This is a genomic window from Shewanella fodinae (genome assembly GCF_014651955.1).
GTDB classification, from domain to species: Bacteria; Pseudomonadota; Gammaproteobacteria; order Enterobacterales; family Shewanellaceae; genus Shewanella; species Shewanella fodinae.
This window is the reverse complement of the sequence record NZ_BMXW01000002.1, coordinates 1-57671: the sequence shown is the minus strand read 5'-3', so window position 1 is coordinate 57671 and position 57671 is coordinate 1. Positions and strand designations below refer to the sequence as shown.

Here is a 57671-nt window from a genome sequence, read left to right as displayed (position 1 = left end):
AAAACGGCTATCAAAACCCAACCACTGCACTATCGAGGCGATAACATGCAGCAAGTAATCTAGCGCCCCAGATGCTCGCAGCAACGCAATTACCAATAACATCGCCAGCAGAAAGGGGATCAGCCGAATTGCCTGTTCAAAACCCGATTTGGCGCCTTCAATAAATTCGTCATATACGGCAACTTTGCGGATACTGGCAACCAACACAAACAGAAACACCAAGGACAACAACACGCCATTACCAACCGTGGTGGAAACCGCGCCAATAGTCTCAGCACTTTGATGTAACAACCACCCTACTGCAGCGGAAACCGTCCCTAAAATAACCACACCGTAGGCTGCAACAGTAAGGTTCCATAACGGTAAGCGCTGCACCAAGGCCACCATCAACAACCCCGCCAGCGTAGAGCCTAAAGTCGCCAGTAAAATGGGCAAAAAAATCTCTGCTGGTGCAGCAGCACCTTGTTGGGCCCGGTAAAGAAACACCGTCACAGGTACCAAGGTAACCGAGGAGGTATTGAGCACCAAAAACAGGATTTGAGCATTGCTGGCAGTCTGCTTATCTGAGTTGAGGCTTTGCAGATCCTGCATCGCTTTCAATCCCAGCGGCGTCGCGGCATTATCCAGTCCCAACATGTTGGCGGTAAGATTCATGGTCACACTGCCAAACGCTGGATGGCCTTTGGGAACTTCCGGCATCAACTTATGCAATAACGGTTCCACTACCCAGGCAATCGCCGTCACCACACCTGCTTTTTCGCCAACCCGCATCAGCCCCATCCACAAGGTCAACACGCCGATCAAGCCCAGTGCAATCTGGGCCGCCAGACTGGCGCTGTCGAACATGGCGGTAACGGCTTCGCTAACCACTGCAGTGTGACCTGTAAGGCACTGCAGCACAATAGCCAGCAGCGCTACCACAAAAACAGGCTCCAGACCCGATTCAACACAAATCCACCCCAATTTTAGCCGCACTGCATGCTATAATGCCGCGCCGAAAAGAAAACCGCTTTAAGTGTTATGGTTCAATTAAATCAGAATTTTATCAACTGTATCGCGCAAGAATTACCACCAACGCTATCGTTGCAAGATTTTATTGCCTCCTGCGATAAACCGCTGCGCCCTTCACTGCGAGTCAATACTCTCAAAATCGATAGTGACAGTTTCCTCGCACGGATGCAGAGCAAAGGCTGGCAGTTTGAACCTATTCCTTGGTGTCCCGATGGTTTTTGGTTTACCGTGCCGGAGCCAGTACAACCCGGCAATACCGTGGAACACCTGCAAGGACTATTCTACCTGCAGGAAGCCAGTTCCATGTTGCCACCAATGGCTTTACACTATGACACTGCGATGGCAACGGTATTAGACATGGCGTCTGCGCCCGGCTCAAAGACTACTCAGATTGCCGCCATGATGCATAATCGCGGTTTGCTTGTCAGCAATGAATATTCCTCCAGCCGCATTAAAGCCTTACATGCCAATATCCTGCGCATGGGGGTCAGTAACACGGCCTTGACACATTTTGACGCCAGGATCTTTGGTGAGTTTTTATATGAAACGTTTGACGCAATTTTGCTGGATGCCCCCTGCAGTGGTGAAGGCACCATCCGTAAAGATGCACTAGCACTGAAAAATTGGGATGCAGACGAAATTCAGAGCATTGCCGCCACACAACGCGATCTCATTGAGTCTGCGTTTCTAGCACTAAAGCCGGGGGGAGTATTGGTTTACTCTACCTGTACGCTTAATAGCACCGAAAACCAGAAAGTCTGTCACCACCTCAAACAAACTTTTACCGACGTGGTTGTGTTTGAATCGCTGGCAAATTTATTCGAGGGTGCCGAGCGCACAGCCACAGATGAAGGCTTTCTACATGTCTGGCCACAGGTATATGATAGTGAGGGCTTTTTTGTCGCAAGGATACGTAAAACAGCGTCTATTTCTCGCCGACAAGAACCGCCGAAACTACAGCAGAATTTTCCTTTTGAGCCCATAACTCACAAACAATATCAGCAACTCAGTGATGAAGTAGCGAACATCATTGGCGTAATGCTTCCCAAAGAACGGCTTTGGGTCCGAGATGGCGAGTTCTGGCTGTTTCCTGAAGGTTTTGTCACGCTGATCGGACAGGTACGCTTCCAACGCATCGGCGTTAAAATCGCAACCCTAGAAAAACATGGGATCAAACTGCAGCACGAAGCAGTGATGGCGCTTGATATCGACGCCACACTGGCAATTACGGTAGATGCTGCACAAGCGGAACAATATATGATGGGACGCGATATCACCCTAGCGACCACAACAAAGGCTCAGGGAGAACGAGTCCTGCTATGGCAACAGCAAGTGTTAGGTCTAGCCAAACACCTAGGTAACAAGCTGAAAAATCAACTGCCAAGAGTTCTGGTTCGGGACAATATCAGTAGTACGTAATAAAGTGGCGAGGCTTATTTATTCGTTTTTGGCATTACTTATTACTAAATAAACTAATAAAGCCACAGCATTTTACTGTGGCTTTAACATGATAGTCTAAAATTCAACCAGAGATCGCAATCCTGTCATATCTCAACTTAAGCGCACGGCTCTTAATGAGCCATTCCCCTGGGCCCAAAACAATCGGAATAGTTTTGGGCCTCTTTTTTTCTTAATTACGCTCAGCTAACAGTGCTGCATCGCGGAACAATCGAAAGAAATTATCCGTGGTATAGGCCGCCAGTTCGCTTAGGGGTTCGCCGCGTAAATCGGCAACAAATTGCGCTACATCGCGGACATACGCTGGTTGATTTTCCTTGCCACGATGCGGAACGGGTGCCAGATAGGGAGAATCGGTCTCAACCAGCAGTCGTTCCTTAGGAATTTGTTTAATGACGCTACGCAGTGCATCGGCATTACGAAAAGTCACAATACCAGAAACAGAGATATAAAAACCTAACGCCATTGCCGCTTGTGCCATTTCCAAAGATTCGGTGAAGCAGTGCAACACCCCGCCACATTTTTCCGCATGTCCATTACGCAAAACAGCCAACGTATCATCTTGCGCGTCACGAGTATGGATGATCAGGGGTTTACCGACTTCAGTTGCAACCGCAACCTGTTGCTCAAAACATTGTAACTGCGCCGCTTTGCTTTCCGGCGCATAAAAATAATCCAACCCCGTTTCGCCGATGGCGACGACCCGAGGATCCTGTGCATGCTGCTGCAATTGCGCAATCGACAATCCGGCAGCCACATCCAATGGATGCACCCCGGCAGATAGAAATACTTGTGGGTAGGCAGCCATTCGATCTCGCATGGAGATAAAGTCCTGTTGCCTGACATTGACACAGAGAAACCAGTCCACGCCCCGCATTTTGGCGCCGGCAATGATTTGCGCAAGAGAATCCTGATCCGGCGCGGCTTTTAGACGATCAAGATGACAATGGGAATCTACTAACACAATCAGTCCCATAAGGAGTTACAAAAAGGGAAGCAAGAATATCCCGCTACATAGTGCAGGTCAAATCGCCCGAGGCCAATTCACGGGACAGCAGGTTCTCAATACGTTGTTTATGTTCCTGAGCCTCTGAAAGAATTTTTACCCCGATGCCAGCGGGACGGCCACCGGAGGCTCCCAAGGGATTGATCCAAACCACCACGCCCTGAAATTCGTTAATACCAGTTGCTCCCGGCAAACGATAGCCAATACGCATCTCCTGCCCCAGGAAATGGCTTTCAGTCGTCGTGACAAATAACCCTGCTGGCTGAATAAACGGCATGTAAGCACGGTACAGCTGATGCAGGGTGTCAAAATTTACGATCAGATCAACCATAGGATACTTTTATTTTTTCAGTCTCTTGTATTCTAAGACATAACTTTGGCATAGCGCCAGATAATTGACATTCGCCATTAACATCAGTTGCTGATTATCTCGCATTACCCTCGCCGCCAGTTGTGCGACTTGTGACTGCTGTAATGGGTCAAGTAGTCCTGCGTGCATTTCATCCTGTAGCACCTGATATAACAGTTTAAGTGCGTCAAACAGTTGCTCTGCAGACAAGTTACTGAGCTTTTGACTCAGATGACCACTCTCAAGGCTTTTCTGCCAGGCAGTTTTCAACTTTTTCAGTTCAGCCGCATAGCCATCCGCTACATATTGGGCCAGTTGCAGTGCGCCCCCCGCAATAGGCAAACACCAGGCCAGATCTTCATTAAGTTGCGGATATTGCGAATGCAGCCATTGGTTAAGTTGTACTGCTGATGGCCGTGCCACCTTCACTTGCTGGCAACGGCTGACAACCGTTGGTAATAAGGCTGCTGGTCTGTCACTCTGCAACACCAACAATGTTGCTGCTCCCGGTTCTTCCAGCGTTTTCAATAAGGCATTAGCCGCTGCTACAGTCATCCGTTCGCACCGCAATATCAATGCCACCCGGAAGCCACCCTGTTGTGCAGTATTCATCAACGACTGACATAAGCCCCGCACCTGTTCAACCTTGATCTGATTTCCATCCGCCTGCAACAGGTGGAAATCAGGATGATTGCCAGCATTGACTAATTGGCAACTTTTACAGTGACCACAGGGTTCATCGGCTAACGGAGCGTTACATAAAGCCAGTGCCGCCATATATTGCCCAAGTGCCACACCGCCATCAGCTTCCGCTAACGGCAGTAACATGGCATGTGGTAGCATCCCTTGCCGCCGCTGTGCGGCGAACTGCTGTTGGGCATCGTGCAACCATGGCAGATTGGCGGACATCACTAACTCCCCAACCGTTGCTCAAGCGTTGCCACAATATCATGATGCACCTGTGGCAGCGGCTGACTGGCGTCGATCACCACAATGGTATTATCGGCCGCCGCCAATGAAAGATAAGTAGCGCGTGCACGTTCAAAGAAATCCAGTTCTTGCTGCTCGATACGATCAAGTTCGCCACGACTAGCAGCGCGAGCCATTCCGAGCGCCGGTGGAATATCCAGATAAAGCGTCAATTGTGGTTTAAAATCGCCAAGAGTAGCTGCGCTGATGGTCTGCACCAATGACATTAAGCCGCGACCGCCCCCTTGATAAGCTAGGGAAGAAAGATTGTGGCGATCGCCAAGTACCCATTCTCCCCGAGCTAAAGCGGGTTTAATGACATTGGCGACTAACTGTGCTCTGGCGGCATACATCAGCAAACATTCCGCTTCATCACATAATGGATCACTGGCATCTGTGGTTTTAACCAACGTACGGATTTTTTCCGCCAGAGGGGTGCCACCCGGCTCACGGGTACACACGGGTTCCCGGCCCGTCAACTGACTAATAAAATCGCGTACTAAGGCTATTGCGCTTGACTTACCCGCTCCTTCAAGCCCTTCGATGACAATAAATTTGCCCGGATTTTTCAGCGTAACCTGCATTATTTCTTTCTTCTCTGATAACGGTCTACCGCTCGATTGTGTTCCGCCAGTGTTGCCGAAAAGACATGCGAACCATCGTTGCGCGATACAAAATAAAGATAATTCACTGCCTCAGGATGCGCCGCCGCCATTAATGATTCACGCCCCGGTGCCGCTATGGGCGTTGGTGGCAAACCATGAATGCGGTAGGTGTTGAATGGCGTTTCCTGTAGCAGATCCTTGCGGGTGATATTGCCATTAAAGGCGTCCCCCATTCCATAAATCACAGTGGGATCTGTTTGCAAGCGCATACCTTTACGCAGGCGATTGATAAATACGGCTGAAATCAATCGCCGCTCTTCTGCCTTGCCAGTTTCCTTTTCTATGATGGATGCCAGAATCAGTAGCTCATAGGGCGATTCCAGCGGCAAATCTTGGTCGCGCTCGTCCCAGACGGCCTGTAGCTCTTGCTGCATTTTATGATAGCTCTGGGTGAGCAGCGTCGTCAGTTCGGTACCCGCTCGATATTGGTAAGTATCTGGAAAAAATTTTCCTTCAGCTTTGGCGGAATCATCACCTTGCTGCTGCAATACCTGCAAAAATGGTTGCGGTGACTGTTGCAAATGCGGTAATTGCTGCAGATATTGCCGCCATTCACTAATCGTTTTACCTTCGACCAGCGTCAGGGTAAATCGCTTTTCGTCACCGGCTACCAGCTTTTGCAGTAACGAATCCGGCGTATCCTGAGGTAAAACCTCGTACAACCCAGAACGAATAGCCGTCAATTGCGGCTGTAACTTTCCCAACATTTTCCAACGCCAGTCATACTGTAGCCAGCCGCGCTGTTGCAATTCCTGCCCTAACCGATGAAAAGAGGTACCGTGCCCCAGTTGCAACTCTTGCGGAGACTCCAGCGCTAAGGCCGTGCGACCGAACACTTGCGTCTGCTGGTAAGCCCAAAGGCCAACAGCCAACAGTAATGTCAGCAATGTCAAAAAAGTTGCAGCGGTAATCAGGATCCATTTTTTCATAACTGAATGGCGAGATGCTGCCTCAACTGAGAACTCAATGACCAAGGTTGATAACGATAGCTGTCCACGCCAATGATATCCACTACACCGCATAGACTGTTGCTGATAAACAGATGCGATACGCGACTTAAGCAATCGCGGCGGACAGCTTGTACCTGCACATCAATGTTCATTGCCAGCAATGCCATTATCACCTGCTGGCGCATCACACCCGACACGCCGGCATAATTAATCGCCGGCGTTAATGCCTGCCAGCCGCCGCGGGCATTGTTTGTGATTAAGAATAGATTCGCCATGGAAGTTTCAAGCAGATTAGCCTCAGTGTCATACACCAGCCAATCATCAATTCCTGCGGGCAACGGATAGCTTTTTATCAGCACCTGTTCGAGGCGATTCAAATGCTTGATACCGGCAAGTAAGGGTTGCTTCGCCAGTGTCACCGCGGAAGTTTGCAGTTTGATCCCTTGCTGTCGCCACTTGCTATAGTGTGCTGGCAGCGCACTGACACTCAAAACCTCGGTAACTTGTGGCTCAGCTGGCGGCATATAACCACGTCCACCATTACCGCGGCTCAGTTGCAGTTTCAAACAATGCGAAGGACAGCGACTGGCGGTTTCAGCCAGCAGTGACAATAACAATTCTGAAGGGTGCCAGTGAAACCCCAGCCGAGCAGCACCCTGCTGCAACCGCTGCAGGTGGCAAGACAAAAACTGTATTTTCCCCGCGACGTCCACAGCCATCGTAGCAAACAGTCCATCGCCATAGGTGAACGCCCGGTCATAGACACTGATTTTTTCAGTAGCCTCACCGTTGACCCACACCGTCGCCATCAGCGCTAATCAATCCTGACTAATGCGGCTGGCAACCGCATCTTGTTGATCTTTATACTTGGCGTTTTTACGCGAATTATAAGGTTTAGCAACCGGATGATTAAGTTTGTCGAAATTCAACGCGCCAATGGTCATCATCGGCCGTAAAGCCAGCGGCAATTTACCGCTGTTAAAAAACTCCAGCACTATTTTACCTTTCCAGCCTGGATCAATGCGGTGCGCGGTGACATGCACCATCAACCCAAGTCGTGCTAACGATGAGCGGCCATCAAGCCATCCCACAATATCCGCCGGCAATTGCACACTTTCATAGGTAACGGCTAACGCCAACTCCCCAGGATGCAGGAAAAATGCTTGACCATCGGCAATGTCTATCTGATCGCTCATCACGTTGTCCAATGCAGACTGGACTTCAGCTTTCGGACCTGACAAATCGATATAGGGCGCAGTGTGATCTTTAAACACCCGAAATTGATGCCCCAAACGGACATCCACACTGACGCCGCTAATAGCGTCACTGGCAGGCCGCGGCTCAATTACGATACTGCCATCATCAAGGCATTGTTCAATTTCGATGTCGGTTAATCTCATTGGGCCCTGTTCTCCTGGGTCGTACTATCTCGAAAGTAGGTGCTGAATACGCGTTTTCAGAATATCAGTGGCAATACGGTTTTTACCGCCACGAGGCACGATGATATCGGCGTATTGCTTGGATGGTTCGATAAATTGTAGGTACATGGGGCGCACCGTATTTTGATACTGCGTCAGCACCGATTCCATGGTACGCCCTCGCTCTTCTACATCCCGGCGCAAACGGCGGATCAAGCAGATATCCAACGGCGTATCCATAAAGACACTCGCATCCATCAGATCTCGCAATTTGGGGTCGGTCAGCAACAGAATACCTTCAAGAATAATGACCTTTTTCGGTGTCATCAGCAATGACTCACCAGTGCGGGTGTGTTCCACATAACTGTAACAGGGAATTTCAACCGGCTTGCCATCTTTGAGATTTTCCAGATGGCGCGCCAGCAACTGATGATCTAACGCCTTGGGATGGTCATAGTTGGTCAGCACCCGCTGTTCCATCGGCAAATGGCTCTGATCGCGATAGTAGCTGTCTTCACTGATCACCCCAATTTCGTTGGTGCCGAGATCTCGGCACAACTCCTCGTAGATGGTTCTGGCAATCAGGCTTTTGCCGGAGGCGGAAGCTCCGGCAATGCCAATTATTACACTATGGGCCGCGCTCATTCTGCTTTATTCTTCCTCAGAAATCGCAATAGAAACCGTACTTTGTTGCTGTTGCAATGCTAACGAGGCTGCCACTTTACGCGCGATATCGCGATAGATAGCGGCCACTTCGCCGTCAGCATCGGCCACAACGGTCGGAACACCTTGGTCCATATTTTCCCGAATATTGCCGTTCAGTGGCAGCGCCCCCAACAACGGCACGTTGTAACGCTGAGCAATACGAGCGCCACCGTCACTGCCAAACGGATATTCTTTATGACCACACTCTGGGCACAGGTAGAAACTCATGTTTTCCACTACACCAAGCACCGGAATATTGACCTTTTCAAACATGGAGATGCCCTTTTGCGCATCAGCCAAGGCAATATCTTGCGGAGTAGTCACAATCACGGCACCACTCACTGGCACTTTCTGTGACAATGTCAGTTGGATATCACCGGTGCCTGGTGGCAAATCGATAACCAGATAATCTAGATCTTGCCACAAAGACTCATTCACCAATTGCAACAGGGCACCCGCTGCCATTGGACCACGCCAAACCGCCGCTTGATCATCCGTCAGCAGAAATCCGATACTCTGAGCGCTGATGCCATGAGCATTGGCACAGGTCATATACTTACCATCGGGAGACAACGGCCGAAAATCAGTAACACCTAACATCATGGGGACTGATGGACCGTAAATATCAGCATCCAGAATGCCTACGTTGGCACCTTCTGCCGCCAACGCCAGTGCCAAGTTCACCGCAGTGGTAGACTTACCCACGCCGCCCTTACCAGAAGCCACCGCAATCACTTGTTTCACATTCGGGATAGGCGGAATATTGCCCGTCGCAGAGTAAGACTTCACTTTAAAGTCCATCTCGGCTTCGACTTCATCAATACCGTCAATTTTAGCTAACGCCTGAGTGAGCGCCATGACAGTGTCACGATATTGGGTTTCACAAGGATAGGGATAAACCATTCCGAGCTGCAGTTGCGTACCGTTCATTGCCAGTTTGGTAACACAACCGGCATCGACCAGTCCTTGTTTAAGATAAGGATCCTGATAAGCATTAAGTGTGGCGAGTACTGGACCAAGAAGCGCGTCACTAAGACGATAGTCCTGAGATGCAGAAGACAAAATATAATCCCCTTCAGATAAAGTTGACCAAGTGTACCAGAAATTATCTGCTGATTTGGAATAGATTTACTTCATCCAGCTCACACCATGATGAAAATAGCCGAGGGATCGGTTAGTATCTAGGCCATTATTTTCATGGCTATTTAAGCAGATTAGAAACAAGATGTCAGATTCTAAACGCAAGATCCTCGTTACCAGTGCTTTACCTTACGCCAACGGTTCCATCCATTTGGGGCATATGCTGGAGCATATTCAGACCGATATCTGGTCACGCTTTCAAAAACTGCGTGGTCATGAGTGCTATTACATTTGCGCCGATGATGCGCATGGCACTCCCATCATGCTCAAAGCTCAGCAGATGGGCATGACACCGGAACAGATGATTGCGGAAGTAAGCCAAGAGCATCAGGCGGATTTTGCCGGATTTAATATCCGCTATGACAACTATCACAGCACTCATAGCCCGGAAAATCATGAAATTGCTAATGAAATCTACCTAAAACTGCGCGCCAACGGTTACATCAAGCAGCGCACTATTAGCCAACTTTATGACCCAGAGAAGCAGATGTTTCTGCCTGACCGTTTTGTTAAGGGCACTTGTCCGAAGTGTAAAGCGGAAGGCCAATATGGCGATAACTGCGACAACTGCGGTGCGACCTATAGTCCGACAGAGCTGATTAATCCGCGTTCTGCCGTGTCTGGCGCAACCCCGGTACTGAAGGAATCCGAGCATTTCTTTTTCGATTTGCCCGCCTTTGAGGAGATGTTGAAGAGTTGGACCCGTTCTGGCTCGTTGCAAACCGAGATCGCCAACAAGCTGAATGAGTGGTTTGAACAAGGGTTGCAGCAGTGGGATATCAGCCGCGATGCGCCTTATTTCGGCTTTGAAATTCCCGATGCACCCGGTAAATATTTCTACGTGTGGTTGGATGCGCCTATCGGCTATATGGGTTCATTTAAAAACCTCTGCAACAAGCGTCCAGAGTTGGATTTTAATGAGTTCTGGGGCCAAGACTCCAGCGCGGAAGTGTATCATTTCATCGGCAAAGACATCGTCTACTTCCACAGTTTGTTCTGGCCGGCGATGCTTTATGGCAGTGGTTATCGGCAGCCAAACAGCGTATTCACCCACGGTTATGTGACAGTGAATGGTGCCAAGATGTCCAAGTCCAAAGGGACCTTCATCAAAGCACGTACATACCTGGAACATCTAGATCCTGAATACCTGCGTTATTACTACGCCGCGAAACTCTCTAATGGCATTGACGATCTTGACCTCAACCTAGAAGATTTTGTCAGCCGGGTGAACTCAGATTTGGTCGGCAAGCTAGTCAACTTGGCTAGCCGCACCGCAGGTTTTATCACTAAGCGCTTTGATGGCAAGCTGGCCGCCGTTAGCGATAAGTCACTGCAAAATACCTTCCTTGCAAAAGCCGAAGTGATTGCTGAGTTGTATGAAAATCGGGAGTACAGCAAGGCGATCCGCGAAATTATGGCGCTGGCGGATCTGGCAAATGCCTATGTCGCCGACGAGGCACCTTGGCAACTGGTGAAAGCCGATGAAACTTTGACTCGCGCTCATGAAGTGTGTTCAAACGCCATCAATCTGTTCCGTATTCTCAGCACTTACCTGAAACCGGTGCTGCCACGACTAGCGAGCGATGTGGAAGCATTCTTGGCGTTGGAGCTCACTTGGGACGGTTTAAGTCAGGATCTTGCCGGGCATGTTATCAATCCATTTAAACCTATGATGCAACGCGTAGAAATGGATAAAGTGCAAGCGATGGTCGAAGCCTCCAAGGAGAATCTGCAAACCACAGCAACCGCGCCACAGCCTGAAGCATCACCATTGACAGCAGATCCCATCGGCGCCGAAATTGCCTATGATGATTTTGCCAAAGTCGATTTACGGATTGCCTTGATTAAACAAGCAGAGCTGGTCCCCGAAGCAGACAAGTTGCTGAAGCTACAACTGGATATTGGCGGTGAAACTCGCCAAGTATTTGCCGGTATAAAATCCGCTTATAATCCAGAAGATCTGGTGGGTAAGCTTACCGTTATGGTGGCAAATTTGGCTCCGCGCAAAATGCGGTTTGGCATGTCTGAAGGCATGGTACTGGCGGCGGGCCCTGGCGGTAAGGATCTATGGATTTTAGAACCGCATGCAGGCGCACAACCCGGAATGCGAGTGAAGTAAGTCACTTTGCGTTATCTATTGAAAAGGCCGCGACTGCGGCCTTTATCATTATTCAGTTGTTATTATTCAACTTAGATCATTCAAACATATCGTCCTAAACGGGATTATCAATATCAATAAATTTGTGTTCCAAGCCAAACTGCCGCGCCAAGTGTTCTCCGAGTGCCTGAATGCCATAGCGTTCAGTGGCGTGATGCCCCGCTGCATAGTAATGGACGCCCTGCTCTGCGGCACTATGAAATGTCCGTTCTGAGACTTCACCACTGATAAACGCATCAACACCAAGGGCACTTGCCTGATCGATATAATCCTGTGCGCCACCGGTACACCAAGCCACAGCGCGAATAACCGTATTAGAGGCAGGCAAATGCAATGGTGCCCGTCCAAGTCTCTTGGTTATCCATTCAGTAAGACCTTCAGGAGACATCTCTTGTGACAGTTGTCCTCGCCACAGCAACTCTTGTGGTAAATCACTCACCGGTTGGGTTTTCTGTAACCCCAACTGATGTGCCAACATGACGTTATTGCCCACATCTGGATGTGCATCTAGCGGTAAATGGTAGGCGAACAGATTAATATCGTGCGCTAACAAAGCCTTGATTCGCCGCTGTTTCATACCCACCAGTACCTGCGGTTCACTTTTCCAGAAAAAGCCATGGTGTACCAATACCGCATCCGCCTGCCAGGAGATAGCAGCATCAATGAGTGGCTGACAAGCCGTCACGCCCGTCACAATTCGCTTTATCTGCGATCGGCCTTCCACTTGCAGGCCATTGGGGGCGTAATCCCGAAATTTCTCAACCTGCAAAAATGTTTGTAGATATGTTTCTAGTTCTGCTCGTTGCATATTATTGTCCAGTACGAAGAACTGCTGCTATTGATGGTAACACAGGTAAAGGATGCGGGCTGCAGCCTTTGCTATTGCCTCAGTTATTGGGGAAAACACAATCATTCCAACAATTTCCGCCCATAAATTGGACATTTACAGAATTTGCCCGATAAAATTACAGTTACAAGCTAAAGTCACTAAAGAAATAATATGGATTAACGCTATGACAACACTGACTAAAGAAGAGGTAATCAGCCAGCTGGAAGCTCAGCTCAGTGCCAAAGAAGGCAAAAAAGTCACCATTGAACAAAGCGGCAGTTGGTACAAAATTGATGGTGGAAAGTCTTTACGTTTCAGCGAATTAGAACTGATGCTGACACCAGACACCAAAAAATCTGCATCAAGTCCTAAAACACCAGCAAAATCCGTGACAAAGCAGGTAACAACCGCGACCAGTAACGGCGGGAAAACACCTAAAGAAATCTGGCGCGAGAAACTGGCGGCTAACCCAAGCAACCAGTTACCCCGTGGTTTCTGAGACCCATATTGAATAATAAAAGGCGTCGCTACAGACGCCTTTTATTTTTACATGGCTTTATCAACACGCACGCTGCCTTTTAAGTAGACAACCCGGACTTCATCACCGGGGTTAAATAGCATGCCAGGATCCTTATCCTGAATGATCATCACCTGTGTGTTGTCTTCTTGGCGTATCATCAGCTCAATTAACTGTGTCTGCCGATAATAGCTGCCACGACCACTGTTATTGCCAATGCCAGCACCCACAATTGCGCCTAATACTGTAGTAATGTCACGACCATGACCACTGCCAAATTGATTGCCAATAACGCCACCCAGTAAAGCCCCGCCAAAAGTACGCCAGCCGCTGTTTTTATCTTCCACCAACTGCTGTTGAGTGATATCCCGGACCGACTCCACTTGACCATACAACACTTTTTCAACAGGTACGGCCTGATTACGATCATAACCTGCTTGTGCTGAAGCTATCAGCACTACAGATAACACAAATACACTGAATAATGTTTTCCACATAGCCGGATTTCCGCTAATTTAATAGGTAAGCCCGTTAACCAATAATACGCAATCGTGAACTCGCTGTCTTTTATTAATCATATAACGGATCCATTTCCTTCGCCGGAGCTGGCACTGAAGGATCCCAATGGTTTGCTCGCTATTGGTGGTGATTTACACCCACAACGATTATTGAATGCGTATTACGAAGGTATTTTTCCTTGGTTTAACCAGCATGATCCCATTCTTTGGTGGTCACCAGATCCCCGTGCCATCTTTGTCCCCGGCAGTGTAAATATTGCCAGAAGTTTACGTAAGTATCTGAGAAAAAAAGCATGGCGTATCACCATCAATCATGCTTTTGCCGATGTCGTTGCGGGTTGTGCCATGCCTCGTCCTGGACAAGATGGAACCTGGATTACCAGCGAAATTCGCTTAGCCTATCAAGAGCTACATCGCCTTGGCCGCGCCCATTCCTTTGAAGTCTGGCAAGGTGAACGCTTGATTGGCGGATTGTATGGACTGGATGTGGGCCAGGTATTTTGTGGTGAATCGATGTTCCACCGAGAAACCAATGCCTCAAAGGCGGCGTTTATCGCCTTGCACCAACATGCTCTGGTAAAGGGTTACAAACTGATCGATGCTCAGGTAATGAATCCCTATCTGTTATCTCTTGGAGCCAAAGCAATTGAGCGCAAACAGTTTTTAGCGTTACTTTATCGTTATCGCGATGGTGAAGCGATGCCAGGAAGTTGGAGTGCGAGTGAGGTACATCTTGAACTCTGATCCGCAAACAGTTGCCGTGGGGATTACCCCTGAGTTCAGTTGCAGTTACTTTGCCGAGCGCCAAGAACAATTACTGGTCATCAAGCAAGAACTATTGCAGTTGCCACTTTATGAAAGGCTGTTGGCAATGGGATTTCGTCGCAGTGGTGATGCCGTGTATCGGCCACGTTGTCCTAATTGCGATGCCTGTCAGTCGCTGCGAATACCGTTAACTGATTTTACTCCATCTAAACGTCAGAAACGCACACTGGCACATAACCGCGATATTGAAGTCCGCGTAACCAATAGCTACAGTCCAGTACATTATGCCCTGTATGATCGTTACATTCGGGCGCGGCATCATGACGGCAGTATGTATCCTCCAACGCCGGAACAATATCAACATTTTCTGCAATGCCAGTGGATAACAGCGCACTTTATTGAGCTCTACCTTGATAAACAGCTAGTTGGTGTTGCAGTGACCGATATTCTGCCCGACAGCCTATCGGCGGTTTACAGTTATTTTGAACCCGAAATGGAAAAGCGTTCCCTTGGAGCCTTAATGATCCTCCATCAGTGTCAATTAGGGAAACTCTGGGGGAAGCAGTATCTTTATATGGGATATCAGATAGATAACCATCCGAAGATGGGCTATAAGCGATTGTACCGCCCTTATGAAATTTTGACCGAACTCGGCTGGCAAAAAAATGATTGTCCAGACGCCAACCCTTTACACACTCGGTAATTTGCGGCATGATACGGCGGTTTTTTACCTACCAGGCTAACAGGACAATTTATTAATGGCGAAAGAAGACAGTATTGAGATGCAAGGTACCATTTTGGAAACCTTGCCAAATACGATGTTCCGGGTGGAATTGGAAAATGGTCACGTGGTGACTGCTCATATCTCCGGCAAAATGCGTAAAAACTACATCCGAATTCTGACTGGTGACAAAGTTACAGTTCAATTGACTCCATACGATCTGAGCAAAGGCCGCATCGTATTCCGCGCACGCTAATCATCTTCTTCATCGACAACCTGGCACTTTAGCACTGCTATAAGTGTTTATGGCGGGTATTACCCTGCGATTGCCTGATGTACCGGATTTTCTGCATAAAAAATGGCTGCCTATTGCAGCCATTTGCGTTGAGTTAGTAAACGTTAGGAGACTTTTTCTAGCGTCTCTATCTGAATATCGAGTTCACCGTCTTTGACATCAACACGGGCAATACCACCCGCCTCCAGTTTGCCAAACAGGATCTCGTCAGCCAATGGCCGTTTAAGCAGGTCCTTGACAACCCGAGCCATTGGCCTGGCCCCCATCGACTTATCGTAGCCTTTCTCCGCCAACAGGGTTCTGGCTTCGTCACTGACTTCCAAGGTAACGCCCTTCTGGTCCAACTGCGCCTGCAGTTCTACCAAGAATTTATCCACCACCTTGGCAATAATGGTCATATCCAAACTGTTGAACCAAATAATGGCATCCAAACGGTTACGGAACTCTGGTGAAAAAATACGATTGATTTCAGACATTGCATCTGAGCTATGATCCTGTTGCTTGAAGCCGATAGATTTACGTACAGTTTCCTGAACCCCGGCATTGGTAGTCATGACCAATGTTACATGGCGGAAATCTGCTTTGCGGCCGTTGTTATCGGTCAGCGTGCCGTGGTCCATCACCTGCAGCAACAAGTTATAGATATCTGGGTGTGCCTTTTCGATTTCATCCAATAACACCACGCAATGCGGGTTTTTAATAACCGCATCGGTTAACAAGCCGCCCTGATCAAACCCCACATATCCTGGAGGTGCCCCGATAAGACGCGATACGGTATGACTTTCCATGTATTCCGACATGTCAAAACGTACCAACTGCAAACCAAGACATTGTGCTAACTGGTTAGTCACCTCGGTTTTACCAACACCCGTTGGGCCGGCAAACAAGAAACTGCCCACGGGGCGGTTGTCATTACCTAGACCACTGCGCGCCAGACGAATCGACGCACTCAAGCTTTCAATCGCTTTATCTTGACCAAACACCACCATTTTGAGGTTGCGCTCAAGATTTTTCAGCATCTCTTTCTCGGTAGATGAGACTGATTTTTCTGGAATACGCGCCATTTTGGCGATGACGGCTTCAATTTCTGGCTCACCAATTGTCTTTTTACGGCGACTTTGCGGCATCATGGCCATGCGCGCGCCCGCTTCATCAATGACATCAATCGCCTTATCAGGCAAATGTCGATCATTGATATGGCGGTCAGACAATCTAGCAGCACTGGCCAACGCTGCATGGGTATAACGTACATTGTGATGCTGTTCGTAACGGGACTTCAAACCCTCAAGAATTTTGGTGGTTTCAGCCACGCTCGGCTCGACAATATCCACCTTCTGAAAACGCCGGGCTAATGCCCGATCCTTTTCAAAAATACTTTGGTATTCCTGGAAGGTAGTTGATCCCATACAGCGCAGACTGCCGGATGATAACAGCGGTTTCAATAGATTAGACGCATCCATTACACCACCAGAAGCCGCGCCAGCACCGATAATCGTATGGATTTCATCAATGAATAGGATAGCGTTGTGATCGGAAGTCAGTTCCTTGAGTAGACTCTTAAAGCGCTTTTCAAAATCGCCACGATACTTAGTACCCGCCAGCAATGCGCCCATGTCCAGTGAATAGACGGTAGCATCTTTGATAATTTCAGGTACAGCGTTATTCACTATCCGATAGGCCAAGCCTTCAGCTATCGCCGTTTTACCAACACCCGCTTCACCGACCAGCAATGGATTATTTTTACGTCGACGGCACAGGATCTGAATCGAACGTTCAATTTCATTATCACGCCCAATCAGCGGATCAATTTTGCCTTGCAACGCCAACTCATTCAGATTGCTAGCAAATTGCGACAACATGCTGCGCTCTTCAGCATTTTCACTCTGTTCTTCAACATTCTCTTGAGCAGGGTTGTTATTGCTATCTTCATTTTTAGCAACGCCATGCGAGAGATAGTTCACCACATCTAAGCGAGTGACATCACAGCGTCGCAGCAGATAAACCGCCTGCGATTCCTGCTCACTAAATATCGCCACCAACACATTGGCACCCGTGACTTCATTGCGTCCGGAGGACTGCACATGAAATACAGCACGCTGCAACACCCGCTGAAATCCGAGCGTTGGTTGTGTCTCCCGATCATCGCCTAGATCAGTGATCACTGGCGTTGTCTGAGCGATAAATGCTGCGACGTCCTCTCTTAACTTGTCGATATTGGCACCACAGGCCAACAACGCATCCCGGGCTGCGGGGTTATCGATAAGTGCCAACAACAGATGCTCAACCGTCATATATTCATGCCGGGCATCCCTGGCCTGCTGAAACGCCAGGTTCAAGGTCACTTCTAAATCTTTGTTCAGCATACGCACCCCCTAACCACAGTGATAGCTTATTTACGCTTTCTCTAACGAACACAGTAACGGATGTTGGTTTTGCCTGGCAAACTGATTTACCTGAACCACTTTGGTCTCAGCAATCCCGAACGGATACAGCCCACAGACTGCTTTACCTTGATGGTGTACCATCAACATCAGGTTGGTGGCCTCCTGTTCATTTTTACCAAAAAACAGCTGAAGAACTTCTATGACGAAATCCATAGGCGTGTAATCGTCGTTATTCAAAATGACCTTATACATTGGTGGTGGCTGCAGCTCCTGCTCAATGCCACTCTCCAGTTGTTCAATTTGACCACTTTTGCTCATACTTCAATATTAGCCTCTGTCCTCGACCCACACCAATTGGTTGAGTTAGCGACATGCTGGAAAATAAACTTGATCTCGCTCTCACTATAACGCGCTTCTGACAAAGTTGTCTAAGCCCATTATCAGACAAAATATGGCCTAACATCGCAGCATTCAATCCCTGATATCAATACAATAGCGTATGCAGTAACGTCTGGTTTAAATTTTGGCCAAATGTAGTGTTGATTTTTTGTTAATTTAACACTTGACTTCCAATGTAACTGCTTACATCCTGTACAGCGAGTGGTGAACAGTCGGCCATGTTCAGTGTCGACAGTTTAGTTGGATGCAGACATAAGAAGGAAGTAGATGTATGGCAAGCGGAACTGTTAAGTGGTTCAACAACGCCAAGGGATTCGGGTTTATCTGCCCTGATGAAGGTGGTGAAGACGTATTCGCGCACTATTCAACCATTGATATGGATGGCTATCGTACACTGAAAGCCGGCCAGCCAGTTGAATTTGAGGTTGAGAAAGGTCCAAAAGGCATGCATGCCTCGTCCATTTCTCCCGCTAAGTAAAAACTGAAAATATTGTATAAAGGCGGGTAATTACCCGCCTTTTATTTTGAGCAATAAAAGCTAAGAGGCAGCTATTGTCATAACTGCCAATGCCAAACATTTCAAGCGGTCATCAATGCGTTCAGCGTTGCACTCGGGCGCATAGCGGCAGCTGCCAACTGATGATCTGGGCGATAATAACCACCCATGTCAACAGGGTTCCCTTGTACACCATTTAGCTCGGCCACAATCTGTGCTTCCTTAGCAATCAGCGCTTCAGCTAATGGCGCAAAATGCTGCTGCAAGGCGACATCTTTATCCTGGTCCGCTAACGCTTTGGCCCAATACTGCGCCAAGAAATAGTGACTACCACGGTTATCTATTTCACCGACTTTGCGTGAAGGCGACTTATTTAAGTCGAGGAATTCCCCAATCGCTTTATCCAAACAATCGGCCAAAACCTGGGCTTTGGCGTTACCTGTGGTCTGGCTCAAATGCTCCAGTGAAGCACCGAGTGCCAAGAACTCACCCAGAGAATCCCAACGCAAATGGTTTTCTTCAATAAATTGCTGCACATGTTTAGGCGCACTACCGCCGGCACCGGTTTCAAACAGGCCACCACCATTCATCAACGGCACGATAGATAACATCTTGGCACTGGTTCCCAGTTCCAGAATGGGGAATAGATCGGTAAGGTAATCGCGCAACACGTTACCGGTCACCGAAATGGTGTCCTGACCTGCTTTCATGCGGGTTAACGATAACCGGGCTGCCGCCTTGGGTTCCAGGATCTGGATATCCAAGCCACTGGTATCTTCTTCTGGTAGATACGCTTTGACCTTAGCAATAACCTGCGCATCATGAGCACGATTTTCATCCAACCAAAATACCGCTGGAGTATTTGACAACCGGGCACGACGCACGGCTAATTTAACCCAATCACGGATCGGCGCATCTTTCGCCTGACACATGCGCCAAATATCGCCTTGCTCTACTTCGTGGGCCAGCAACACTTCACCAACAGCATTGAGCACTTTCACCACCCCGGCAGCCGGTATTTCGAAAGTTTTGTCATGGCTGCCGTACTCTTCTGCTTTCTGCGCCATCAATCCCACGTTGGGCACAGTGCCCATCGTCGCCGGGTCAAAAGCCCCATGCTCTTTACAGAAATTGATAGCCTCTTCATAAACGCCAGCATAGCAACGGTCCGGGATCATCGCTTTGATGTCATGCAACTGCCCATCAGGTCCCCACATCTTGCCACCAGCGCGTATAGCGGCGGGCATAGAAGCATCGATAATGACATCACTTGGCACATGCAGGTTAGTGATACCCTTGTCGGAGTTTACCATTGCCAGTGGTGGCTGAGCCGCATAAATCGCCGCAATGTCCGCTTCAATGGCGGCTTTCTGGGTAGATGGCAGCTCGGCGATACGAGCAACCACATCGCCAAAACCGTTATTAACATCGACACCAATCGCTTTAAAAGTATCGGCATGTTTGGCAAACAGCGCCTTGTAATAGGCTTTGACAGCGTATCCGAACAGCACAGGATCAGACACCTTCATCATGGTGGCTTTCAAATGCAGCGACAGCAACACACCTTCTGACTTTGCAGCAGCGATCTGTTGCTCATAAAAAGCACTAAGTTCACGGACACTCATTACCGAGGCGTCGATGATTTCCCCAGCCAGCAACTTAAGCCCCTGTTTCAGCGTGATTTTGTGACCATCGTGCTGCTCCAACACAATGGAGACCGTGTCAGCAGCAGGCAGAGTGACCGATTTTTCGCTGCCATAGAAATCACCGTGGTCCATATGAGCCACATGGGACTTAGAATCTTTACTCCAAGCCCCCATAGAGTGAGGATGTTTGCGAGCATATTGTTTGACCGATAACGGCGCCCGGCGATCGGAGTTACCTTCACGGAGTACCGGGTTCACGGCACTGCCTTTGATTTTATCGTAGCGAGATTTAGCCTCTTTTTCTTCCTCGGTTGCAGGCTCTTCTGGGTAATCCGGCAAGGCATAGCCTTTCGCCTGCAGTTCTTTGATGCAGGCTTTCAACTGTGGAACTGAGGCACTAATATTGGGCAACTTAATGATATTAGCTTCTGGTGTGGTCGCTAGCGCACCGAGTTCCGCAAGGTGGTCACCAATCTGCTGCTCTGCCGTCAAACGCTCCGGGAAAGCCGCGATAACGCGACCCGACAGTGATATATCACGGGTTTCAACATTGATCCCAGCAGTTTTGGTAAAACGTTGAATAATAGGCAGCAGTGACAAGGTCGCCAACGCAGGCGCTTCATCTGTTTCCGTATAGATGATGGTGGGAGTTTTATCGGTCATTTTGGGTCCTACGTTCGTTTGCAAGAAAGAGAGACAACTGCATCCCGTTTTAAACTTTGTCTTAACTATTAATAAAATGCCCTTCTATCAATCGGTTCGACAAGAAAATCCACGCGCTAAAAACGGGCTTCAGATCACATTTTGGCGAACATCATAGAGCATTCCGCCCAAGATTCAAATTCCGGCAGGCGATGGCAGTCCTTAGACGAATGTCGCAGATATGATAAGATCTCCCTTATTTTTATCTGAGATCCCGTCTTCACATCATGACGTCCAGAGTCAAGCACCCGAGGTATAACCAAAATCGGAGCGCTTCCACAATGTCCCGTGCCATGTCACATCAGGCGCGGCCCAGCAGCAAGCCCGTAGTCAGCAAGCAAAATACCAAAGTGATTATATTCAATAAGCCGTTTGACGTTTTGTGCCAGTTTACTGATGAAGCAGGCCGTAAGACGCTCAAAGATTTTATTGATGAACCTCACGTATATGCCGCCGGACGTTTGGACCGTGACAGTGAAGGTCTATTGCTACTAACAAACAATGGCAAATTACAGGCGAAACTGACGGCTCCGACTCGCCACACCTACAAAACCTACTGGGTCCAAGTAGAAGGCGAGATCAGTGACACAGCGCTTGAGCAGTTACGTAACGGAGTAATGCTAAAGGATGGTGTAACGCTGCCCGCGCGAGTGCAGCGGATAGACGCTCCTGACATCTGGCCGCGAGACCCGCCAGTACGTGAACGCAAGTCCGTTCCCGACTGTTGGCTAGAGATACAAATCCGCGAAGGTCGCAACCGACAGGTGCGGCGTATGACTGCTCATGTCGGCTACCCCACCCTGCGTTTAATTCGCTATGCCATTGGTGAATGCTCTCTGGACTGCAGCGGCGAGCGGTTGGACAACGGCGCCTCCCAGTCATTAACAGCGCAACAGATTGAGGCTTTATGGCATGAATGATTTTGCTACAAGAAACAAGGTACGATATCGCCCCAACGTCACCGTTGCCTGTGTTATTGAGGCTGAAAACAGATTTCTGATGGTGGAAGAATGGATTAACGGCGCACAGAAATTTAATCAGCCTGCCGGACATCTTGAAGCCAACGAAAGCCTGCTTATGGCCTGTGCTCGAGAAGTGTATGAAGAGACTGGACTAACGATACAACCGCAGCACCTGCTGCGTATTGATCAATACAGTGCTAATAGCGAATTGGCGTTCCTGCGATTTACCTTTTGCTGCCAACTGCCACATTGTCAGCAAGCCATACCGCAGGACCGTGATATCACTGCAGCACACTGGCTAGATTATGATGAGATTTGCACACTGGGAACCAAGCTGCGTAGTCCGTTGGTTGCCGCCGCTATCGACAGTTATCGCAGTGGACCAAGGTATGACCTAGGGTTGCTCAATTGGCAGTTTCTGACATTAGCCGCGGGCGTCAAGCCGTGATAGAATACGCGACCAATTATCCGGGTTAATTTTTCTCTAATTGCCATCAACTCCTTGAGCGGCAAGTAGCAGTGCATTGCAGCTTTATGCTGGCAAGATACTGGGAGAAACCAATCCTGTCTGTGTTTAACGGTGAATCAGCGTTTATGACATTTATCGACCCTAATCCTTCCGCAAAAAAAGTTATCGTTGGCATGTCCGGCGGCGTCGACTCTTCGGTATCGGCTTATCTGCTCAAACAGCAGGGATACCAAGTAGAGGGGCTGTTTATGAAAAACTGGGAAGAGGATGACGATACCGAGTATTGCTCCGCAGCGGCCGATTTGCAGGATGCTCAGGCTGTTTGTGACAAGCTAGGGATCCCCCTGCATACTGTCAATTTTGCTGCGGAATATTGGGATAATGTATTCGAGTATTTTTTGGAAGAATACAAAGCGGGCCGCACCCCGAATCCCGATATCATGTGCAATAAAGAGATTAAATTTAAAGCGTTTCTTGATTTTGCCGACGACATTCTAGACGCCGATTACATTGCCATGGGCCACTATGTGCGTCGTGGCGAGCTTAACGGTAACACTACATTACTACGTGGTGCTGATAGCAACAAAGACCAGAGTTATTTCCTCTATACCCTCGGGCATGAGCAACTGTCCCGTAGCCTGTTCCCTGTCGGTGATATTGAGAAGCCTCGGGTGCGGGAAATAGCCAAAGAGCTGGGGCTGGTGACGGCAGATAAAAAAGACAGTACCGGCATCTGTTTTATCGGTGAGCGTAAATTCAGCGAATTTCTCAGCCGTTATCTGCCAGCACAACCGGGTAACATTGAAACCGTAGATGGTGAAGTGATCGGTACTCACCAAGGCTTGATGTATCATACACTTGGTCAACGTAAAGGACTGGGTATCGGTGGCACCAAAGAGGGTAGTGAAGAGCCGTGGTACACCGTTGACAAAGACCTCAAGCGCAACGTATTAGTGGTCGCTCAAGGACACAATCACCCGCGGTTGATGTCACAAGGCTTAATCGCCCATCAATTGCATTGGGTCGACCACCAAGGTCCAGTTGACGGACAACGGTTAACCGTCAAAACCCGTTATCGGCAACCCGATATTGATTGTCAGGTTCGTTATAATGGCGAAGATGAGATCAAAGTGATCTTTGACAACCCTGTCGCTGCTGTCACACCAGGACAGTCAGCAGTATTCTATGACGGTGAGATCTGCTTAGGTGGCGGCATCATAGATAGTTTGATAAGAGAGTGATCAGTGAACACACTGCATGACAGAACCATGGCACTGGCAGCAACGCTGCAGGCTGTGGCTCAAGTTCAGTATATCGCCCGTCACGGTGAGACCGATGACGAGCAGTTGGCTGCGGCGCTGAATACCATTATGGTGACAGATCCTGACAGCATTGATGATATTTATCCTGACAAGAAAGTGCTGGCAAATGGCTATCGTTGGGTCATCAATCAGCTTGGCGATAATCATCAGAAAGATGTGGAAATCACCCGCTATCTAGTAGGCCTACTGGCGCTCGAGCGTAAACTCAGCCGCAACCATGCCGCCTTGGCGATGATGTCTGAGCGTATTCAGCAAGTTCGTCGACAGTTACAACACTTTGCCGTCACCGATGAACAGGTGATTGCCAACATTGCTGACATCTACAGCGATATCATCAGCAATCTGGGGCCGAAAATTCAGATTTCCGGCAATCCCCATATCCTGCAACAGAAACAAGTACAAAATAAAATACGCGCCCTGCTGCTGGCAGCGATGCGCAGTGCCGTACTCTGGCGCCAACTGGGAGGAAAACGCCGACAATTGGTATTTTCCCGTAAAGCTATCGTCGATACGGCCAATAACAGCCTCACCCTATACTAAAAGCCAAGTTCATCAAGGAGCTTACAATGGATCTTTCCGCACTGACTGCTATCTCCCCGGTTGACGGGCGCTATGGCAATAAAACTGCCGAACTTCGGGGGATATTCAGCGAGTACGGTCTCAGCAAATATCGAGTTCAAGTTGAAATCAACTGGTTGAAACTATTGTCCAGTTGTCCGGATATTGAAGAAGTGCCGCCGTTCAGTGAACAAGCTCTGGCGCTATTGGACAATATTCGCGATAACTTCAGTGTCGATGACGCCCTGCGGGTAAAAGCCATTGAAGCCACCACCAACCACGATGTAAAAGCGGTGGAATATTTCATCAAAGAAAAAATCGCCGAAAATGCTGAACTGAAAGCCGTCAGTGAGTTTGTGCACTTTGCTTGCACCTCAGAAGACATCAACAATCTATCTCATGGGCTGATGCTGACAGAAGCGCGTGCCCAAGTCCTACTGCCCTACTGTCGCAAAATTGTCGATGCGGTGAAAGCCTTAGCCAAAGCCTACAAAACTGTACCACTGATGTCGCGAACCCACGGGCAGCCCGCCTCGCCTTCCACGTTAGGCAAGGAGATGGCTAACGTGGCGGTACGCCTAGAACGCCAAATGAAACAGATTGAAGCGGTTGAGATCATGGGCAAAATCAACGGCGCGGTAGGTAACTATAATGCGCATTTGTCAGCCTACCCTGAAGTAGACTGGCACACCTTGTCACAGCGCTTTGTCACCAGTCTCGGATTGCACTGGAATCCTTATACTACCCAGATTGAACCGCATGACTACATCGCCGAATTGTTTGATGCTGTGGCCCGCTTCAATACTGTGTTACTGGACTTTGACCGGGATATCTGGGGTTATGTGGCACTGGGGCATTTCAAGCAGAAAACCATTGCGGGTGAAATTGGTTCCTCCACCATGCCCCACAAGGTTAATCCCATCGATTTTGAAAACTCCGAAGGCAATCTCGGTATTGCCAATGCCTTGATGCAGCATCTGGCAGCAAAACTACCAGTATCTCGCTGGCAACGCGATCTGACTGATTCCACCGTGCTGCGTAATCTTGGGGTTGGTTTTGCACACTCGCTTATCGCCTATCAGGCCACCTTGAAAGGCATCAGCAAGCTGGAAGTCAACGAAGCGCATCTGCGTGATGAACTGGATCATAACTGGGAAGTGCTGGCCGAGCCGGTACAAACCGTTATGAGGCGCTATGGGATTGAGAAACCATACGAAAAACTCAAAGAATTGACTCGCGGCAAACGTATTGATGCAACACAGATGGCAGCATTCATCGATAATCTGGCATTACCAGCGGAAGTCAAAGCTGAACTGAAAAAACTAACGCCAGCCACCTATATTGGCCGGGCAGAAGCCTTTGTTGATGAACTGAAATAGTCGGTCAACTAACATATCAGGCGGTGCCACTAGGTACCGCCTTTTTTAAACCACACGAGTGAATTATGTATCAACTCACTATAGATAAAGAGAAATTCCTGACCGAAATTTGGCAAAAAAAGCCGGTAATTTTCCGCCAGGCATTCAAAGAGTTTACCGATCCGATTGCCGCTGATGAACTGGCAGGCTTGGCCTGTGAAGAAGAAGTTGCTGCCCGTGTGGTCGTCACCCAAGAGCAAGGCAACAACTGGCAGGTGATCAACGGCCCATTTGAAGATTACGATCAATATGGCGAAGAAAACTGGCAACTGCTGGTGCAAGCCATCAACCACTGGTACCCAGACTCGCAGCCGTTGGTGGAAGCCTTCCGATTTCTGCCAGACTGGCGCTTTGACGACCTGATGGCGTCATTTGCCACCCCGGGTGGTGGGGTTGGGCCACATATTGATCAATATGATGTTTTTATCATTCAAGGCGAAGGACGTCGTCGCTGGACCGTTGGTGATATTGGTGATTATCAGCAACGTGGTGGCGTTACCACTTCCCCATTGATTGAGAATTTTCAACCGATTATTGACGATATTCTGGAACCTGGCGACATGCTCTACATTCCGCCAGGATTCCCCCACCAAGGTTTCACTCTGACACTGGCGATGTCCTACTCCATCGGTTTTCGTGCACCCAGTCAGCAAGAGTTACTGTCATCGATGGCCGATTATCTGATTGACAGCAATCAAGGGCAGCAACGTTTTACTTCCACAACGGAGCCTGTTGCCCCCGGCTTGGTGCCTAGAGCACAACAACAAGGGTTGATGGATTTGCTGGTATCATTGGCACAACAACCTGCTGCCTACCAGACAATGCTCGGCAAACTGCTGAGTCAGAACCGTTTTGAACTGGATATATGTGAGGCCGATCGCCTTGATGCCGCGGAGCTACAACAGGCGTTACAGGATGGTGCGGTAATCAGCCGGATTGGTGGTCTGAAAGTACTGTTGTTAGAAAACGATAGCGAAAACCGACTGTTTATCAATGGCGACTGTTTTGAGTTTGCCGCCGCCGACCGCGATTATGCCGAAATGCTGGCAAATCAAACCAGTGTCGCGAGTGAACAAGCACTGCTGATGCTGCAACGCGAAAGTATTCAGCAACTGCTGCTGAAATTGATTGAACTAGGTTATTGTTATTTGGCTGATACCGAGTAACTCGTTATCTGATCCGTGCCTACCAATAAAAAAGCTGCCCCATGGCAGCTTTTTTATTATCAATAATGTTTACAGTTTATCCGCATTTTCAGCCAGATATGCAGCAACGCCATCAGGGCTATCTTTCATACCCTTTTCGCCTTTCTGCCAGCCGGCTGGGCAAACTTCACCGTGTTCTTCATGGAACTGCAATGCGTCAATCATACGCAGCATTTCATCTACATTACGGCCTAGAGGTAAATCGTTGACAACCTGGTGACGCACAATACCGTCTTTATCAATCAGGAATGAACCACGGAAAGCCACACCAGCTTCTGGATGTTCTACATCGTAAGCTTTGCAGATGTCATGACGAACATCAGCCACCAGTGTGTATTTCACTGGGCCAATCCCGCCTTGATTCACCGGGGTGTTACGCCAAGCATTGTGAGTAAACTGAGAGTCGATGGATACGCCGATAACTTCAACACCACGTTTTTTGAACTCTTCCAGACGGTGATCAAAAGCAATCAGCTCGGAAGGACATACGAAAGTAAAGTCCATTGGGTAGAAAAACACTACTGCAGGTTTTCCTTTGATTGCGGCGGTCAGGTTGAAACTGTCAACAATTTCACCAGTTCCCAGTACTGCTGCTGCAGTAAAATCAGGGGCCGGACGGCTAACTAATACGCCCATTATATTTCCTCCATCTATGGATTGAGTAGTGACTTGCAAATCCTGTTTAACTAACAGGCATTATAAAACCTGCGGGTTAACTCACAACCTATTTATGATCGATATCACCTTTTTCAAGGGGCAGCACGTCAAGTTGCCTAAATATCGCCCATTTTAGCTTAGTGATTGTCGCCACAACTGCCGTAGTTCAAGATTTTTAAGCATTTTATGATCAGAAGCTTTACAGCACCCTAGCAGTTCCTGAGAATATCCTTTTAACAAAAACGATAAATTCGCTTATGAATGCTGTTGTTATCGCCGTGAGCCTGATGTTGTTGTTAAGTGTCTTGCGGGTCAATGTTGTTATTGCCCTAACCATCAGTGCATTGGTTGCCGGTCTATTAGGGAACTTAGGACTTAATCAAACGATTGCGGCATTTAATACCGGACTCGGGGGAGGCGCGCAGATAGCGCTGAGCTATGCCTTATTAGGAGCGTTTGCGGTAGCCTTGTCGCACTCCGGCCTGACCAGCTTGATTTCTGGCTCAGTGATTAAACTATTGGGGCAGGAACAAAACAGTCGCAATGAAAACGTAGTGAAAGCAACGCTATTGGTGGCACTGCTGGCGATGTCGATCAGCTCGCAGAACCTACTGCCAATCCATATTGCGTTTATCCCCATTCTGATCCCCCCGCTGTTACAGTTGATGACGCGACTACAACTGGATCGTCGACTGGTAGCCTGTGTGCTGACCTTCGGCCTCGTCACCACTTATATGGTGTTACCTATCGGCTTTGGTGGCATCTTTCTTAATGACATTCTGCTAGCGAATCTCAATCATAATGGTCTGGCCGTAAGTGCCGGAGAGATTCCCAGAGCGATGCTGCTCCCGGGAGCAGGAATGCTGCTTGGCTTGCTGGTGGCGGTGTTCATCTCTTATCGCAAACCGCGACATTACCACATGCCCGAGCCCAGCGTTGGCCTAACAGCTGCGGCACCACGTACACGCAATATCTGGATTGCAGCCGTCGCGGTACTGACCACGCTAGTGGTGCAACTCACAACTGAGTCAATGATCTTTGGTGCGTTGGCGGGCTTTATGATTTTCAGCATTACGGGCGTGCTAAAACGCAGTGATACTGAGGATATTTTTAACCGTGGCGTACGCATGATGGCCAATATCGGTTTCATTATGATTGCCGCTTCTGGTTTTGCAGCGGTGGTCAATCAGACCGGTGAAGTGGCGACGCTAGTCAACACTATTGGCGAATTGATTGGCAATAATAAGTCACTGGCGGCGTTTCTAATGCTATTGGTGGGACTGCTGATCACCATGGGGATTGGCTCGTCGTTTTCAACCATTCCGATTATTGCCACCATCTATGTGCCTCTGGCACTGCACTTTGGCTTTTCTCCCCCCGCGGTAATTGCGCTGGTAGGCACGGCCGCAGCACTCGGCGATGCTGGCTCTCCGGCCTCTGACTCAACCTTGGGCCCGACGTCTGGGTTAAATGCGGATGGCCAACATGACCATATCCGTGATAGCGTCATCCCGACCTTTATTCACTACAACATTCCGTTGCTGATATTTGGCTGGATTGCCGCAATGGTGCTGTAATCAACCGTAAAAAAGCCCGCACGAATGCGGGCTTCTTCATCACTTATCACACTTACTTGGTACCGAAGATCTTGTCACCGGCATCCCCGAGTCCTGGCAGAATATAACCATTTTCATTGAGGCAACGATCGATTGACGCACAGTAAAGCTCGACATCTGGATGGGCTTTTTCCAATGCTTTCAGACCTTCTGGTGCGGCCACCAGCACCAATGCCTTGATTGAGGTACATCCTCGTTGTTTCAGCAGGTCAATCGTCGCAATCATTGAACCGCCGGTTGCGAGCATTGGGTCAACCACTAAGGCCAAGCGCTCATTCAGATCGCTGGCGAGCTTTTCAAAGTAAGGTACAGGTTCCAGTGTCTTTTCATCGCGATACATGCCGACAACGGAAATTCGGGCACTGGGAATATTTTCCAGCACCCCGTCCATCATTCCGAGACCAGCGCGCAAAATGGGCACTACAGTAACTTTTTTGCCTTTGATTTGATCCACATCTACTGGACCATTCCAACCTTGAATAGTCACAGTTTCAGTTTCAAAATCGGCTGTTGCTTCGTAGGTTAATAAACTGCCCACCTCGGCGGCCAATTCACGAAAACGCTTGGTGCTGATATCGCCTTCGCGCATCAGACCGATTTTGTGACGGACCAGTGGGTGTTTAACCTCGACAACTTTCATTGTGTTTCTCCTGAGTTTTTGCGGGCGGGTATGCCTGCCAGGGCAGGTTATGCAGGGTCTGCACGAGTCAGGCAAATCGTCGGGATTTTAGTAGATTTACTTGTTGCGGAAAACATAAAGTTTCAGTTTTGCGCCGATTCGTGAACCCTATCGGTACACTCCTGCGCCATCTTTGCCTTTCGACCGTAAGGCCAAACTGATAGAATATTGCCGCATTAAAACCCATAACCACGTACCCGAGAGGATCAAGTGAGTAACCCTACCCCACTGAGTTATAAAGATGCAGGCGTTGATATCGATGCAGGCAACGCTCTGGTCAATAACATTAAAGCTGTCGTTAAACGCACTCGTCGCCCGGAGGTGATGGGCAACCTTGGTGGTTTCGGTGCCTTGTGCGAACTCCCCACCAAATACAAACATCCAGTGCTGGTGTCAGGTACTGATGGTGTTGGCACCAAGTTGCGTCTCGCCATTGACTACAAAAAACACGACAGCGTTGGTATTGATCTGGTGGCTATGTGTGTCAACGACCTGATTGTTCAAGGGGCAGAGCCACTATTTTTCCTCGATTATTACGCAACGGGTAAACTCGATGTTACCGCAGCCACTGCAGTCGTCAGCGGTATTGGCGAAGGCTGTTTTCAGTCGGGTTGTGCTTTGATTGGCGGTGAAACCGCTGAAATGCCCGGCATGTATAAAGGCGCTGATTATGATCTGGCAGGTTTCTGTGTTGGGGTTGTAGAAAAGGAAGCCATTATCGATGGTAGCCAGGTAAAACCTGGTGATGCGTTGATTGCCCTCGGCTCAAGCGGTCCTCATTCAAACGGCTATTCCTTGATCCGTAAAGTGTTGGAAGTCAGCCAGGCAGATCCTGCGCAGTTGCTGCAAGGCAAGCCTCTTATCGAACATTTGCTAGAACCCACCAAAATTTATGTGAAGTCCTGCCTCAAATTACTGGAACAACATACGGTGCATGCAATGGCGCATATTACCGGCGGTGGTTTCTGGGAAAACATTCCGCGAGTGTTACCCGAAGACTGCAAAGCCGTGATCAAGGGTGCTTCCTGGCAATGGCCAGCTATTTTCCACTGGCTACAGGACAACGGTAACATCGACACCCACGAAATGTACCGGACCTTCAACTGCGGTGTCGGTATGGTGATCGCGTTGCCTGTTGCTCAACTCGAGTCAGCGTTAGCGTTACTCAACGCAAATGGTGAAAATGCTTGGCATATTGGTGAAATAGCGGCATTAGGTGATGCTACCGAACAGGTGGAGATCATTTAATGTCGGTGTGTCGCGTCCTGGTACTGATTTCCGGCAACGGCAGTAATTTACAAGCAATTATGGATCAGGCTTTGCCCAAAGCGCCCTATCAGGTAGTTGGGGTGATCAGTAACAAAGCGGATGCCTATGGCTTAGTGAGAGCGCGTGCAGCAGGCATCGCTAGTCATTACGTTATGGTTAATCCTGAAGAATCAAGGGCAGACTACGATTTGCGGCTTAGCGAAGCCATTGAGCAATTGCAGCCGGATCTCATAGTTCTAGCGGGATTTATGCGTATTCTCAGCGATGAGTTGGTCAAGGCGTATCAGGGGCGCATGATAAACATACATCCCTCGTTATTGCCTAAATTTACCGGTCTGCATACGCATCAGCGCGCCATCGAAGCCGGTGAGCAAGAGCATGGTGCTAGCGTGCATTTTGTCACTCCAACGCTGGATGCTGGCCCAGTCATTCTGCAAGCTAAGGTGCCGGTATTTGATGATGATACTGTCGAGCTACTGGCTGAGCGGGTACACGAACAGGAACATGCTATCCTCCCACTGGTGGTGAAATGGTTTGCCGAGGGGCGACTAAAAATGCTCGACGGCAAAGCCTGGCTGGATAATCAGCCACTAGGTGCTGCCGGTTATGCAGCCGACTAATCCAGTGACAGGGAACCTTCGGGTTCCCTGTTTTTCTGTAACTTGTTAAGTTATCAGAACAAGCGGTAATGCTTCGCATGGGATGGCAATGAAAAATATTATCTGTGATATCGACGGCGTGCTTATGCACGACAACAAATTAGTGCCTGGCAGTGACAAATTTATTGGACGAATACTGCAACAAGGCAATCCGCTAGTGGTGCTGACCAACAATCCAGCGCAAACCGGTAAAGATCTGCAAAATCGTCTAGCGGCAGCCGGGATCCCAGAAATTCCCGAGCAGTGTTTTTATACCTCTGCTATGGCTACCGCCAGTTTTCTTAAACAACAGAATGGCGACAACAATGCCAAAGCCTATGTTATTGGGGAAGGCGCGTTAATTCACGAGCTCTACAATGCCGGTTTCACCATCACGGATATCAACCCGGATTTTGTCATCGTTGGTGAAACCCGCACTTACCATTGGGACATGATCCGCAAAGCCGCCGCTTTTATCGCCAAAGGTGCGCGGTTCATTGCCACGAATCCAGATACCCACGGCCCAAGTTACAGTCCCGGCTGTGGAGCCTTATGCGCACCCATTGAAGTGATCTCTGGCCGTAAGCCGTTTTATGTTGGGAAGCCCAGTCCGTTAATCATTCGCTCGGCACTGAATCACATGGGCGCGCATTCCGAGAACACCGTTATCATTGGCGACAATATGCGCACCGATATTCTCGCAGGTTTCCAATCTGGTCTTGAAACCATTCTGGTACTGACCGGCGTCACCCGCCGCGAAGATATAGAGCTGGAACCCTTTCGCCCCAATCACGTGTTTGACAGCGCCATCGATATTGATGTGGTGTAAAAGTCGCGCCAGACCACTGACACATTATGTAACATTAGGCTTACAAATGGAGGTTGTCGAAGCCAAAGTTTTTCCGCCATCATAACGACACACTGAGGTGCGGCAAGCACCAGTATCACAACAACTATTAACAGGTTCCTTTATGCGCTTATTGGTTCCACTCTGTGTGCTGGCGCTCGTCGCTGGCTGCACTCACGACAGTGGCGAAGCCGCTGTCGGTTTTCATTTTGATGAACAGCTGTATCGCAACGATATAAAAACACTCGCTTCTGACGCTTTTGAAGGCCGCGCACCAACCACCCATGGTGAGCAAATGACACTGGATTATCTGGTGCATGCCTTTAAGTCTATCGGTATGCAGCCAGGGCCTGATGGCAGTTACCTGCAAAAGGTGCCGATGGTCAGTTACAGCGCCAGCGAACAGCAGCAGATCACCCTGGCAGGTATACCGCTGCAATACCGTAAAGACATAGTTCTGAACAGCCATCACGATATTAAACGCGTGGATATTGAAAACGCGCCATTGGTTTTTGTGGGGTATGGTATCAATGCGCCAGAATACGGTTGGAACGATTATCAAGGTATAGACATGCACGGCAAAATTGCACTGATCTTGGTAAACGATCCTGGATTCGCCAACCCAGATTCTGGAAAATTTGACGGTAAAGCCATGACTTATTACGGTCGCTGGACATACAAGTATGAAGAGGCCAGTCGTCAGGGAGCCGTTGGCGCCATTATCATTCATCAAACAGAGGCCGCGTCTTATCCTTGGTCGGTAGTGGAACACAGTTGGACCGGGCCACAGCAAGATCTGGTCACTGAAAACGCGCAGCCACGAGTAACAGTAGAAGGCTGGATAACCCTAGATGCCGCCACGGCAGTATTTGCTAAAGCGGGGCAAGCATTAGACGTGGCAATCAACCAAGCAGCCCACAAACCCACGCAGTTACCATTAGGGCAGACGGCGACCATTAGCTTTGCTAACAGTGCTAACTATGGCGAGAGCTACAACGTTGTCGCAAATCTGCCAGGAACGGTTAACGCCGATGAACACATCCTGTTTACCGGTCATTGGGATCATTTAGGTAAAGATGACACCTTGGAAGGCGATAAGATTTTCAACGGTGCGATGGACAATGCGTCAGGCGTTGCTGGCATGTTAGCCATTGCACGTCAGTTTACGGCGGCCGCCAAAGCCGGACATGGGATTAGACGCTCGGTAACATTTGTGGTAACCACAGGCGAAGAACAGGGACTATTAGGTTCTCGTTATTATGCAGAACACCCTTTGTTCCCGCTTGAGCACACCATTGGGGTGTTCAATCTTGATAGTACGAATATTTACGGTAAAACCAAGGATTTTACCATCGTAGGTAAAGGAAAATCTGAACTGGAACTCTATCTCACTGCCGCCGTTAATCAACAGCAGCGCCAGGTAAAAAGTGAGCAACATCCTGAATCTGGTGGCTATTTCCGTTCTGATCATTTCAGTTTTGCCAAATATGGCGTCCCAGCAGTTTTTGCCGGAGGTGGCAATGAGCCCATTGATGAGGCTACCGCCAAATACAAGGAGCAGATGCAACAGCGCATGAAAGGCTGTTATCACAACACCTGCGACGAATATCAGGCCGATTGGGATCTGTCCGGGGCCTTGCAAGATCTGGCAGTTTATTATCGAGCGGCAACAATGCTGGGCAATAGCGATGCGCATCCCGGCTACTATGAAGGTACCGAATTCTACTCGTTGCGTCCCGCCACCCACATAAAACTCTGACTCATAAACAAGCGCCTGCGGGCGCTTGTTTATTGCGATTTACTTCCATTGTTATCCTATCGGTAAAATATGACCAAAGTTGCATATTCATCAGCCAGTTACGCAAGTGTTGTGCTACTCAAAATTCTTCTGCGAGGATGTTGTTTCACTAACAGAGTTCTTGCCTGCGCAACTAAAAATGTAAATTAATCAAAAATTATTACAAAATAATAATTAATATTTATTTTTAAAAGCAAATAACCTAGATCATCAATATATAAAATGGCTTTTATCAGATTTTTCAACAAAAATCATGCTTGGCTTTTATCCTGAATGATGGCACAGTGACCAGCAATGATTTGGGGACTGTGGGGAGTTGTTTTGTATGTGTTCTATTTTTGCCATTCTTGATATCCAGTCCGATGCGTCAGCGTTACGCTCGGTCGCACTGGAGATGTCTAAATTAATGCGCCATCGAGGCCCGGATTGGTCTGGAATTTTCACCTCAGATAACGCGATTCTGGCGCACGAACGCTTAGCCATTGTTGATATTGAACACGGCGCGCAGCCACTTTATAGCGAAGACAATTCACTGGTGTTGGCTGTTAATGGTGAAATCTATAACCACAAAGAGCTGAAAGCTAAATTGGGCGATAAATACCGCTATCAGACTAACTCCGACTGTGAAGTGATCCTGGCGCTATACCAGGAATATGGCTGTGAATTTCTGGACATGCTCAACGGTATCTTCGCCTTTGTGTTGTATGACCAGAAATTGAACCGCTACCTCATCGGTCGGGATCATATCGGCATTATTCCGCTGTACACCGGCCGCGATGCTGCAGGTAACTTCTACGTGGCATCAGAGATGAAAGCACTGATGCCCGTTTGCAAAACCGTTGACGTGTTTGCCCCAGGGCAATATTTACTCAGTGGTGGCGAGCCAGTGAAATATTATCAACGGGAATGGCGTGATTACGATGCGGTAAAAGACAATCCTGCTAGCAAAGAGGAATTAAAAGCAGCGCTGGAAGCCGCAGTTAAACGCCAATTAATGTCAGATGTTCCTTATGGCGTGTTGCTATCGGGTGGCTTAGATTCCTCTGTTGTTTCCGCCATCACCCAAACTTACGCCAAGCGACGCATTGAAGACAATGATGAGTCAGGCGCTTGGTGGCCACAGTTGCATTCTTTTGCCGTGGGCTTGAAAGGTGCACCAGATCTGATTGCCGCCCAAAAAGTGGCCGATGCGATTGGCACTATCCATCATGAGATCAACTTTACCTTCCAGGAAGGTCTGGATGCGATTAAAGACGTGATCTATCACCTTGAAACCTATGATGTTACTACTATCCGCGCTGCCACACCCATGTATCTGATGGCTCGAAAAATTAAAGCCATGGGGATCAAAATGGTGTTATCTGGTGAAGGTTCTGATGAGCTGTTTGGGGGCTATCTGTACTTCCACAAGGCACCTAATGCCCAGGCGTTCCACGAAGAGCTAATTCGCAAATTAGATAAGCTGCACCTATATGACTGCCTGCGCGCTAACAAGGCAATGGCAGCCTGGGGCTTGGAAGCGCGAGTTCCCTTCCTCGACAAGGAGTTTATGGACGTTGCAATGCGCCTCAATCCTAACGCTAAAATGTCGAAAAACGGCCGGATTGAAAAGCACATTCTGCGTGAAGCATTCGAGGATATGCTGCCTGCGGAAGTGGCATGGCGTCAGAAAGAACAATTCAGTGACGGTGTGGGTTATTCATGGATTGACGGTTTGAAGGCGCATGCTGCCGCCGTAGTTGACGATAAGGAACTTGCAAATGCGCATTTCCGCTTCCCTTACAATACGCCCGATACCAAAGAAGCCTATTTCTACCGCTGTTTCTTTGAAGAGAGATTTCCATTGGAATCCGCCGCCAAAACAGTTCCTGGAGGCAAATCTGTCGCCTGCTCTACCCCAGAAGCATTAGCCTGGGATGCCAGCCTGCAAGGGGTCATCGACCCTTCAGGCCGTGCGGTACGTTCGGTACATACTGCAGCCTATTGATGGCTTGCTTGCGCAAAAGCAAGGCACTTCAGCGGGAGTGCCTTGTTGTTTTAACGGTAAGACGTTGACCGTAGCCCTTGCCGTTTCTCGCAGTTTTTTAAGATCTGTTGTTTGAGCGCATCACTGGCGTCGTGCCAAGCTAGAATTTCATCTAAGGTCCGACCACAGCCTAAACACACATCTTGATGATCAAGGCAACAATTACGAACACAGGGCGAAGCCAGTGCCGTTGCCGCCACGCTTGATTTATCCACTACCGATTCACGACTCACACGCATCCTGCCTCGAATATTAACGTTCCTGTTTAAGATAGCTCGGTTGGTGCAATTCAGCCACTTCCAACGAGACACAATCTACATTGTCTACCAGCGCGGCAATGGAATGCCAGACAGCTTGCGTTAGCTGTTGTTTCTGTTCGTCAGTGCGCCCCGGCATAATACTGATGCGGATATGAATGAAGTTGCTTACATGACCGGTTCCCAGTACGTAATTGTCACAGGCATAAGCCCGAGTTTTTACGGCATTGGGATTAAACAACCCACTGTTGATTACCCCCTGATGGGCATTGCGAACCAACGTTTGGATATCTAGCTGCTGTTGTAGCGTTGCAGCATATTCAATGACAAGATGTGGCATCCTAACTCCTTTAGCTTAAGAACAAAGCATTCAACAGGCCAATAAGCCCACCGAAGACCCCACCCCAAACGACCAACCAGCCCAAATGACGACGGATCATCTGTTGCACCATCTCTTTCACGATTTGAGGTGTTAGCTCCTGCAGTCGTTGCTCCACTATCTGCAGGATCTGACCGCGCATATCCGCCACTACGCCTGGCTTTTCCAGTTCCTGCCGCAACAATTCGCTGAACTCTTCGCTGTTGGCAATCTCTTGCAGCGACAGCTGCATTTTCTCAATAAAAGGCTGCTTTAGTGGCATCAAAGCATCAGTGCCACCAAACATCGACAACATACCGCCAAATGACGATTGTGCCACGGTTGCCAGCAACGCATCGAAAGCCGGTGCTAGATCCAGTTTGCCAAGCAAAGCCTTAACATCTAGTAATGGTACATCGCCCTTATGTGACAGGAACTTATCAATATTCACCTCAGTAAAAAATTGCTCCATCATCAGATTCGCAATGGCCTGTTTGATGGCTTCAAACCGCGCCGGAATTACTCCTGAGCCATATAATCCTGGTACTTTTTCAAACAGCATATATACCGCAAGCCAATTAGTAATTGCGCCAGACAAGGCAAACACGCCTATATTCCAAATCACCTTATTACCACTGGTGCCACCTACAACAATCAACAACAATGCCAACAGATTGGTAATAACACTCATGTTCCAAATGGCCGTTTTTGTCAGTGCCTGCTTCAACGTCAACTCTCCTGAATTACTGATGTGGCTAATGTTAGCAACAGCGCGTTACGGATAAAAGTCCCCAACTATTTGATGGGCAGCTTCAATCATCGTGGCACTTTAACGGCCTTTATTTACGGTTACATACCACTATCTCAGTAAACGCAGTACAATGATCAGGTTAACATTTTTTCGTTTTTACTGTGTCGGGAAGCACTCATGATATTATCCAGGCTCAAAGGAATGGTGGCGGCGTATAGAAAGGCACCCAAGCTCTTAAAAATCGCTGGCTGGTTATCAATAATTTACCTCTGCTATGCTTTTTTACTTGGTGTCATCACGCCCGCCGTTGTTCGCGCAGTTGCCCCCGAAAAACTAACGCAGTTGTTAGGGCGTCAAGTGTCTGTACATGACTTGAAGATCAACCCCTTTTTACTACGAGTGCAGCTCGATAATTTAGTCATCGCAGGGAAATCCGCTCCCCCCTTACTGGAACTGACACACGCGGATGCCGAGTTTAACCTGTGGCAATCGCTGTTTAACCGCGCTTGGTGTGTTGATCATCTGCAACTGACGGGGTTAACGGGCCAGGTGATACGCACCACCGATGCCAAAGGTAATATTAGCTTTAACTTTGACGATATTATCGCTCGTTTTCAGAACCCGGCGACCACCCAAACGACGTCTCAGACAGATAATGCTCCCCTGCCCGATTTCCGAATCCAGACACTGGCATTGTCCAACAGTAATTTGCAATTTTCGGATACAACAGCCAAGGCGAACCTTAGTTATCACAATATCAATTTCACTGTGCACAACTTTGGGACACGTAATACGCTGGTCAAGGACAACGTAGAAAACCAGCCAAATCAGTACCGGTTATCATTCAATGGTCAAGATCAAGGAACCCTAACAACTGATGGACAGTTGCTATTACAACCATTACAGATTAAGGGGCAGTTACAACTTAACAACATCACACTGCCGCCATTTTGGGGTTATGTGCAGCCTATGCTGCAAGCACAGTTGGCTGATGGTGCCGTGTCATTAAAAACCCACTATGTCCTCTCTCAAGCACCGGACCAACCGCTGTCTTATCGCCTTGATAATACTTTTGTCACCGTTAGCAATGTGCAATTTACGGATGGAAAAACTCCCGTCGTTAAACTTGCAACACTTCGCCTAGATGACATTGTGTTAACCAGCCAACAACAGCAAGTGAATATTGCAGATGTCACGGTTGATGGTTTATGGATGCAAAGCCGTTTTGATCAACATGGATTGGCGTTGCTACCATTATTTATCCCTAACACCACAGAACCCGCACCTCCTGCAACAACAAGCGTTCAGCACACGTCCACACCTAAATGGCAGGTTAAGCTTGCGGCTTTCAATCTCAAGAATGCAGATATCAATGTGCACGAGCAGCAGCTAAGCGATGGTGTTGATTGGCGCGTATACCCACTGATGCTCCAAACAGGCAACATCGACAGTCAACTGACGACACCATTGAGCTATCAGATGTCGCTGGACATATCGCAGAATAATGCCACAGAGAGTGGCGGCAATTTCAGTAGCGAAGGCAGTATCGATCTATCCGCTAAGCAAGCGACTGGCAAGCTGACATTAAGCAAATTGCAGTTAAATCAATTGCAGCCGTACTTGGTGCATTATCTGAATATTGAGCTGCCTAAAGGTGAAATCAGCAGTAGCGGCGATTTTAGTGCCGATGCGGCTGGTCATGCTAGCTATAAAGGCAATGTTGACCTCAGTGACCTAGAAATTAGAGATTTACAGCAACGTCGACCATTGCTCAAATGGCAGCAACTTGCTATTGATTCTGTGGATTTTGATGCCAACAAGCGGCAACTGGCGCTCGGTAACGTCACACTGGAAAAACCCTATGCCAAAGTCACGATTAATGAAGATCGCTCAACCAATATCGGCAAATTACTAGTCAAACAAGCGCCCGCCACGCCAGATGACACAGAGATAAAAACCACAGCAGAAATAGTCGCCGCAGCACCAACAACAGCTGAGGCTGGGGCTGTGACACCGAAACCACTGCAAATTACAGTTGCCAGCATCAATGTTAACAATGGCTCCGCTTATTTTGCCGATAACTCACTGACACCAAACTTTGCGACAGGCATAGAGCAGTTACATGGGAAAATCAGTAGCTTGTCTTCTGTTCCAGGAACCAAAGCCTCCGTTGATATTGCCGGTAAAATCGACCGGTATGCACCAATGTCACTTAAAGGAGAGATCAATCCATTATTGCAACAACCTTATCTTGACTTAGAGTTACTGTTTAAAAGTGTAGAACTTACCACAGTGAACCCGTATTCAGGCACTTATGCTGGCTACTACATTGATAAGGGGCAGTTGACGCTGTCATTAAATTATCAACTACAAAATAACCAGCTTAAAGGCAATAACCATGTCGTTATTGACCAATTAAAACTTGGGAAACCGACTGACTCGAAATTGGCCACAAGTCTGCCAGTAACCTTAGCTATTGCTTTACTGCAGGACAGACATGGTGTGATTGATCTGGGTTTGCCGGTGTCTGGGGATCTGGATAATCCAGATTTCAGTTTTGGCGGCATTATCCTTTCCGCGTTGACCAATGTCATCACCAAAGTTGTCACCGCGCCTTTTTCATTCCTAGCCAATTTATTAGGCAGTGACGAAGAGTTAAATCTGGTGGCGTTTGATGCTGGTTCAGCAAAACTCACCAAAGCCGAACAGGATAAATTACAAAAACTCGCTAGCGCACTTAATGAACGGCCCAAACTGACATTAAGCATCGATGCATCGGTAAATCCGCAGCAAGACAGCCAAGCACTGGCTGAACGCAAACTACAAAGACAACTGCTGCAACAAAGTGGGCTCGAAAATTTACCTGCTGATTTCAGTGCCAGCCGTATACCGGCATCGGGCAAACTAACGGAAGCGCTACTGGCACTTTATCAAAAGCAATTCAATGTTGATCCAGTAAGCGAAAAAGCCAAAGCCGCAAAGGCGGCGACTGACGATAAAGGCAAAGTTGATAACGACAAACTGACAACCTTGTGGCACATCGGTCTCTATAATCAGCTGCTAAATGCAGAAACGATTACCGATGCTGATTTAGGAAATCTGGCTCAACGTCGCAGCCAGGCAGTAAAAGCCTTTTTGGTAGACACCGTAGCCGTGGCGCCAGAGCGAGTTTTTTTGCTAGATAGCAAGACTAAGTTAAGCAAAACAGCGGCGCAGGCCCAGTTAAATTTAAGTACAAACTGATGTTGGAATGACTATGGCAGCAATAACCGAAAATTATCAGTATGTTGGGTTCTGGGAACGTTTCGCAGCGACCATGCTGGATGTTCTGCTGATTTTGCTGATAACGCTGCCATTAACCTTTTGGTTATATGGCGATAAGCTTGTTAATGACCATTCGCTAATTCATGGCCCGGCCGATCTGGTGATCAACTATCTATTGCCACCGGTATTGGTATTACTGTTTTGGCGCTATCGTTCTGCAACCCCAGGGAAAATGCTGATAAAAGCCGCAATCATTGATGCTAACAGTGGCGGTAGACCTAGTATGCGTCAGTGGCTCATTCGATATCTAGCATATATTCCAGCAACACTACCTTTATGTTTGGGATTACTGTGGGTGGCATTTGATCCCAGAAAACAAGGATGGCATGACAAGCTGGCAGGCACGTTGGTAATAAAACAGAATAAATCTCGAACTAATAACAGCTTACAAGAGTCATAATCCTTATCCAGTTATCAAGGAATATACATTCTATGCGTCTATTATTGCTGCTACCTGTGGCATCCCTGATGTTGTCTGCCTGCTCTAGTACCCCAGATCCAGAGCAATTTGCTGGTAAGGTGACCGACAATTTTCAAGCAGAAATCAAAAGTGATGGTATGAAGCTGTTTACCTACAGCGTTACCGCCGTTAAAACAGACAATCGCCGACAACGGCCACAACCTAATATGGATGCCCCCGAGCATCAGCGTTCACGCTCGCAACCCCAGGAGGATATGCGCCCTCAGCGCATGGGGCGTCGAGATGGGGCTGAGAATAAACAGATGACGCAGGAACTGGAAATCGGCCTACAAAAAACACTCGAATCAAACCAATATTGCCGCAATGGCTACTATGAGCTGGAGCGCTTAGTACTGCGAGATCGGGCCGAATTACGGGGTGAATGCCACGAAGGGGCTAGTGAACAGGATATTAAACGTTTTGGTTATGGAAAATATACAGATCAATCAAAGCCGTATTAATATCGTTGCCGTGTGTTGTCAATCTAGTTGGCTAAAAGCTGATGTTTTTTATTTTGAAATACAGACGTGTAGTGTCTTAAAAAATACCATTGAATGCGGGGAAAAATGGTCATAAAAATACTACTTAGATATAAAAAAACGCGGCGCTAATTGCCGCGTTTTTTTCGAATTTCTTATAAAGAAATTAAATTAGCTGATAATAGTTACATTTTCAGCTTGTGGACCTTTCTGGCCCTGAGTAACGGTGAAAGAAACTTTCTGACCTTCGTCCAGAGTTTTGAAACCTTCAGAGTTGATAGCACGGAAGTGTACGAATACGTCTGGACCTGATTCCTGAGCGATGAAGCCGAAACCTTTGTCAGCGTTAAACCATTTAACAACACCAGTTACTTGAGACATAGTCTTAATCCTGTAACAAAAACAATACTAAGCCTTTACGGCGGTGGAGCTGAAAATGCCGGTATTATTTATGCTTACAGGACGAACAAGTCGTTTTGAACACATAAAAATAAGCCCAACTTTCAAGCCTCCCTGACTATAAATCATTCCATAAATAAGTCAACTTACTTCGCTGAAACAGCTTTAAAATATGCACATTTAGGCAGATTTTAAATTTCTCAATACGACTTTTGTCTTATGCCTGTCGTTGAAACAGTTCAATGAAAAAGTCAAGCTCGCAACTTACACCTTGCTGCGTCAAATTCTGCTTCTGTTCATTGGAAAATTTCCATGCATAAGGCGTCATCTGTAAAAAACTACTGCTGAGTTCACCGGGCGGGGTCTGCAACTGCCACTGTAACCGCTCTTGATGTTGCAAAATAAACCCTTCAAGTTGCCCACTCTGTAGCGGATGCTCTCTCGGTTCAGCGTAGATAATCTGTTTAAGAGCATAATGATGCTTTGGCCCCGCGGTGACACTGAGATAGTAACCACCGGGTCGGCAAATTCTTCGTAACTCAGATTCCGCTACTGGCGCAAAAATTTTCAGCATCAGATCAAAACTGTCTGCTGCAAAGGGCATATCAAAAGCACTGGCGACACAAAACTGTAATTGCGGATAACGTTTTGCCGCGTAACGGACGGCCGTTTTAGAAATATCCATCCCCTGCAGTTTTCCATCAGTTGCCTGTTGTAACCGCTGGCTGTAGTAGCCTTCACCACAGCCGATATCAAGGATATCCGGCTTATCCAAATGAAGCGTCACCGCTAAGGTATTTATCCTATCGCTGAGTGGCTGATAAAACCCAGCTTGCAGAAATAATCTTCTGGCGGCCATCATCTGTTGATTATCGCCCGGGGTTAGCGAATTCTTTTTATTGACGGGCAACAGATTCACATATCCTTCTTTTGCCACATCAAAACAATGGTGCTGCTGACAGCACCATTGCCTTTGTTCCAATACTAATGCCTCTCGACATATTGGGCATTCATAACTCATTTATATTCTCTTTGGTGTGAGTCTAGTGTTCACTCTCATCGCCAGTAAGTGCAGCCACCATTGCCACCAGCTCCGGCGGGGCCAGTGACTCATAACACTCCAGCATCCGCAGCAAGCGCTCGTCAGCTATCTGGTTAGCACTGTAACGATAACTATGGCGGTTTAGCGCCTGATTGTAACAGTGTCCTAACCACTGTTGTTTCTGTTCTAGGTGCTCCAGCAGTTGCAACAATTCGTCAGCAGCCTCTGCGGACAATTCTAGCGCCATCCTTTGCTGATAACGTTTAAGCTGGCGGTTGGTGAGCAAAATTTCAGACAACTGCACAGCCAGCTCCACAGCACCCGCATTATAGTCAGGAACCTGTGCCAGTATATCACGCGCACGATTAAGCACCTGGGGTTGCTGTATCAAGCGCCGATCATGTTCAAGCGGCAGAATTTCAAACACGTGGGAATTTAAGCTAAAACAGATATCAACAGCACAATCGATTTCGATTGTCACGCCCTGGCGCAGGGTACTTATAGCCTTACCACTGCTGATACCCGATGCAATATATAACCTGAATCCCTGCCCCAAACTGCGAGAAATCGGTGCTGACAGCGGCAGGTTGTCAACGGAGTCCAACACATCCAACTGCAAGAAGGGTTGCTTTCGCACTAAATTGTGCATTTTTGGCGTAATTCGTTCGCACACTACCCATTCTAATAATGGATAGCTGGCGAAGTCTAACAGTACAAAATCGCTAAACTGTTGTGGCACCGTCAGCAATAGCTGCTGTCGCCCGGTCATAGTTAATTCTGTTGATAAGGTAAAATATTGGCCTAGCACGCGATAACTCCCTGTATACAACGTCCATCACCGCGGAACACACAAGTCATCATGCATTTTAATGCTAAATATTCTGGAGATCATCCAGTAACACTTGAAGGGGGTTTCAGTTTGTCGCCAATTAATGTCTTAGCACCAGTATAAAAGCAACACTGACTTAGATTATCCAGACAATGCTTTTTTAGTTTTGCCTGTCTTGTGGGAACATGCCAATATCTAGTTCTTAAAACTCATATAGTTATAGAAGTCAGCCCCATTTTCATGGGGCTGACTGATGGACTATTTTTTAGGTGTTACAGTAACGGTAGTGGAGGTATCGGTGTAAACCACCGCCACGTCATACGAGGAACCAGACGCATCCTTGGCACTTATGTTGCCGTCAGCAAATTTGCCTTCCAGATGCGGGCTATTAAGTACCGTATAACTCGTTGCCTTAGCCAATGTTGGAACCTGTAAATTGAGTGACAAACTGTCTCCAGACAGATAAATACCTTGGGTCGCATTGAGCTGTGCATTGCGGTTGAGATCAAGCGTCAATACCCCACCATTCATCACAAAATCGGTAACCGTTAAGCCACCTGCTGAAGCATTTTCAGCCCCATCGGCTATCGACACCCTTACAGTACCGCCATTTTGATAAAGCGTGTTGCTACCGAAAGCAGAAGCTGACGCAGCGGTTAAGGTACCTTGTTCAACAACAGTACCACCGCGATAACTATTATCGCCACCAAGATAAAGTACACCACTGCCACTTTTCTCAAGGCGTCCATCGCCGGAAATGTCATTCATCCAACGGTCAACAGCATTAAAGCCGCCGCGGCTAGCATCCATGTATACCGACACATTGCTGTCAAACGCGGCGTAGCCATCTGCCGCATCAACCAAATTGAGGCGGCCCCAACCACGTGATTTGTTGATAACTGGATAATTCGAAGCAATTTCAGTGCTAGCTAAAATCTGGCGGCGCTGGTTGGCATCCAAATATGGGAAACGCGTTTTTAGAAGCACTTCTGCACCTTTTGGTACTTCGGGTGCTGTACTTTCTTCAGCCAAAGGCGTGAAGCCATAGGTCATACTTTGGCGATAACGCGCTTTCATCGCTTTTTTGTCAGCATATTGGTCGGCTAAGCTACAGGGGTTAGTCTCATCAGTTGTACAGTGGGCATAGTCATAGATGGTGTTGTAACCGGCCGTTTTGGCCTTGGACAAAAAGTATTGCTGTGCTTGTGCCACTGCCGCCTCTGCCGCGGGGGCATTGTTAGTATCGTAGAGCATAGCTGCCGCAATGGCGGTTGCCATAGTACGTCCACCAATAACATCTAATGGCGAGTGCATCCCCGCAATGATACGGTCAGTCCCCAAATCCCCCGCACGCGCCACCATTTCGGCAAAGCGCTCGGGGATGGCATAGGCGTAAATCAATCCACGGTCAAATGCTTCAGCAGTGTGTCCGCTAGGGAATGCGCCATCTTTTGCTCGACTTGAATATAACGCTGGGAGGCTATTTACCGCAGTCTTTGAGTCACCTTCGAATTCACTGTAACTGTTAGGCACACCATCATTGTCAGTGTCTTTCCCATAGTATGTTGTTCGCGCTGCGCACAACAAACCAGTAATGGGTAGCACAATAGGATTGACCGGCCGTTCGTAATATTTGTAAGCATCAACTGATTGACCATCAAGCCCAAGGCATGCGTCTTCTTCTAGCACGTCAAAGTTGGTGATGGTGCTATATATAGTGGCCGAAGGGTCATTAAAGTTAACGGTGCTGTAATCGTCGGCATTAATTCGCCATGGTCGGGGAGACTGGAAATGGTATTTAGGGGCTTCAGTAGATGCACCATAAGCAGCAACCGTTTGCAATAATGTCACGACATCACTCAGTTCCGTCGCGTTACCATTAACTGACGTAGTACCAAAACCAGTCCTAGTTGAATTCGCTAAATGCTCATAGAGATCGCCATTGTACTTGATGTTTTCGATATCAAGTACATTGGCCACACCACTCACAGCGTCAGTCAACACGACATCGCCATTAGCATTCACGCTATAGGACGAAGTCGCATTCGCACCACTACGATAGTCTGCAGTCATTGGGCCCAGCCCAGAAGAGATGCTGAAGCCTTTATCACGTTGATCATCCAAGTAGGCCGCCACTTTTTCAGCCTTGGTTGATTTTTCAACGACCTGTTTTACGTAATTAAAGTTTTCCTTCCAGACACTTTCGTTGCGGATCTGTTCATGACTAAAGTTGAAGGGTATAGCATAAGACGTGCTGTTAGTACCGCCCCCCACAACCCCAGGGTATGACTCATACCCTTCAGCAATCGCCTTGGATTCGGAAGAACCTGCCATTGCCCAGATGTCATCTCCGGCATACCAAATATCGTCAAAACCACTCAAGATTTGAATTAAAGGACTTACAGAAGGCTCAAAAGCGACAATATTGCCATTATTATTAGTAACTGGAAGATTACCATCCACCACTGCAATTGCATTGCCGGATAGAACGGGCTCAGCGACACTTTGTGGTGCCGAGCTCCCCGTTGGCATTCCCGGATTAGTGTATGTGGCGGTCTTGTCTTCGCTAGAAGAGTTACAAGCGGCAAGGGCTAAAGCAACTGCACTGATAACAAATACCTTAGCACACGATTTGGTGACCATAGTTATGAGGCCTCATAATAGAGTAGGTAGGAGGTTATTTGGGTTAAACTAGGTCGGCCAATCTACCGGTACATAATGACAAACAAATTAAAGAAAAATGATGATATGTATATTTTATACTTAACGCTCATTCGAAAATTGGCTTAGAAAACGATAGGGATATGTAGAATGAAACTGATGTGGTGTACCATGTTTGTACTTTCAGTCAAAGCACTATGACATCATATCAGGTGTTTTCTGTATCGATGAACTATCAGTATGAGCCGAACTAAAAGACTTCTTGAATTGCTTGAAATTTTAAGGGCTCATAGATATCCAGTCACTGCATCGACAATTTCTGAGAGATTAAGCGTCAGTGTACGAACGGTTTATCGAGATATATCAGAGCTACAACAACAAGGGGTACGTATAGAAGGTGGAGCTGGCATCGGGTACATCATTAAATCTGACTACCACCTACCACCGTTAATGTTCTCGGCACACGAAATAAACGCGTTAACACTCGGTTTAAATTGGGTCTGTCAGAACACCGATCCAGATTTCAAAAAAATCGCGAAGAACACTATCGCCAAGATACATGCTGTTATTCCCGATAATCTACGTGAACACATTGAATATCAATCTCTTATAACTGGACCTGATAACACAAGAGAAACATTCTTCTGTGACATACGTCGTTCAATCAATACATGTTGCAAAGCCAAACTTAGATACATAGATAAGAAAAGCACTGTTTCTTCACGCACTATATGGCCTATCGCCCTAGCCTATATGGATTCATGTTGGTTACTTGTTGGATGGTGTGAAATGCGGAATGATTTTCGACACTTTAGGACTGACAGGATCATAGATTTTTCGCCAATGGACGCAAGATATAACGAAAGAAGATCGGTGCTACTGAATAGGTGGAGAAAGGCTGAAGGCATGAGTATTGGACAAGAATACTGACAAAAACTGTCACGCCCCACTTATATGCTTCTGTAAACACAGACCAAAATGTTTTTACGGGGACCGATATGAATTTTCAAGGAAAAGTTGCATTAGTTACAGGGAGCACCACTGGAATAGGTGAAGCAATTGCCGAACGGCTACATCAACATGGCGCTAAAGTAATCATTGCGTCTAGGTCATTGCAAAAAGCCCAGCAAAAAGCACGTTCATTGTCAGCTGATGGGCAAACAGCCTTAGGTATCGGGTGTGATGTTTCAAAACCTGAGCAAGTTTGCCAGTTAATACATGGATCAGTAAGTCATTTCGGAAGGCTCGATTATGCGGTTAACAATGCAGGGACTACCGGGGAACACAATAGAAACATAACCGAACAAGCGGAAGACAATTGGGAAAATGTCATAGCTAACTCATTGAGTAGTGTTTTTTACTGTATGAAATATGAGATACCGGAAATGTTAAAGTCCGGTGGTGGCGCCATTGTTAATTTGTCAGCCGTAAATGGGTTGGTGGGGATTGCCGGACTCGCACCTTACACAGCCGCAAAGCATGGCGTTATTGGCTTAACTAGGTCTGCGGCCTTAGAGTTTGCTTGTAAAGGTGTCAGGGTTAACGCAGTGGCACCAGGATATGTGAGCACTTCACGCGTTAATGAACTTCCTGAAGAAATTTTAAGGAATTTCGCCAACAGCCACCCCATGGCAAGGATGGCAAGAATGGATGAAGTAGCCGAATTTGTTATGTTCTTACTGTCAGAAAATGCGTCATTTTGTACAGGTGGAATATACCCTATAGATGGGGGCTACCTCGCGAGATAGTCAGTAATTATCGCGACCGTCAGTTATTGACGGTCTCATAGACACCAGCAAACTAGATGCCTTAAACCGCCCCTATCCAGTCGTTGATGCAGCCCAAATCTGCAATGATCAAATAAAACCGAGGGAAGTCCTTTCAAACGATAACCACCTACTAAAGTAGGTGGTTAAAATGAACATATATCATTACGCTAGTCTTTTATTTTGGCAGCAATATGAGTCTTGTTCAGGCATCAAACATCACTAAATCAAACTCGGCAACATCCGCTAGGCGAATGTAGGTGAGTCCTTCGATTTTAGCTGTCGGTCTACCGCTTTTGAGATGATGCCCATTACTTGAACTGTAAAAAAAACCTTTTTCATCTACAAATCCCTGGGCTGAGCCATGGTTGGATGCACGCTCATAAAAAAAACCATTAAGGAAGTAACCCTGCGGGACTTTGCAACCTTTAGCCATCAAACCGTACTTGATGTTACGCTTCATAATGAATGCTCCCTTTCAATACTTTGCTCCGTTAATAGAGCTTAGTCTGATGCTAATATCATAGGAGATATTTTTTGCGGTTTTGTGAAGTTATTGAGTCTAAGTGGCGTTTTCGCAAGATATTTCACGCAAGTGAACCAATGTGTATACGGCGACCAATAACAAGATTACCAATCTGATTTTATTGAGGTTTTTAGTAGTGAAAATCGGAAACCCAGAAGCGCAACATCTGATTTATTTACCACATTCACCTGTCATCCCAACCCACTGGAGTTGGCAGCAAACTGATGCAGCAGAGGCTCTTATCAGTGCTAATAGCAATCACTGGCGCAAAATTATGGTGATTGCGGCAAAAATTTTTAGCCCTGATGAAAATTGGCGTAGTTATCTACAAGCCAAGTTGTTTTGGGAGTTGTGTTTGTATACGGAGCCAAGTAAACAACTACCTGTCGAAGGTATTCAACTTATCTGTGGTAAAGCCGCAGGAGAAATGCTAAAAATCAATGCTCATGATGCGATTCCACTGCTGTCTGAGCCCAAGCTGCAGCGGCTAAATGAAAAGACCTGGTTGGTCCCCTACCTTGATTATCGCCAGTTTCCTAATCGCATGATCGCTTTATTAAGACTGGCAATTTGAAGCATTTAAAATGAATAAATGCCATCTATTAAGATGGCATTTTCAGAGGAATTAATCATAGATAGTGGGGATAGGACGACGCTTGTGCTGAGTAGCCTTATAGATATTGATAACACGTTCCTCCACTTCAGGGGCAACGTCTTTACCTTCAAGAAAGTCATCAATCTGTTCGTATGTCAGTCCCAAAGCCACTTCGTCTTCCAACCCTGGACGGTTAGACTCCAGATCCGCAGTAGGAGTTTTATTAACTAACGACTCTGGGGCACCCAAAAATGATGCCAACTGCCTCACCTGACGTTTATTCAAGCCAAACAATGGTGCAATGTCACAGGCACCATCACCCCACTTAGTGTAAAAGCCTGTGACATTCTCAGCGCTATGATCGGTGCCAACCACCAACCCGCCCACAATACCCGCGACTTCATATTGCGCAATCATACGCATCCGAGCTTTGACATTGCCTTTAACAAAATCGACTTTGGCATCATCTGGCTCCAAGATAGATGACGCTTCTAAGCCAGAAAGCACTTGGTGATGAATACCTTCAACGCCGTCATGAATATTTACTGTTACCTGATGCGTTGGCTTAATAAATGACAAGGCCAATTGCGCTTCATCTTCATCACGCTGTTCAAGATAAGGCAAACGCATTGCCACAAAACGATATTCTTCACTATTGCTTTCTTGATTAAGCGACTCAACCGCTAACTGACACAATCGTCCGGCAGTGGATGAGTCGACCCCGCCACTAATTCCCAGTACCAGCGCTTTACATTTTGCTTCTTTTAACTTGGCTTTAAGAAACGCCACTCGGCGATCTACTTCGAACCCAGGTTCAATCGTCTTAAGTACCTTCTCTTCTCGAATGATTTGTCCTTTCACAGTGGGCTCCGTCTCAACTTTGTAGCAATTGAATTTTTGGCAGTAACTTGAAGAAGCTGCCTCCTGGACCATTTAATTAATATGTTGTTTTACCTAGGTCCGCAGTCACAACGGGTTACGATACCACAAATTTACTCGTAGAAAAGTCATCAATATGCATGGTTACATGCTGAACTACTGCTACCGAGGCCACAACTGAGAGACTGGATTTACCTGTAGCTATCTGTTTTATAATAGCGGTTTTATCGATGTTCACTGCCAGCATAGGTACCGAGGTTAACAGCTGTAAAACGCTGGGCTCAGTCTTTATGAAATATCCGATTCTGTTTATTGTATCGTACGGCATATCGAATGGCGGTAATTGTGTCAGCCTAGGTTAAGTATTTTTGCAGTACACTTGCAGCCTTGGACAAAATGTAGTGTTGCGCTTAACACTGACAATTAAACCAAATTAAGGATGGACGATATGAGAATTCTGGTAGTTGAAGACGATCCTTTACTGTCTCATCATTTAAAAGTGCAACTGAGTGAATTGGGCAACCAAGTTCAAGTTGCGGGAACGGCTAAAGAAGGCTTCTACCAGGCCACCAATTATCCTATAGATGTTGCGATCATAGACTTAGGCTTACCCGATCAGGACGGCATATCTCTGATTAAGCATCTGCGCGAAGCCGAACTGAAAGCTCCGCTATTAATCCTTACTGCTCGTGTTAATTGGCAAGATAAGGTTGAAGGGCTGAATGCTGGCGCCGATGACTATTTAGTGAAACCATTCCAGAAAGAGGAACTAGTTGCACGTTTGGATGCGCTGGTGCGCCGTAGTGCGGGTTTTGTTAAACCCGTTATCCAAAGTGGGGAACTATCGTTGGATCTGGCCGCCAAGCAAGTCATGATGGGTGAGGAATTGATGGATATTACCGCCTTTGAATATCAAATACTGGAATATCTAATGCGTCATAATCACGAAGTGGTCGCCAAACAACGTTTACTGGATGTCATTTATGGTGACAAAGAGGGGGATCCAAATACCATAGAGGTGATGGTGAGCCGACTTCGTAAAAAACTGACCCGTGATGGTATTGAAAACCCCATTATTACCATTCGTGGTCAGGGCTATAAGTTTAATCTTCCATGCAATTAAGACTCAAACCTAAAAAACGCCTGCTCACTCGTATGTTTTTGACATCGCTGTCAATTATTGCATTAGTGGGCTTTGGTCTGGCATGGATGGTCAATATATTACATGCCCAGAATAGTTATAACGAAGAAACAGCCCAACTAATCGCCGAGATCCCTCAAGTCGCAGCGGAACTGCGCGAGCATGATCTGATCCCAGACACTAGCGCTTGGCTTGAAGAAAACAACAAGCAGGAACGCTATGTCATGGCCTCCTGTGACAGTGAATTCAAGCAAGTGTGGACGTCCTCTCTGGCCGTAGACCGCGGTTTATTCGACATCTGTGAACGTTTTGACACCATTCGTAGTGGGGTCCCTCCCTACTATCTCAACATGGCCGATAAACGAGGTTATTTCGCGTATCTCTTATCGGTAGATATTGCAGGTGTTCACTACAACCTATTAGTGTTGAAAGATGCGGAAAAGATTGAACAAGAAGCCAGTAAATTTGCCAAGCGTACCTATATCCGGTTGGCGTTAGTATTAACGCTGGCCCTGCTGTTACTCATCAGTGCCGCATACTGGGGGATGCAGCCGTTAGTGCGCATGCGCTCAGAATTACAGGCGATTATCAAAGGCAAAAGCAAATCTCTGTCTGCAGGATATCCTGTAGAACTTGAGGGCGTAACTCAAGCCCTCAACCAACTCTTATTGCAATCAAGCTCTCAACAACAGCGTTACCAGAACGCCATGAACGATTTGGCTCACAGTTTGAAAACCCGTCTCGCAGCGGTTCACGCCATTACCGATGATGCCACACTAGATCGCCAAGCCATCTGTGAAAGAATTATGGATCAGGTCAGTCAAATGGACTTACTGGTCAAATACCAGTTAAAGCGAGCCATGTTGGGCAGAAAGGGATTAAAGCAAGTACGGACGCCGGTTAAACCGCTGATAGATCAACTTTCTCAGATGTTATTTAAGGTGTATCAGGATAAAAAAGTACGCTTTTCCGTGAATGTTTCCGATACATTGACATTCCCCGGCGATCACGGCGACTTGATGGAATTGTGCGGTAATTTGATGGAAAACGCATTTCGCCTTTGTATCAGCGAGGTACGGGTAAGTGCCAAAATGGACAAAAGTGGTTTTGAACTGTTAGTCGAAGATGACGGCCCCGGCGTTGAAGACAACTTGAAGCAGAGAATTATTGAGCGAGGTGTTAGAGCCGACACTCAATCACCGGGGCAAGGGATCGGACTAGCCGTGTGTAATGAGATTGTTAATAGCTACGGAGGAACACTGAAGATTGAAGACTCCTCTTTGGAAGGTGCCTGTTTTCGTATTAACATTCCACTCAGTTAACACTCATTATGCGAGATTATTGCTGACCAATACGTTTATTAATGGCTAGTATTAGTTTTTACGTTATGAATGATTGACCCAAATCCAACCACTACAGCTATACCGACATCAGTTTGGTAAAGTAGCATTAAAGATACTTGATCAAGACCGCGACAGATACTCGGCAAAACATGCCATAATTCATTCTTGAGCAGTTGGGAACTTGGGTACACTGACGGATTACAGTTTACCGTTGCCTCTTTAATATACAGGCTATAACGTTAATTTCTTGTAATATAGCTAACCTCCGAACATTTGACAGGTAACCAAACAGAAGTTGTCTTATGGGTAAAAGCCTCTTTGTGTCAGTCCAACAATTACAAGTTGGCAATTATGTAAGATTACCGGTGTCATGGAAGGATCACCCTTTTTTATTCAGTAGTTTCAAACTCAAACAGCAAGCGCAGATTGAGTTAATCAAGAAACTTGGCATTGACGCAGTATATGTAGATCTTGGACGCAGTGATACTGAACCACTAAATGACCAGCAAGCATCTGATATTCAAGAGCATTCTGCAGAAGATCTTGAACAACTACATGGGCAGATGGAGCAGTATAAAAAAGAACGCATCGAAGTATTACAACGCATGCGCAGGGAGCTGCAAAAAACAGAAGAACACTTCTCTCGTTCTCTCGCACGCATGCGCAACCTGATTGGCAAGTTGCGCAACAGACCGCTGAACGCTGTACATGAAGCAAAAGAATTGGTGGCTGATATCACACAGGAATTACTGGCGTCAGATAATCTGGTACTGCATCTGATGTCTGATCAAGACAAAAGTGACGGTATCTATTTCCACTCATTAAACGTTGCAGTGTTGTCCATGTTGATCGCCAAAGAACTTGGTTGGGAGCGGGCAGATATTGAAGCTGTGGGACTGGGAGCGTTATTCCATGATATTGGCAAATTGAAGTTGCCAAGCCAGCTCATGCGCAAACAAGAGCCGTTGACAACACCGGAACAGAATCTATACAACCAACATCCTATCTTAGGCAACGATCTCCTGAAACTGGCAGAAGATTTTCCCACGGCATCAGCAGAGATTGTGACAAACCATCACGAACATCTCGATGGTAGCGGAACACCGAAAGGCCTAACGGCTGAACAATTAAGTAACCCTACTCAACTTGTTGCCGTGGTTAACTTTTATGATGCGCTTTGCCACCCTAGCCAGCAACAGCAAGCTAGAACACCTTATGCGGCATTAGGTTATCTTTATAAGCATTCCAAGGGCAAATACAATCAAGAATACATTGGAAAAATGATAAAAATGCTGGGCATATATCCGCCAGGCTCAGTGGTGGAGCTATCATCTGGCCAATTTGGTTTGGTGATGTCGGTAAATTTGGACAAGCTCTTATTGCCGAGGATCTTGGTATATGATCCCATGGTTCCTAAAGATCAGGCACCAATTATTGATCTTGAAGCTGAAGGATTAAGCATTGTGCGCTGTCTGCCGCCAGCCGCGCTGGCCGAGAACATCTATAAATACCTGAACCCAAGAGAACGGATCAGTTACTACTTTGGCAGTGAAAGTAAAGGCTAATACATGTTCCTTAAAGTGATGATCTAACCTTTTGCCATAATCTGAACTAATCTTGTCTTAAGAGGATCCGCTAGCACTTAGCGGGTCATTGCCATGGAAGGTATAACTTGGAGAGGCAGGATGACAGAACTACCAGACTTCGATACATTGATGTGGCTGGCACAACACCAGCCGGAAAAACTTGACCGACTGCAACAAACACTCAGCAATGAACTCATTGCGGAATCCGATAGCAATCAAGAACAACTGCGAACAATCAACACCCACTTACGGCAACGATTAGCACGATGCAATAATCCCTACCATCGTTGTATCATCACGATCCGCATGATGCGCAACAAGTTTTCGGCATTAGCCACTGTTCTAGAAAATCCGGAAAGTTACCGAAGCCAAAAAGCTGAAATCATCCCACTCAGACGAAAATCGGTCTGATCACAGCCAACCTTTGCGCCGGAAAAACAGATAAGTACCGGCGGCACTGGCCAACATCATCATAATCGCCATCGGATAGCCCACATACCAGTCCAGCTCTGGCATATGCTTAAAGTTCATTCCGTAACTACTAGCTATAACGGTAGGCGGCAAGAACACCACGGCGGCAACCGAGAAGATTTTAATGATTTTGTTCTGTTGTAAACCACTAAAGCCCATTGCGGCATCCAGCAAGAAATTTAACTTATCGAAAATGAACTGGCTGTGTGGCATCAGGGATTCAATATCCGACAACATTTCGCGCATGTCTTTGAGTTCGTCCTCACTCAGTTCACGGCGATAGTATTTCTGCATGTAGCGTAACGAGCGTTGTGTATCCAGCAAACTCAAACGGATTTTGCCATTAGAATCTTCCTGTAAGGTGATCATCTTGAAGACATCATCCAATTCGGCACTTTCAAACACCTGCTCACTGACATTTTCCAAAACTGTATATACGTCTTCGATAAGGTCAGAAAGATATTCAACTTTAAGATTAAATAGCTCCAGAAAAAGGCTTTGAGGAGTCACAACCTCAATCCGGCCTAACCGCAGGTAGTTGCGCAGTAAACGGATCAGGCCGACATCCTCTTCGCGGATGGTCAGCAGAAAACTATTTCGCAGGTTAAAGGAAACGTTCACACCACGAACATCTTGCCCCACCCTCTGTGGAAATAACGAGTTAATATGCAATCCGTCGCTGTTTTGATAGAAACGCGCAGACGCTTCAATTTCGTTGATGTCTTCCTCGTCAGGGACTTCTTCAACAGAAAAACGTGCTAGCCAATCTCGCTCATCGTCATCTGGTCGAAACAGATCAAGCCAAAGCGTGTCTTCTGGAATACTCTCCTCAGGTGAAAGCTCTACTATTTTTAGCTGTTGATGCTGGTAGATATAGGCGGTGATCATCATGCCCTCCTGAAGAACTTGCCTGCCGAACACACACTTCGGCAAAAAATGCAGCTAGTTTACCTGATAACAAATCAATGAACAGTATCATCTGAGCAGACTGCTTTACTTATCATCAATCACTAAACGCTCATCGCGCGACAAACGGATCCTTAGCCCATCGACTGTAATTAACTCATTGGTAGAAATGTCTTTTTTTCTCACTTGATAAACATCTCTACGGGACTCTGTCGGCGACACCAGCGTCACGTTTACTACAGTGTAACCATCGAACCATTGCCATGCCATGAATCCACCGCCAAGCAATGCTAATGCGATGAGCACAAGTGAAAACAAGTAATTACGGATCTTACTGTCTGAATGCTTATGGTACACCCTTTCATTGACATTTATATGGCGTTTGGCTGCCAGCATCCGCCATGCGAATACGACCACAAGAACCGTTAGCAGAAGTTTGGTCAGCATTTTGAAATCCAGTTATTCCAGTTGTCAACTAAGCCATTTTACAAAATTAATAATGATAACAGTGCGCTATTAAACACAAAAGATAAGGCTCAGGCAAAACAGTTAGCGGTTAAAAGCAAAAAGGCCTNGCGCTTGGCGATGACCTACTCTCACATGGGGAGACCCCACACTACCATCGGCGCGATTGTGTTTCACTTCTGAGTTCGGGATGGAGTCAGGTGGTACCACAATGCTATTGTCACCAAGCAAATTCGTTAATTTGGAAAGCTGTTGCTTTGATAATGGTGGTCGCTACTGGGTTCGAACCAGTGACCCCCTGCTTGTAAGGCAGGTGCTCTCCCAGCTGAGCTAAGCGACCTTATCTTGTCTGCTGTCACGCTAACGGCATTGTTTCCTCGCTCCGGTGCTTGTGTACTCTTGTACACGCCGTGCCTCACTCGTCACAGCTTTGTTAGCCTGACACCAAGCCTACGTTACATTTTTTAGTAGTAGTTCTCTTACTTCAACCAAGTCTTGCAATTCTTTCAAGGGACGACCTCCAAGGATGGAGGAAGTGCTAGAAAATGTGGTGACCTACAAGGATGTAGGAAATACTTTAAATGCTTGGAGCATTTTAAAGTAGAACATTTTCAGTAAAACCCATCTGGGTTGTATGGTTAAGCCTCTCGAGTCATTAGTACAGGTTAGCTCAACGCCTCACAACGCTTACACACCCTGCCTATCTACGTCCTGGTCTCGAACGGCTCTTTAGTGGACTCAAGTCCAAGGGAAGACTCATCTTGGGGCTCGCTTCACGCTTAGATGCTTTCAGCGTTTATCAATTCCGAACATAGCTACCGGGCAATGCCATTGGCATGACAACCCGAACACCAGCGGTTCGTTCACT

The 57671-nt window shown here is 47.3% G+C and carries 56 protein-coding genes, 1 tRNA gene, 2 rRNA genes and 1 pseudogene (1 of these 60 running past the window's edge); 29 read left to right on the top strand and 31 right to left on the bottom strand.

Features of this window, described 5'->3' with window-relative positions:
* A pseudogene (locus tag IE064_RS02450) lies at positions 1 to 950 on the bottom strand (spore maturation protein) (it extends 276 nt beyond the left edge of the window).
* Positions 951 to 1020: 70 nt separating this feature from the next.
* On the opposite strand from IE064_RS02450, the gene rsmF reads away from it, so the two are divergent.
* Positions 1021 to 2430 (top strand): 16S rRNA (cytosine(1407)-C(5))-methyltransferase RsmF, encoded by a 1410-nt coding sequence (gene rsmF, locus IE064_RS02445; protein WP_189616118.1) that lies wholly within the window; start codon positions 1021 to 1023, stop codon positions 2428 to 2430.
* Between the two features lie 211 nt (positions 2431 to 2641).
* On the opposite strand, the gene IE064_RS02440 is transcribed toward rsmF, so the two are convergent.
* From IE064_RS02440 to apbC, 9 genes are read right to left on the bottom strand one after another with little or no spacing between them, the layout of a single operon-like run.
* Positions 2642 to 3433 carry a TatD family hydrolase gene (locus tag IE064_RS02440; protein ID WP_189616116.1) on the bottom strand — a complete coding sequence of 264 codons (792 nt, stop codon included), beginning with the start codon at positions 3431 to 3433 and terminating at the stop codon, positions 2642 to 2644.
* A 46-nt stretch (positions 3434 to 3479) separates the two neighbouring features.
* Positions 3480 to 3806: a PilZ domain-containing protein gene (locus IE064_RS02435; RefSeq protein WP_189616113.1), complete on the bottom strand. Its 327-nt coding sequence runs from the start codon at positions 3804 to 3806 to the stop codon at positions 3480 to 3482.
* 9 nt (positions 3807 to 3815) lie between these two features.
* Complete coding sequence (holB, locus tag IE064_RS02430) at positions 3816 to 4733, bottom strand: DNA polymerase III subunit delta' (protein WP_189616108.1); 918 nt, start codon at positions 4731 to 4733, stop codon at positions 3816 to 3818.
* A 2-nt stretch (positions 4734 to 4735) separates the two neighbouring features.
* Positions 4736 to 5377, bottom strand: coding sequence for a dTMP kinase (tmk, locus tag IE064_RS02425; RefSeq protein ID WP_189616106.1), 642 nt, complete (start codon positions 5375 to 5377; stop codon positions 4736 to 4738).
* Complete coding sequence (gene mltG / locus IE064_RS02420) at positions 5377 to 6387, bottom strand: endolytic transglycosylase MltG (protein ID WP_189616105.1); 1011 nt, start codon at positions 6385 to 6387, stop codon at positions 5377 to 5379. Before mltG ends, tmk begins: the two co-directional genes overlap by 1 nt.
* Positions 6384 to 7217, bottom strand: a complete 834-nt coding sequence (pabC, locus tag IE064_RS02415) for an aminodeoxychorismate lyase (protein WP_189616103.1) — start codon at positions 7215 to 7217, stop codon at positions 6384 to 6386. The genes mltG and pabC overlap by 4 nt, the downstream gene beginning before the upstream one ends.
* Positions 7218 to 7226: 9 nt before the next feature.
* Positions 7227 to 7808 carry a dCTP deaminase gene (dcd, locus tag IE064_RS02410; protein WP_189616101.1) on the bottom strand — a complete coding sequence of 194 codons (582 nt, stop codon included), beginning with the start codon at positions 7806 to 7808 and terminating at the stop codon, positions 7227 to 7229.
* Positions 7809 to 7832: 24 nt separating this feature from the next.
* Positions 7833 to 8471, bottom strand: coding sequence for a uridine kinase (udk, locus tag IE064_RS02405; protein ID WP_133039103.1), 639 nt, complete (start codon positions 8469 to 8471; stop codon positions 7833 to 7835).
* A gap of 6 nt (positions 8472 to 8477) precedes the next feature.
* Positions 8478 to 9593, bottom strand: a complete 1116-nt coding sequence (gene apbC, locus IE064_RS02400; RefSeq protein WP_189616098.1) for an iron-sulfur cluster carrier protein ApbC — start codon at positions 9591 to 9593, stop codon at positions 8478 to 8480.
* A 151-nt stretch (positions 9594 to 9744) separates the two neighbouring features.
* Here apbC and metG point away from each other — a divergent pair, with 151 nt between their 5' ends.
* Positions 9745 to 11790: a methionine--tRNA ligase gene (gene metG, locus IE064_RS02395; protein WP_268244730.1), complete on the top strand. Its 2046-nt coding sequence runs from the start codon at positions 9745 to 9747 to the stop codon at positions 11788 to 11790.
* 94 nt (positions 11791 to 11884) lie between these two features.
* Here metG and IE064_RS02390 read toward each other — a convergent pair whose 3' ends face one another.
* A complete protein-coding gene (locus IE064_RS02390) occupies positions 11885 to 12637 on the bottom strand; it encodes a Nif3-like dinuclear metal center hexameric protein (RefSeq protein ID WP_189616087.1) in 753 nt (250 codons plus the stop codon).
* A gap of 205 nt (positions 12638 to 12842) precedes the next feature.
* Here IE064_RS02390 and IE064_RS02385 point away from each other — a divergent pair, with 205 nt between their 5' ends.
* Positions 12843 to 13157: a hypothetical protein gene (locus IE064_RS02385; protein WP_189616077.1), complete on the top strand. Its 315-nt coding sequence runs from the start codon at positions 12843 to 12845 to the stop codon at positions 13155 to 13157.
* Positions 13158 to 13204: 47 nt separating this feature from the next.
* Here the strand turns inward: IE064_RS02385 and IE064_RS02380 are convergent, their stop codons facing one another.
* Entirely contained in the window at positions 13205 to 13672 is a 468-nt protein-coding gene (locus IE064_RS02380) for an outer membrane lipoprotein (protein ID WP_189616075.1), read from the bottom strand.
* A gap of 54 nt (positions 13673 to 13726) precedes the next feature.
* Between IE064_RS02380 and aat the strand changes: the two genes are divergently transcribed.
* From aat to infA, 3 genes are read left to right on the top strand one after another with little or no spacing between them, the layout of a single operon-like run.
* Entirely contained in the window at positions 13727 to 14437 is a 711-nt protein-coding gene (aat, locus tag IE064_RS02375; protein WP_189616073.1) for a leucyl/phenylalanyl-tRNA--protein transferase, read from the top strand.
* A complete protein-coding gene (locus IE064_RS02370; RefSeq protein ID WP_189616071.1) occupies positions 14382 to 15161 on the top strand; it encodes an arginyltransferase in 780 nt (259 codons plus the stop codon). Before aat ends, IE064_RS02370 begins: the two co-directional genes overlap by 56 nt.
* A gap of 55 nt (positions 15162 to 15216) precedes the next feature.
* Complete coding sequence (gene infA, locus IE064_RS02365; protein ID WP_037439960.1) at positions 15217 to 15435, top strand: translation initiation factor IF-1; 219 nt, start codon at positions 15217 to 15219, stop codon at positions 15433 to 15435.
* A 143-nt stretch (positions 15436 to 15578) separates the two neighbouring features.
* Here infA and clpA read toward each other — a convergent pair whose 3' ends face one another.
* Together clpA and clpS are read right to left on the bottom strand one after the other, a co-directional pair.
* A complete protein-coding gene (gene clpA / locus IE064_RS02360) occupies positions 15579 to 17837 on the bottom strand; it encodes an ATP-dependent Clp protease ATP-binding subunit ClpA (RefSeq protein ID WP_189616069.1) in 2259 nt (752 codons plus the stop codon).
* 30 nt (positions 17838 to 17867) lie between these two features.
* On the bottom strand, positions 17868 to 18176 hold the full coding sequence (gene clpS / locus IE064_RS02355) for an ATP-dependent Clp protease adapter ClpS (RefSeq protein WP_133039095.1): 309 nt from the start codon (positions 18174 to 18176) through the stop codon (positions 17868 to 17870).
* A 352-nt stretch (positions 18177 to 18528) separates the two neighbouring features.
* On the opposite strand from clpS, the gene cspD reads away from it, so the two are divergent.
* Positions 18529 to 18735 carry a cold shock domain-containing protein CspD gene (gene cspD, locus IE064_RS02350; RefSeq protein ID WP_133039094.1) on the top strand — a complete coding sequence of 69 codons (207 nt, stop codon included), beginning with the start codon at positions 18529 to 18531 and terminating at the stop codon, positions 18733 to 18735.
* A 101-nt stretch (positions 18736 to 18836) separates the two neighbouring features.
* Here cspD and IE064_RS02345 read toward each other — a convergent pair whose 3' ends face one another.
* Positions 18837 to 21062 (bottom strand): NADP-dependent isocitrate dehydrogenase, encoded by a 2226-nt coding sequence (locus tag IE064_RS02345; protein ID WP_189616067.1) that lies wholly within the window; start codon positions 21060 to 21062, stop codon positions 18837 to 18839.
* Between the two features lie 320 nt (positions 21063 to 21382).
* Between IE064_RS02345 and IE064_RS02340 the strand changes: the two genes are divergently transcribed.
* From IE064_RS02340 to IE064_RS02315, 6 genes are all read left to right on the top strand, one after another.
* Positions 21383 to 22021 (top strand): pseudouridine synthase, encoded by a 639-nt coding sequence (locus IE064_RS02340; RefSeq protein WP_189616065.1) that lies wholly within the window; start codon positions 21383 to 21385, stop codon positions 22019 to 22021.
* Positions 22014 to 22511, top strand: coding sequence for an NUDIX hydrolase (locus IE064_RS02335; RefSeq protein ID WP_189616063.1), 498 nt, complete (start codon positions 22014 to 22016; stop codon positions 22509 to 22511). The genes IE064_RS02340 and IE064_RS02335 overlap by 8 nt, the downstream gene beginning before the upstream one ends.
* A gap of 146 nt (positions 22512 to 22657) precedes the next feature.
* Complete coding sequence (gene mnmA / locus IE064_RS02330) at positions 22658 to 23773, top strand: tRNA 2-thiouridine(34) synthase MnmA (RefSeq protein ID WP_189616062.1); 1116 nt, start codon at positions 22658 to 22660, stop codon at positions 23771 to 23773.
* 3 nt (positions 23774 to 23776) lie between these two features.
* On the top strand, positions 23777 to 24394 hold the full coding sequence (hflD, locus tag IE064_RS02325) for a high frequency lysogenization protein HflD (RefSeq protein ID WP_133039089.1): 618 nt from the start codon (positions 23777 to 23779) through the stop codon (positions 24392 to 24394).
* A gap of 26 nt (positions 24395 to 24420) precedes the next feature.
* Positions 24421 to 25791 carry an adenylosuccinate lyase gene (purB, locus tag IE064_RS02320; protein WP_189616060.1) on the top strand — a complete coding sequence of 457 codons (1371 nt, stop codon included), beginning with the start codon at positions 24421 to 24423 and terminating at the stop codon, positions 25789 to 25791.
* A gap of 65 nt (positions 25792 to 25856) precedes the next feature.
* Positions 25857 to 26996, top strand: a complete 1140-nt coding sequence (locus tag IE064_RS02315) for a ribosomal protein uL16 3-hydroxylase (RefSeq protein WP_189616058.1) — start codon at positions 25857 to 25859, stop codon at positions 26994 to 26996.
* 69 nt (positions 26997 to 27065) lie between these two features.
* Here the strand turns inward: IE064_RS02315 and IE064_RS02310 are convergent, their stop codons facing one another.
* Entirely contained in the window at positions 27066 to 27671 is a 606-nt protein-coding gene (locus tag IE064_RS02310) for a peroxiredoxin C (RefSeq protein ID WP_189616055.1), read from the bottom strand.
* Positions 27672 to 27949: 278 nt separating this feature from the next.
* On the opposite strand from IE064_RS02310, the gene IE064_RS02305 reads away from it, so the two are divergent.
* Positions 27950 to 29269, top strand: coding sequence for a Na+/H+ antiporter family protein (locus IE064_RS02305; RefSeq protein WP_189616053.1), 1320 nt, complete (start codon positions 27950 to 27952; stop codon positions 29267 to 29269).
* A 52-nt stretch (positions 29270 to 29321) separates the two neighbouring features.
* On the opposite strand, the gene upp is transcribed toward IE064_RS02305, so the two are convergent.
* On the bottom strand, positions 29322 to 29948 hold the full coding sequence (gene upp, locus IE064_RS02300) for a uracil phosphoribosyltransferase (protein ID WP_133039084.1): 627 nt from the start codon (positions 29946 to 29948) through the stop codon (positions 29322 to 29324).
* A 249-nt stretch (positions 29949 to 30197) separates the two neighbouring features.
* On the opposite strand from upp, the gene purM reads away from it, so the two are divergent.
* From purM to asnB, 5 genes are all read left to right on the top strand, one after another.
* Complete coding sequence (gene purM, locus IE064_RS02295) at positions 30198 to 31235, top strand: phosphoribosylformylglycinamidine cyclo-ligase (protein ID WP_189616051.1); 1038 nt, start codon at positions 30198 to 30200, stop codon at positions 31233 to 31235.
* Positions 31235 to 31876: a phosphoribosylglycinamide formyltransferase gene (gene purN / locus IE064_RS02290; protein WP_133039082.1), complete on the top strand. Its 642-nt coding sequence runs from the start codon at positions 31235 to 31237 to the stop codon at positions 31874 to 31876. Before purM ends, purN begins: the two co-directional genes overlap by 1 nt.
* A gap of 88 nt (positions 31877 to 31964) precedes the next feature.
* A complete protein-coding gene (locus tag IE064_RS02285; RefSeq protein WP_283166071.1) occupies positions 31965 to 32723 on the top strand; it encodes an HAD-IIA family hydrolase in 759 nt (252 codons plus the stop codon).
* A gap of 142 nt (positions 32724 to 32865) precedes the next feature.
* A complete protein-coding gene (locus IE064_RS02280) occupies positions 32866 to 34500 on the top strand; it encodes a M28 family metallopeptidase (RefSeq protein WP_189616047.1) in 1635 nt (544 codons plus the stop codon).
* Between the two features lie 364 nt (positions 34501 to 34864).
* Complete coding sequence (gene asnB / locus IE064_RS02275) at positions 34865 to 36526, top strand: asparagine synthase B (RefSeq protein ID WP_189616046.1); 1662 nt, start codon at positions 34865 to 34867, stop codon at positions 36524 to 36526.
* A gap of 50 nt (positions 36527 to 36576) precedes the next feature.
* On the opposite strand, the gene IE064_RS02270 is transcribed toward asnB, so the two are convergent.
* The 3 genes from IE064_RS02270 to IE064_RS02260 are packed head-to-tail and all read right to left on the bottom strand — an operon-like array spanning position 36577 to position 37871.
* Positions 36577 to 36798 (bottom strand): DUF1289 domain-containing protein, encoded by a 222-nt coding sequence (locus IE064_RS02270; protein WP_229799838.1) that lies wholly within the window; start codon positions 36796 to 36798, stop codon positions 36577 to 36579.
* Between the two features lie 19 nt (positions 36799 to 36817).
* Positions 36818 to 37162 carry a 5-carboxymethyl-2-hydroxymuconate Delta-isomerase gene (locus IE064_RS02265; protein WP_189616044.1) on the bottom strand — a complete coding sequence of 115 codons (345 nt, stop codon included), beginning with the start codon at positions 37160 to 37162 and terminating at the stop codon, positions 36818 to 36820.
* Positions 37163 to 37172: 10 nt separating this feature from the next.
* A complete protein-coding gene (locus IE064_RS02260; protein ID WP_189616573.1) occupies positions 37173 to 37871 on the bottom strand; it encodes a DUF445 domain-containing protein in 699 nt (232 codons plus the stop codon).
* A 237-nt stretch (positions 37872 to 38108) separates the two neighbouring features.
* On the opposite strand from IE064_RS02260, the gene IE064_RS02255 reads away from it, so the two are divergent.
* Genes IE064_RS02255 through IE064_RS02245 form a run of 3 tightly spaced genes read left to right on the top strand, consistent with a single transcriptional unit; the run spans position 38109 to position 42176 of the window.
* Positions 38109 to 41174: a DUF748 domain-containing protein gene (locus tag IE064_RS02255; protein WP_444544694.1), complete on the top strand. Its 3066-nt coding sequence runs from the start codon at positions 38109 to 38111 to the stop codon at positions 41172 to 41174.
* 13 nt (positions 41175 to 41187) lie between these two features.
* Positions 41188 to 41655, top strand: coding sequence for an RDD family protein (locus tag IE064_RS02250; protein ID WP_207904279.1), 468 nt, complete (start codon positions 41188 to 41190; stop codon positions 41653 to 41655).
* A gap of 32 nt (positions 41656 to 41687) precedes the next feature.
* Positions 41688 to 42176, top strand: a complete 489-nt coding sequence (locus tag IE064_RS02245) for a hypothetical protein (protein ID WP_189616040.1) — start codon at positions 41688 to 41690, stop codon at positions 42174 to 42176.
* 189 nt (positions 42177 to 42365) lie between these two features.
* On the opposite strand, the gene IE064_RS02240 is transcribed toward IE064_RS02245, so the two are convergent.
* From IE064_RS02240 to IE064_RS02225, 4 genes are all read right to left on the bottom strand, one after another.
* Complete coding sequence (locus IE064_RS02240) at positions 42366 to 42575, bottom strand: cold-shock protein (RefSeq protein ID WP_133039073.1); 210 nt, start codon at positions 42573 to 42575, stop codon at positions 42366 to 42368.
* A 235-nt stretch (positions 42576 to 42810) separates the two neighbouring features.
* Positions 42811 to 43614, bottom strand: coding sequence for a 23S rRNA (guanine(745)-N(1))-methyltransferase (gene rlmA, locus IE064_RS02235; RefSeq protein ID WP_133039072.1), 804 nt, complete (start codon positions 43612 to 43614; stop codon positions 42811 to 42813).
* A gap of 22 nt (positions 43615 to 43636) precedes the next feature.
* Positions 43637 to 44443 carry a hypothetical protein gene (locus tag IE064_RS02230; protein WP_189616038.1) on the bottom strand — a complete coding sequence of 269 codons (807 nt, stop codon included), beginning with the start codon at positions 44441 to 44443 and terminating at the stop codon, positions 43637 to 43639.
* 279 nt (positions 44444 to 44722) lie between these two features.
* Positions 44723 to 47107, bottom strand: a complete 2385-nt coding sequence (locus tag IE064_RS02225; protein ID WP_189616036.1) for a phosphatase PAP2 family protein — start codon at positions 47105 to 47107, stop codon at positions 44723 to 44725.
* A 258-nt stretch (positions 47108 to 47365) separates the two neighbouring features.
* On the opposite strand from IE064_RS02225, the gene IE064_RS18275 reads away from it, so the two are divergent.
* Both IE064_RS18275 and IE064_RS02215 read left to right on the top strand, forming a co-directional pair.
* The gene (locus IE064_RS18275; protein WP_189616034.1) at positions 47366 to 48055 is read left to right on the top strand and encodes a helix-turn-helix transcriptional regulator; all 690 of its coding nucleotides are present in this window, start codon (positions 47366 to 47368) and stop codon (positions 48053 to 48055) included.
* Between the two features lie 68 nt (positions 48056 to 48123).
* Positions 48124 to 48873: an SDR family NAD(P)-dependent oxidoreductase gene (locus IE064_RS02215; protein ID WP_189616031.1), complete on the top strand. Its 750-nt coding sequence runs from the start codon at positions 48124 to 48126 to the stop codon at positions 48871 to 48873.
* Positions 48874 to 49096: 223 nt separating this feature from the next.
* On the opposite strand, the gene IE064_RS02210 is transcribed toward IE064_RS02215, so the two are convergent.
* Complete coding sequence (locus tag IE064_RS02210; RefSeq protein WP_189616029.1) at positions 49097 to 49354, bottom strand: hypothetical protein; 258 nt, start codon at positions 49352 to 49354, stop codon at positions 49097 to 49099.
* Positions 49355 to 49553: 199 nt separating this feature from the next.
* On the opposite strand from IE064_RS02210, the gene IE064_RS02205 reads away from it, so the two are divergent.
* Positions 49554 to 49991: a DUF6942 family protein gene (locus tag IE064_RS02205; RefSeq protein ID WP_189616027.1), complete on the top strand. Its 438-nt coding sequence runs from the start codon at positions 49554 to 49556 to the stop codon at positions 49989 to 49991.
* Between the two features lie 51 nt (positions 49992 to 50042).
* Here the strand turns inward: IE064_RS02205 and nadE are convergent, their stop codons facing one another.
* Positions 50043 to 50873, bottom strand: a complete 831-nt coding sequence (gene nadE / locus IE064_RS02200) for an NAD(+) synthase (RefSeq protein ID WP_133039065.1) — start codon at positions 50871 to 50873, stop codon at positions 50043 to 50045.
* Between the two features lie 466 nt (positions 50874 to 51339).
* On the opposite strand from nadE, the gene IE064_RS02195 reads away from it, so the two are divergent.
* The 4 genes from IE064_RS02195 (at position 51340) to IE064_RS02180 (ending at position 55372) form a co-directional block, all read left to right on the top strand.
* Entirely contained in the window at positions 51340 to 52014 is a 675-nt protein-coding gene (locus tag IE064_RS02195; RefSeq protein WP_133039064.1) for a response regulator, read from the top strand.
* Complete coding sequence (locus IE064_RS02190) at positions 52005 to 53354, top strand: ATP-binding protein (protein WP_189616025.1); 1350 nt, start codon at positions 52005 to 52007, stop codon at positions 53352 to 53354. Before IE064_RS02195 ends, IE064_RS02190 begins: the two co-directional genes overlap by 10 nt.
* A gap of 323 nt (positions 53355 to 53677) precedes the next feature.
* Positions 53678 to 54940, top strand: a complete 1263-nt coding sequence (locus IE064_RS02185; protein WP_189616022.1) for an HD-GYP domain-containing protein — start codon at positions 53678 to 53680, stop codon at positions 54938 to 54940.
* A 120-nt stretch (positions 54941 to 55060) separates the two neighbouring features.
* Complete coding sequence (locus IE064_RS02180) at positions 55061 to 55372, top strand: DUF3135 domain-containing protein (protein ID WP_189616021.1); 312 nt, start codon at positions 55061 to 55063, stop codon at positions 55370 to 55372.
* Here IE064_RS02180 and corA read toward each other — a convergent pair whose 3' ends face one another.
* The 5 genes from corA to IE064_RS02155 form a co-directional block, all read right to left on the bottom strand.
* Entirely contained in the window at positions 55373 to 56320 is a 948-nt protein-coding gene (gene corA, locus IE064_RS02175) for a magnesium/cobalt transporter CorA (protein WP_133039143.1), read from the bottom strand.
* Positions 56321 to 56425: 105 nt separating this feature from the next.
* Positions 56426 to 56785 carry a hypothetical protein gene (locus tag IE064_RS02170; protein ID WP_189616017.1) on the bottom strand — a complete coding sequence of 120 codons (360 nt, stop codon included), beginning with the start codon at positions 56783 to 56785 and terminating at the stop codon, positions 56426 to 56428.
* 130 nt (positions 56786 to 56915) lie between these two features.
* Positions 56916 to 57031: ribosomal RNA gene (rrf, locus tag IE064_RS02165) — 5S ribosomal RNA — on the bottom strand.
* A 36-nt stretch (positions 57032 to 57067) separates the two neighbouring features.
* Positions 57068 to 57143: transfer RNA gene (locus IE064_RS02160), tRNA-Val, on the bottom strand.
* A 294-nt stretch (positions 57144 to 57437) separates the two neighbouring features.
* Positions 57438 to 57671 (bottom strand): 23S ribosomal RNA (locus tag IE064_RS02155); the annotation flags it as partial.

Excerpts from the sequence above, each read along its gene's own strand:
- purN (WP_133039082.1), top strand. The coding sequence starts at position 31,235 with ATGTCGGTGTGTCGCGTCCTGGTACTGATTTCCGGCAACGGCAGTAAT.
- IE064_RS02250 (WP_207904279.1), top strand. The coding sequence starts at position 41,188 with ATGGCAGCAATAACCGAAAATTATCAGTATGTTGGGTTCTGGGAACGT.
- IE064_RS02265 (WP_189616044.1), bottom strand. The coding sequence starts at position 37,162 with ATGCCACATCTTGTCATTGAATATGCTGCAACGCTACAACAGCAGCTA.
- IE064_RS02245 (WP_189616040.1), top strand. The coding sequence starts at position 41,688 with ATGCGTCTATTATTGCTGCTACCTGTGGCATCCCTGATGTTGTCTGCC.
- cspD (WP_133039094.1), top strand. The coding sequence starts at position 18,529 with ATGGCAAGCGGAACTGTTAAGTGGTTCAACAACGCCAAGGGATTCGGG.
- tmk (WP_189616106.1), bottom strand. The coding sequence starts at position 5,377 with ATGCAGGTTACGCTGAAAAATCCGGGCAAATTTATTGTCATCGAAGGG.
- pabC (WP_189616103.1), bottom strand. The coding sequence starts at position 7,217 with ATGGCGACGGTGTGGGTCAACGGTGAGGCTACTGAAAAAATCAGTGTC.
- IE064_RS02170 (WP_189616017.1), bottom strand. The coding sequence starts at position 56,785 with ATGCTGACCAAACTTCTGCTAACGGTTCTTGTGGTCGTATTCGCATGG.
- IE064_RS02335 (WP_189616063.1), top strand. The coding sequence starts at position 22,014 with ATGAATGATTTTGCTACAAGAAACAAGGTACGATATCGCCCCAACGTC.
- IE064_RS02210 (WP_189616029.1), bottom strand. The coding sequence starts at position 49,354 with ATGAAGCGTAACATCAAGTACGGTTTGATGGCTAAAGGTTGCAAAGTC.
- dcd (WP_189616101.1), bottom strand. The coding sequence starts at position 7,808 with ATGAGATTAACCGACATCGAAATTGAACAATGCCTTGATGATGGCAGT.
- mnmA (WP_189616062.1), top strand. The coding sequence starts at position 22,658 with ATGACATTTATCGACCCTAATCCTTCCGCAAAAAAAGTTATCGTTGGC.
- holB (WP_189616108.1), bottom strand. The coding sequence starts at position 4,733 with ATGTCCGCCAATCTGCCATGGTTGCACGATGCCCAACAGCAGTTCGCC.
- infA (WP_037439960.1), top strand. The coding sequence starts at position 15,217 with ATGGCGAAAGAAGACAGTATTGAGATGCAAGGTACCATTTTGGAAACC.
- IE064_RS02195 (WP_133039064.1), top strand. The coding sequence starts at position 51,340 with ATGAGAATTCTGGTAGTTGAAGACGATCCTTTACTGTCTCATCATTTA.
- IE064_RS02225 (WP_189616036.1), bottom strand. The coding sequence starts at position 47,107 with ATGGTCACCAAATCGTGTGCTAAGGTATTTGTTATCAGTGCAGTTGCT.
- IE064_RS02345 (WP_189616067.1), bottom strand. The coding sequence starts at position 21,062 with ATGACCGATAAAACTCCCACCATCATCTATACGGAAACAGATGAAGCG.
- udk (WP_133039103.1), bottom strand. The coding sequence starts at position 8,471 with ATGAGCGCGGCCCATAGTGTAATAATTGGCATTGCCGGAGCTTCCGCC.
- IE064_RS02255 (WP_444544694.1), top strand. The coding sequence starts at position 38,109 with ATGATATTATCCAGGCTCAAAGGAATGGTGGCGGCGTATAGAAAGGCA.
- IE064_RS02370 (WP_189616071.1), top strand. The coding sequence starts at position 14,382 with ATGGTGAAGCGATGCCAGGAAGTTGGAGTGCGAGTGAGGTACATCTTG.
- IE064_RS02340 (WP_189616065.1), top strand. The coding sequence starts at position 21,383 with ATGTCCCGTGCCATGTCACATCAGGCGCGGCCCAGCAGCAAGCCCGTA.
- upp (WP_133039084.1), bottom strand. The coding sequence starts at position 29,948 with ATGAAAGTTGTCGAGGTTAAACACCCACTGGTCCGTCACAAAATCGGT.
- IE064_RS02435 (WP_189616113.1), bottom strand. The coding sequence starts at position 3,806 with ATGGTTGATCTGATCGTAAATTTTGACACCCTGCATCAGCTGTACCGT.
- clpS (WP_133039095.1), bottom strand. The coding sequence starts at position 18,176 with ATGAGCAAAAGTGGTCAAATTGAACAACTGGAGAGTGGCATTGAGCAG.
- IE064_RS02185 (WP_189616022.1), top strand. The coding sequence starts at position 53,678 with ATGGGTAAAAGCCTCTTTGTGTCAGTCCAACAATTACAAGTTGGCAAT.
- purB (WP_189616060.1), top strand. The coding sequence starts at position 24,421 with ATGGATCTTTCCGCACTGACTGCTATCTCCCCGGTTGACGGGCGCTAT.
- IE064_RS02215 (WP_189616031.1), top strand. The coding sequence starts at position 48,124 with ATGAATTTTCAAGGAAAAGTTGCATTAGTTACAGGGAGCACCACTGGA.
- IE064_RS02390 (WP_189616087.1), bottom strand. The coding sequence starts at position 12,637 with ATGCAACGAGCAGAACTAGAAACATATCTACAAACATTTTTGCAGGTT.
- IE064_RS02315 (WP_189616058.1), top strand. The coding sequence starts at position 25,857 with ATGTATCAACTCACTATAGATAAAGAGAAATTCCTGACCGAAATTTGG.
- IE064_RS02385 (WP_189616077.1), top strand. The coding sequence starts at position 12,843 with ATGACAACACTGACTAAAGAAGAGGTAATCAGCCAGCTGGAAGCTCAG.
- corA (WP_133039143.1), bottom strand. The coding sequence starts at position 56,320 with ATGATCACCGCCTATATCTACCAGCATCAACAGCTAAAAATAGTAGAG.
- clpA (WP_189616069.1), bottom strand. The coding sequence starts at position 17,837 with ATGCTGAACAAAGATTTAGAAGTGACCTTGAACCTGGCGTTTCAGCAG.
- IE064_RS02280 (WP_189616047.1), top strand. The coding sequence starts at position 32,866 with ATGCGCTTATTGGTTCCACTCTGTGTGCTGGCGCTCGTCGCTGGCTGC.
- rsmF (WP_189616118.1), top strand. The coding sequence starts at position 1,021 with ATGGTTCAATTAAATCAGAATTTTATCAACTGTATCGCGCAAGAATTA.
- IE064_RS18275 (WP_189616034.1), top strand. The coding sequence starts at position 47,366 with ATGAGCCGAACTAAAAGACTTCTTGAATTGCTTGAAATTTTAAGGGCT.
- rlmA (WP_133039072.1), bottom strand. The coding sequence starts at position 43,614 with ATGAGTTATGAATGCCCAATATGTCGAGAGGCATTAGTATTGGAACAA.
- IE064_RS02190 (WP_189616025.1), top strand. The coding sequence starts at position 52,005 with ATGCAATTAAGACTCAAACCTAAAAAACGCCTGCTCACTCGTATGTTT.
- IE064_RS02310 (WP_189616055.1), bottom strand. The coding sequence starts at position 27,671 with ATGGGCGTATTAGTTAGCCGTCCGGCCCCTGATTTTACTGCAGCAGCA.
- mltG (WP_189616105.1), bottom strand. The coding sequence starts at position 6,387 with ATGAAAAAATGGATCCTGATTACCGCTGCAACTTTTTTGACATTGCTG.
- IE064_RS02285 (WP_283166071.1), top strand. The coding sequence starts at position 31,965 with ATGAAAAATATTATCTGTGATATCGACGGCGTGCTTATGCACGACAAC.
- asnB (WP_189616046.1), top strand. The coding sequence starts at position 34,865 with ATGTGTTCTATTTTTGCCATTCTTGATATCCAGTCCGATGCGTCAGCG.
- IE064_RS02260 (WP_189616573.1), bottom strand. The coding sequence starts at position 37,871 with ATGAGTGTTATTACCAATCTGTTGGCATTGTTGTTGATTGTTGTAGGT.
- IE064_RS02380 (WP_189616075.1), bottom strand. The coding sequence starts at position 13,672 with ATGTGGAAAACATTATTCAGTGTATTTGTGTTATCTGTAGTGCTGATA.
- IE064_RS02180 (WP_189616021.1), top strand. The coding sequence starts at position 55,061 with ATGACAGAACTACCAGACTTCGATACATTGATGTGGCTGGCACAACAC.
- IE064_RS02240 (WP_133039073.1), bottom strand. The coding sequence starts at position 42,575 with ATGTCTCAAGTAACTGGTGTTGTTAAATGGTTTAACGCTGACAAAGGT.
- IE064_RS02305 (WP_189616053.1), top strand. The coding sequence starts at position 27,950 with ATGAATGCTGTTGTTATCGCCGTGAGCCTGATGTTGTTGTTAAGTGTC.